Raw genomic sequence first — 57,671 nt, forward strand, 5'->3', positions numbered from 1 at the left:
TGACCACGATCGGCAGTGTCCTGGTGGTGTTGAAGGTCAATTCCTTCTGGCAGGACGCCATCGCCGGCCTGCTGCTCCTCCTGGCCATCAGCGTGGACCGTCTGCTGTCCCTGCGCGTCACCCGCGCTCTTCGGAGGAGGAACGCCCGCCATGGCGCCTGAAGCTCCCGCGAAGGCCCCCGTCGCGCGACCGCGCGCCGAGGCACCCCGCCCGCTGACCCGGTTCGTCCGCTGGGACGTCATCGTGACCGCCCTGCTGATCGTCGTCTTCCTCGGCGGTGCGTTCGGCAGTTCCGACTTCGCCACGAGCGACAACCTCTCCTTCGCCCTCGATGACCTGTCCGAGATCGCGCTGATCGCGCTGCCCATGACCCTGCTGGTCGTGGCGGCCGAGGTGGACCTGTCCGTCGCGTCGGTGCTGGGTATGTCCAGCGCGGTGTTCGGCGCGCTGTGGGACGCCGGCTGGGCGATCGAGACCATCGTCCCGGTCCTCCTGGTGATCGGCGTCGTGGCCGGGCTGGTCAACGGGCTGCTCGTCACGCGGCTGGGGTTGCCGTCGCTGGCCGTCACGATCGGCACGATGACCCTCTACCGCGGGCTCGCCTACGTCGTACTCGGCACGAAGGCGGTCGCGGAGTTCCCGCAGAACTACGCGGACCTGGCCACCAAGACCGTGCCCGGCACTCCGATCCCGTACCCCTTCGCGCTGTTCATCGTGCTCGCGGTCGTCACCGCGATCGTCCTGCACGCCACCGGCCTGGGCCGGTCGCTGTTCGCGATCGGTGCGCAGGAGGAGGCCGCGTTCTTCGCCGGCATCCGCGTGAAGCGCATCAAGCTGCTGCTCTTCGTCGTCTCCGGCGTCGTCTCCGCGTTCGCCGGCGCCGTCTACACGCTCCGCTACGGCAGTGCCCGCGCCGACAACGGCCTGGGCATGGAGCTGGCCGTCATCGCGGCGGTGCTGCTGGGCGGGGTCGACTTCGACGGCGGCAAGGGCACCCTCGGCGGCGTCGTCGCCGGCGTCCTGCTGATCGGCCTGCTCCGCAACCTGCTCATGCTCCATGACGTCGCGACCGAGATCCAGTCGATCGTCACCGGACTCCTCCTCATCGTCTCCGTACTCACGCCGCGGATCGCGGCGAAGGTCCGTGAGACCCGACGACATCACCGCGGATCCCCGTCCGCCTCCTCCTGACCAGCGACCGAAGAAAAGGAACCCTCCATGATCAAGCGTCCCCTGGTGGCCGTGGCGCTCACCGCCGCGCTCGCCGTCGGCGCCGCCGCCTGCGGCGGTACGACCAAGAACTCCTCCGGAAGTGACAACAGCGGCAACGCCGCGACGAGCGGCAAGAAGGCCGACCCGAACGCCCCGCTGAAGAAGGGCCTGAAGCTGGCGTTCCTGCCGAAGCAGGTCAACAACCCGTACGAGACGATCGTCGACAACGCCGGCATCGCGGGGGCGAAGGAGTTCGGCGGCACCGCCAAGGAGGTCGGCCCGTCCGACGCGTCGGCGTCGTCGCAGATCTCCTACCTCAACACGCTGATCCAGCAGCGGCAGGACGCGATCCTCATCGCGGCCAACGACCCGAACGCCGTGTGCGGGCCGTTGAAGCAGGCGATGTCCCGCAAGATCGCGGTGGTGTCGTATGACTCCGACGCCGCCAAGGAGTGCCGGGACGTCTTCATCAACCAGGCGAGCTCCGAGGAGATCGGCCGCAGCGAGATCAAGGTGATGTCGGACCTGATCGGCGCCAAGGGCAAGATCGCGATCCTGTCGGCGACGGCGAACGCGACGAACCAGAACACCTGGATCGAGTTCATGAAGGAGGAGCTGAAGAAGCCGGAGTACTCCGGCATCCAGCTCGTCAAGGTCGCCTACGGCGACGACGATGACCAGAAGTCGTTCCAGCAGACCCAGGGTCTGCTCCAGGCCTACCCGGACCTGAAGGGCATCATCGCCCCGACCACCGTCGGCATCGCCGCCGCGGCCCGCTACATCGACAGCTCCAAGTACAAGGGCAAGGTCGCCGTGTCCGGCCTGGGCACGCCGAACCAGATGCGCAAGTTCGTCAAGGACGGCACCGTCAAGAAGTTCGAGCTGTGGGACCCGGCGAACCTCGGCTACCTCGCCTCGTACGCCGCGGCCGCCATCGCCTCCGGCCAGATCACCGGCGCCGAGGGCGAGACGTTCAAGGCCGGCAAGCTCGGCTCGCGCACGATCGGCAAGGACGGCGAGGTCATCCTCGGCCCGCCGACCGTCTTCGACAGCAGCAACATCGACAACTACCACTTCTAGGACGCTCGGCGCGGGGCCGCCGGACGCGGCCCCGCGCCGTCGCGGGAGGAGCCTCCATGGAGCGCGTGTGTTTCCTGCTGCAGGTCCGTAGGGATCGGCTGCAGGAGTACCGCGAACGGCATAAGGCGGTCTGGTCGGACATGCTGACCGCCCTCCGTGCGGCGGGCTGGCGGAACTACAGCATCTTCGTGCGCGAGGACGGCCTGCTCGTCGGCTACCTGGAGACCGACGACTTCGAGGCCGCGCGCGCGGCCATGGAGGGCACCGAGGTGAACGCCCGCTGGCAGGCCGAGATGGCGCCGTTCTTCGAGGACCTCGAGGGACAGCGCCCCGACGAGGGCCTGCTGCGTCTGGACGAAGTGTTCCATCTCGACTGACGGATCGGGGACCACGAACGATGACAACGGACATAGCCCAGGTCAAGGCGGCACTGCGCGCCCAGCACATCGAGACGCCGTCGTGGGCGTACGGGAACTCGGGCACGCGTTTCAAGGTGTTCGCCCAGGAGGGTGTGCCGCGTACGCCGCAGGAGAAGATCGATGATGCGGCGCAGGTGCATCGGTTCACGGGTGTGGCGCCGACGGTGGCGTTGCACATCCCGTGGGACCGGGTGGAGGACTACGCCGCGCTGGCCGTCTACGCCCGTGACCGTGGTGTACGGGTCGGTGCGATCAACTCGAACGTCTTCCAGGATGACGACTACATGCTGGGCAGTGTCACCAACCCGGATCCGGCCGTACGTAAGAAGGCGCTGGGGCATCTGCTGGATTGCGTCGACATCATGGACGCGACCGGGTCGCGGGACTTGAAGCTGTGGTTCTCCGACGGCACGAACTATCCGGGTCAGGACGACATCCGGGCCCGGCAGGACCGGCTCGCCGAGGCCTTGGCCGCCGTCTATGAGCGGCTCGGAGACGACCAGCGGTTCCTGTTGGAGTACAAGCTGTTCGAGCCGGCGTTCTACAGCACCGATGTGCCGGACTGGGGCACCTCGTATGCGCACTGCTTGAAGCTCGGGCCCAAGGCGCAGGTGGTGGTGGACACCGGGCATCACGCGCCGGGGACGAACATCGAGTTCATCGTGGCGTTCTTGTTGCGGGAGGGGAAGCTCGGCGGGTTCGACTTCAACTCCCGGTTCTATGCCGATGATGACTTGATGGTCGGTGCGGCGGATCCGTTCCAGTTGTTCCGGATCATGCATGAGGTGATCCAGGGCGGCGGGTTCAGCGACGAGATCGCGTTCATGCTCGATCAGTGTCACAACATCGAGCCGAAGATTCCCGGTCAGATCCGTTCGGTGATGAACGTTCAGGAGGCCACGGCCAAGGCGCTGCTGGTCGATGGGGAGGCGTTGCGTTCCGCGCAGCGGGCCGGGGATGTGCTGGGCGCCAACGCGGTGTTCATGGACGCCTACAACACCGACGTCCGCCCCCTCCTCGCCGAACTACGCGAGGAGATGGGCCTGGACCCGGACCCGATGGCGGCCTACGCCCGGTCCGGCTACTTCGAGAAGATCCGCGACGAACGCAAGGACGGCCAGGCGGCCGGTTGGGGGGCCTGAGAGTGGGAATCGTCGACGACCTGCTGAAACGCTGTCACGAGCTGGGTTCCGACCCGCGCAACACGAACTACGCGGGCGGCAACGCCTCCGCCAAGGGTGTCGCCGCGGACCCGGTGACCGGCGGCGACGTCGAGCTGATGTGGGTGAAGGGTTCCGGCGGTGACCTGGGCACGCTGAAGGAGTCCGGTCTGGCCGTGCTGCGGCTGGACCGGCTGCGCGCCCTGGTGAACGTCTACCCGGGTGTCGAGCGCGAGGACGAGATGGTCGCCGCGTTCGACCACTGCGGGTTCGGCAAGGGCGGTGCGGCCCCGTCGATCGACACGGCCATGCACGGCCTCGTCGACGCCGCGCACGTCGACCACCTGCACCCGGACTCGGGCATCGCGATCGCGACCGCGGCCGACGGTGAGGAGCTCACCCGGACGATCTTCGGTGATCGGGTGGTGTGGGTGCCCTGGCGCCGGCCCGGTTTCCAGCTCGGCCTGGACATCGCGGCGATCAAGAAGGACAACCCGCAGGCCATCGGCTGCGTCCTCGGCGGCCACGGCATCACCGCGTGGGGTGAGACCAGCGAGGAGTGCCAGGCCAACTCGCTGGACATCATCCGCACCGCCGAGGCCTACATCGCCGAGCACGGCCGCACCGACCCGTTCGGTGCGGAGATCTACGCGACGCTGCCCGAAGCCGAGCGGCGCGAGCGTGCCGCCGCGCTGTTCCCGCTGATCCGCGGGCTGGCCTCCACCGACCGGCCGCAGGTGGGCCACTTCAGCGACACCCCTGAGGTGCTGGACTTCGTGGCCCGGGCCGAGCACCCGCGGCTGGCCGCACTGGGCACCTCCTGCCCGGACCACTTCCTGCGCACCAAGGTCCGTCCGCTGGTCCTGGACCTGGCACCGGACGCACCCCTGGAGCAGGTGGGCGACCGGCTGCGTGAGCTGCACGCGGCCTACCGGGAGGACTACCGCGCCTACTACGAGCGCTACGCCACCGAGAACTCCCCGGCGATGCGGGGCGCGGACCCGGCGATCGTGCTCGTGCCCGGTGTGGGGATGTTCAGTTTCGGTAAGGACAAGCAGACCGCGCGGGTGGCGGGGGAGTTCTACCTCAACGCCATCAACGTGATGCGCGGCGCCGAGGCCCTGTCCTCCTACGCGCCGATCGCGGAGTCGGAGAAGTTCCGGATCGAGTACTGGGAGCTGGAGGAGGCCAAACTCCGCCGCATGCCCAAGCCGAAGCCCCTGGCCACGCGGGTGGCATTGGTGACCGGCGGCGGTTCGGGCATCGGCGCGGCCACCGCCCGCCGCCTCGCGGCCGAGGGCGCCTGCGTCGTGGTCGCCGACCGTGACGCCGCCGCGGCCGAGAAGATCGCCGCCGAGCTCGGCGCGTCCGCGCTGCGGGCCACAGACGTCACCACCAGCGTCGCGGTCGACGTCACCGACGAAATCCAGATCGCCGCGGCGCTGCGCGAGGCGGTGCTGGCGTTCGGCGGAGTGGACCTGGTGGTCAACAACGCCGGGCTGTCGTTGTCCAAGCCGCTGCTGGAGACCACGGTCGCGGACTGGGACCTGCAGCACGATGTCATGGCGCGGGGCTCGTTCCTGGTCTCCCGTGAGGCGGCCCGGGTCATGATCGAGCAGGGGCTGGGCGGTGACATCGTCTACATCGCCTCGAAGAACTCGTTGTTCGCGGGGCCGAACAACATCGCCTACAGCGCGGCAAAGGCCGACCAGGCCCACCAGGTGCGGCTGCTGGCCGCCGAGCTCGGCGAGCACGGCATCCGGGTCAACGGCATCAACCCCGACGGTGTCGTCCGCGGCTCGGGGATCTTCGCCGGCGGCTGGGGCGCCAAGCGTGCCGCGGTCTACGGCGTGCCGGAGGAGAAGCTGGGTGAGTTCTACGCCCAGCGCACCCTCCTCAAGCGCGAGGTGCTGCCCGAACACGTCGCCAACGCCGTCTTCGCCCTCACCGGCGGAGACCTGACCCACACCACCGGCCTGCACATCCCCGTCGACGCCGGAGTGGCGGCCGCCTTCCTCCGCTGATTCACGTGCGCGACAGCGCACCGCAGACCGACGGTGGGCCCGTCTGCCCGTCCGCGGCGGGCCCACCGTCACCCAGCCCACGAAACCGGCCGACCCCTGTCGCCGGACGATCGGCGCGAGAACGCCCGATCGCCGCGCCCACGCCTCACGTCCATCGACGTGCGCCTTCACAACTCCATCACCGAGTCGGGGGACTCACATGTACAGCCGGGTGATCGAACTCGCGGGCCACGCCTCCTGAGTGCCTTCACCCATTCAGCACTGAAGGATGCACCCTCAGATGAAGACCCCTTCGTCGCCGGCCGGCGGGTTCAGCCGCCGCGGCTTCCTCCTGACGGCCGGCACCGCGGCGGCGGGCGCCGCGCTGGCCTGGGGCTCGCCCCTCGGTGAGACCGACGCCCGCGCCGCGGTGTCCACGACGGCCGGCCGGTTCGCCCGGCCCGACGTGTCCGTGGCACCGAAGTTCCGCTGGTGGTGGCCGGACGGCAACGTCGACCCGGCGGAGATCCGCCGGGAGGTCGACCAGATCGCCGACGCCGGGTTCGCCGGCGCGGAGATCGCCGCGGTCCACCACAGCATCTCCGACAAGTCGGTGCTCGACCCGGCCGGTCACGGCTGGGGCACCCCCGCCTGGGTGGACGCCGTCGAGGCCGCGCTCGACCAGGCGCACCGGCGCGGTGTGACGATCGACCTCACCATCGGCCCGTCCTGGCCCGCCGCCGTACCGACGATCACGCCGGACGACACCGCCGCCGTCAAGGAGCTGGCGTACGGCTCGGTGACCGTGGCGGCCGGCGCGACCTACACCGGGCCGGTCCCGGCGCCCGTGGTCGCGGCCCCCTCGGCGGTGAAGGTCCAGCAGCCGATCCTCGTGCAGGCCGCCCGCATCGATTCGGCCAACTCCACGAGGAAGGAGACCGGGCTGGACCTCTCGTCCGTCCAGGACCTGACGTCGAAGGTCCGCGACGGGCAGATCTCCTGGACCGCGCCGTCCGACGGCTCCTGGGTGATCATCGGCCACTGGGAGCGGGGATCGGCCCAGACGCCCGAGTCCGGTCCGCACACGAGCCCGGCGGCGTACGTCGTCGACCACTTCAGCGCCGCCGGCACCAAGGCCGTGACCGGCTTCTGGGAGAGCCACATCCTCACCCCGGACGTGCGCCGCCTGATCGGGAAGGCGGGCGCCACGCTCTTCGAGGACTCGATCGAGATCGAGACCAAGGCGCTGATGTGGACGCCGGACCTGCCCGCCGAGTTCGCCAGGCGCAAGGGCTACTCGGTGCTGCCGTACCTGCCGGCCATCACGCAGAACAACGGGAACCAGGTCTTCGCCTACGAGGCCGCCGCGACCCGGCGGATCCGCTACGACTACTGGGACGTCATCTCCCAGCTGTTCAACGAGAACCACATCACCGCGCTGCGGAAGTGGGCGCACTCGGTCGGCCTGGAGATGCGCTGCCAGCCGTACGGCGCGCCGACGGACGCGATCGCCTCGGCCGCGATCCTCGACGTGCCGGAGGGCGAGTCGATCGGGTTCCACAACCTCGACGACTGGCGGAGCCTGGCGGGCGGGCGGGACATGGCCGGCCGCACGGTCCTCTCCGGTGAGATGGGCGCCTACACGGGCGGCGCGTACAACACGACGTGGAAGAAGTTCCTGCTCACCGCCGGCGGCGCGTACGCGGCCGGGCTGAACCGCAGCGTCATCCACGGCTTCTCCTACGCGAGCGCGCCGGGCGTCAAGTGGCCCGGCTTCGCCGCCTTCACCCCGTACGGAGGGAACATCGGCTACGCCGAATCGTGGGGACCGCGCCAGCCCACCTGGCGGCACATCCAGGACATCTCCGGATACCTGAGCCGTCTCCACCAGGTGCTCCAGTCCGGTACGCCGCGCATCGACGTGGCGATCTTCCGGCAGACCGGATACTCCAAGACCGGCATCGGCGCGTCCTGGTTCACCGCGAGCGGCATCCCGCTCGGCTGGACCCACCAGTTCATCAGCGCGCCGCTGCTCGACCTGCCGAACGCCGAGGTCCGCGGGGGCCGGCTCGCCCCGGACGGCCCGGCGTACAAGGCGGTGTTCGTCGAGGGCGACCACTTCTACAACATGGACTGCACGCTGCAGGTCGGCGTCGCCGAGAAGCTGCTGAAGTTCACCCGGGCGGGGCTGCCGATCGTGCTGCTCGGCGACTGGTCAGCGCCTGTGGTGCCGGGCCTGGGGTCCGACGCCGAGAACACCCGGCTGCGGTCGGTCGTGGCCGACCTGCTCAAGCAGCCGAAGGTCAGGGTCGTCGCGGCCACGGCCGACGTGCCGGCCGCGCTCGCCGCCCTCGGCGTGACCCCGGACGTGACCTACGCGCAGAGCTCCACGCTGCTCAACTTCCACCGCCACGACGACGGCGCCGACTACTACTACCTGTGCAACGGCAAGCACGCCGAGACCGTCAAGCCGCCGGTCGCCGCGATCGACCACCTGGTGTCGTTCGGCCGGACCCGCGCGAACGCGGTGCCGTGCCTGCTCGATCCCTGGACGGGGGAGGTACGGCGGATCGCCCTGTACACCGAGGACGGAGACAAGGTCACCGTGCGCGTCACCCTCCAGCCGGGCGAGGTGATGATCGTCGCGCTGGCGAGCCCCGGAAGCCTCGGCGACGCCGCCGGACGGACGCACGCCACGAGCACCGAGGCCGCCGAGGTGCTGTTCGCCGACGGCAGGCTCACGGCCCGCGCGACGGCGGCCGGCACCTACGCGACCACCCTGGCCACCGGCCGCACGGTACGGACGGAGATCCCGGACGTTCCCGCGCCGATCACGCCGGAGAGCTGGCGGCTGGAGGTCGAGGACCTGCGGCCCGGCGCGTCCGCGACCGAGACCGAGACGGTCGTCCACCGGCTGACCCTCGGCACCCTGCAGCCGTGGCCGGACATCCCCGAGCTGGCGGACGTCTCGGGCATCGGCCGGTACACCACGACGGTCGACCTGCCCCGGCCCTGGACCGCCGCGCACGGCGCGTACCTGGAACTCGGCCAGGTCTTCGACACCTGCCGGGTCACGGTCAACGGCAAGCGACTGCCGGCGGTCGACCAGATCAACCCGGTGGTGGACGTCGGCCCGTACCTGCGGGGCGGCGCCAACACCATCACGATCGAGGTCGCGACGACCCTGAACAACCGGCTGCGGGTCGCCGACCCCGCCGTGTACGGCGCCGCGTCCCGCCAGGCGTACGGGCTCATCGGCCCGGTCCGCCTCGTCCCGTACGCGCAGGCCGTCATCGCCTAGTCGTCGCCGGGCGGGTCGCGCGGACCCTTCGTCCTCCCGCCCCGGCCCGGCCCTCTCCCATCCCTTCGATTCATCTCTCCACCACAGGATGCTGCGAGGTATTCGCATGAGCCCCTGGAAGCGCCGTCACCGTCTTCCGCTCGCCGTCGTCGGACTGGCCGCCCTGGTGGCGCCGGCCCTCACCGTCCCGCAGGCCGTCGCCGGCACCCCCGCCAAGGCCGGCGCGGCGCGGCCGTGGGACGCCTACAACCTGTCGCCGAAGACCCGGACCGTACGGCCCGTCGCGATCTACAACAACAACGGCACGGTGACCGACCCGTCCGCCGTGCTGAAGGGCAAGGCGACCCGGATCAGTGGCAAGGGCTCGTACGTCACGCTGGACTTCGGCAAGGAGGTCGGCGGACTCACCACGCTGCACTTCGCCGGCTCCGACGGCGCGCAGCGGGTCGGCCTGGTGTTCAACGAGTCCTCCGACTACGTGCCGGACGTCGTCTCCGACTCCTCCACCGGTGGGCCGCGCAGCAACGACGGCATCCTGTACGCCGACGTGAACGGCAAGACCACCTACACCACGCCGGCCAGGTACCTGCGCGGTGGGTTCCGCTACCTGACGATCCTCCTGGACTCCGCCGGGAGCGTGGACCTCGACGGCGTGTCGGTGTACTTCACCTCCGCGCCGACGATGAAGCACCCCGCCGACTACGCCAACTACTTCTACTCCAGCGACTCGCTGCTGAACCGCATCTGGTACGCGGGCGCGTACACGATGCAGCTCAACACCATCGACCCGAAGACCGGCCGTGTCTGGGAGGCGCCCGCCGAGCTGTGGGACAACACCGGCGACGTCGGCGTGGGGAACACGATCCTCGTCGACGGGGGCAAGCGCGACCGCACCGTCTGGCCGGGCGACCTCGGCATCGAGATCCCCTCGGCGTACGCCGCCTTCAACGACACCGTCTCGGCGCGCAACGCGCTCACCACGATCTACCAGCACCAGAAGGACACCGGGGAGCTGCCGTACTCCGGGCCGATGATGAACAAGTACGGCTCCGACACCTACCACCTGTGGACCCTGTCGGCGAGCTACGACTACTACCGCTACACCGGCGACTCTTCGTGGCTGGCGAGCGTGTGGGGGAACTTCAAGCGCGGCGTCGACTACAGCCTCGCCAAGGTCGACGCGAACGGCCTGCTGTCCATCACCGGCACCGGCGACTCGGTGCGCATCCTCACCAAGGGTGAGAACTTCACCGCCAACGCCCTGCTGTGGCGGGTCCTGACGACCGGATCGGAGCTGGCCACCGCCCAGGGCGACACCGCGCTCGCGGCGTCGTACGCGAGCAAGGCGGCCGCGCTGCGCACCGCCATCAACACCAACTTCTGGGACGACGGCGTCGGCGCGTACAAGTACTACCCGAACCAGACGATCCACCCGCAGGACGGCAACTCCCTCGCGGTCTGGTACGGCCTCGCCGACGCGGACCAGGCCCAGCGGATCAGCGCGCAGCTGACCGGCAACTGGAACGACGTCGGCTCCACCGCCCCCGAGAACAAGGGCAACCCCGGTGTCTTCTCCGGCTCCATCGAGGTCAACGCGCACTTCGCGGCCGGCGGCCAGGCCGCCGACCAGGCCGGAATCGACCTGATCCGCCGCGAGTGGGGCTACATGCTGACCAACCCGCACGGCACCCAGAGCACCTTCTGGGAGTCCTACCGGGCGGGCGAGACGTGCCTGTTCTGCAGCAGGTACACCAGCCTCGCCCACGGCTGGGCGACCGGCCCGACCCCCGCGCTCAGCTTCTACGTGCTCGGCGTCGCCCCCGACACGCCCGGCGGGCGCACGTTCCACTTCATCCCGCACCCGGCCGACCTGACCTTCACCAAGGGCCGGGTCACCACCGAGTACGGCCCCGTCGACGCCTCCTGGCGGATCCAGAACGGCGCCTACCGCGCCGACCTCACCGCGCCGAAGGGCACGACCGGCCGGGCCGGCGTCCCGACTCTCGGCAAGAAGGTGCAGGTTTTCGTCAACGGGCACCTCGCGTGGAACGGCACCAAGGGCACGGCGTACGGCGCGCACAGCGACGGCGAGTACGTCTACCTCGAAGGCCTGACCGCCCACCACTACACGATCAAGACCAAGCCCCTGGGGGCCAAGTGACCACGCCGTTCTCTCGGCGGGGATTCCTCGGTGTGGCGGGCGGTGCGGTCGCGGCCGTCGGCCTGGCCACACCGGGGAGGGCGGCCATGGCCGCCACCGCCGGCGCTGTCGCGTCGGCGGCGCCGTCCGTCGCGCCGTTCCCGCTCGGCGGCGTGGCGCTGCTGGGCGGCCGGTTCCACGACAACATGGTCCGCACCTGCGCGTACCTGAGGTTCGTCGACCCGGACCGGCTGCTGCACACCTTCCGGCTGAACGCCGGCCTGCCGTCCACGGCCGAGGCGTGCGGCGGCTGGGAGGCCCCGGACGTGCAGCTGCGCGGTCACTCCACCGGGCACCTGCTGTCCGCGCTCGCCCAGGCGCACGCGAACACCGGTGACGACGCGTACGCCGCCAAGGGCCGCTACCTCGTCGCCGAGCTGGCCGAGTGCCAGGCGGCGGCGTCGGGCGCAGGCTACAACGCCGGGTATCTGTCCGCCTTCGAGGAAAAGGTTTTCGAGCAGCTGGAGGCGGGCGGGAGTCCCTGGGCCCCGTACTACACCCTGCACAAGATCATGGCGGGGCTGCTCGACCAGTACCGGCTGAGCGGCAACGCGCAGGCCCTCGACGTGCTCAAGGGCATGGCCGCCTGGGCCGACGCCCGCACGTCCGAGCTCACGCACGACCAGATGCAGTCCGTGCTGCGCGTGGAGTTCGGCGGCATGAACGAGGTGCTGGCCGACCTGTACCTGCTCACGCGCGACCCGGCGCACCTGCGCGTCGCACGGCGGTTCGACCACGAGGCGGTGTTCGGCCCGCTCGCCGCCGGGCAGGACCGGCTGGCCGGCCTGCACGCCAACACCCAGATCCCGAAGATCGTCGGCGCGGTGCGCGAGTACGAGGCCACCGGTGACTCCCGCTACCTCGACATCGCGCGGTTCTTCTGGGAAACGGTCGTCCACCACCACAGCTACGTCATCGGCGGCAACAGCAACGCGGAGCTGTTCTGCCCGCCGGACCAGATCGTCTCCCAGCTCGGCGAGAACACCTGCGAGAACTGCAACAGCTACAACATGCTGAAGCTCACGCGGCTGCTGTTCTTCCACGACCCGCGCCCGGCGTACATGGACTACTACGAGTGGACCCTGTACAACCAGATGCTCGGCGAGCAGGACCCCGACTCCGCGCACGGGTTCTGCACGTACTACACCGGCCTGTGGGCCGGCACGCAGCGGCAGGTGAAGGGCGGGCTCGGCGCCGACCCGGGCAGCTACAGCAGCGACTACACCAACTTCTCCTGCGACCACGGCACGGGGATGGAGACGCACACCAAGTTCGCCGACTCCATCTACTTCCACACCGGCGACACCCTCTACGTCAACCTGTTCATCCCGTCCGAGCTGAACTGGTCCGAGCGCGGTGTCCGCGTCCGGCAGGAGACGGACTACCCGCGGGAGGACACCACCCGGCTCACCGTCGGCGGCGAGGGGCGGTTCGCCATGAAGATCCGCATCCCCGGCTGGACTCGCCACGCGCGGGTCCGGGTCAACGGCCGGGACGCCGGCGCGGCCCGGCCCGGCACCTACCTCACCGTCGAGCGGCGCTGGCGCGACGGCGACACCGTCGAGGTGACCCTGCCCATGGCGCTGGACTGGCGCAAGGCACCCGACAACCCGCAGGTCCAGGCGGTCAGCTACGGCCCGGTCGTGCTCGCCGGCGGGTACGGCTCCACCGCGCCGGCCACGATCCCGGCGATCGACCCGAAGTCGGTGAAGGGCGGTCCCGGCCTGACCTTCACCGCGACGGCGGACGGCGCCGGTGTCACCCTCGTCCCGTTCTCAGAGATCCAGCACCAGCGCTACACCGTGTACTGGGCGGTGCCGCCCGCCCCGGCACGGCCGCGCCTGACCGCCTCGTACCCCTTCGCGGAGGGCGGCGGCACGACGTCCAGGGACGCCACGAAGACCTGGCCGGACGCCACGCTCGCCGGCGGCGCGACCTGGACGAGCGACGGCGCGGTCGCCCTCGACGGTAAGAGCGGCCACGTCGCCCTGCCGCCCGGTCTGATCAGCGGGATGTCCGCCCTCACCGTCGCCGCCTGGGTGAACCCGGAGGAGCTCGCCAACTCCGCCCGCGTGTTCGACCTGGGCTTCCACAAGAACACCTACATGTTCCTCACCGTTCGTACCGGTCTGGGCAAGGCCCGCTTCGCCATGAAGATCGCCGGAATGGCCGCCGAGGACTACGTCGACGCCGCCGGCCCGATCCCGGCCGGCGCCTGGACCCACGTGGCCGTCACCATCGCCGGCGGCTCCGCGGTGCTCTACTTCGACGGCGCGGAGACCGGCCGCAACGACGCGCTCGTGATGAGCCCGCTGCTGCTCGGCGCCACCCAGCTGAACTACCTCGGCCGCTCGCAGAACAGCAGTCATCCCTACCTGCACGGGCAGGTCGACGACTTCCGCGTCTACGACCACGCCCTCAGCGCCGCCGAAGTCGCGGCGCTGCACGCCGAAGGAAGGACCTCGTGACCGGCACACCCCTGCGGCGGCTCGCCGCCGTGACCGCGATCGTCGCCACGGTCGGCGCGGCGACGGCGGTGCCCGCCGTCGCCGCCGGCCGCCCGGCCGTCACCGGCCTGCGCGCCGGAGACCTCACCGAGCAGCTCGGCATCGAGGACACCACCCCGCCGCTGACCTGGCGACTGGGCGGCACGGGCCAGAACGTCACCCAGGCGGCGTACCAGATCCAGGCCGCGACCAGCCCCGACCGATTCGACCGGCCCGACCTGTGGGACACCAAGCGCGTGGCCTCCGGCGGCCAGCGCGTCGACTACGCGGGGAAGGCGCTCGGCAGCCGCACCCGCGTCTACTGGCGGGTCCGCGTGTGGACGACGCCCGGCGGCGTGTCGGACTGGAGCCGGCCGGCCTGGTTCGAGACCGGCCTGACCTCGGCCAAGGACTGGTCCGGCCAGTGGATCACCCATCCGGACTGGCGGTTCAAGGAGAAGCAGCCCACCCCGATCACGGTGAAGCTGCCCGAGACGACCGCCCGGTACGTCCGGCTCGACGTGACCAGGCTCGGCCTGCCGCTGGTGGAGAACCTGCCGGACAAGACCTACCGGCTGCAGCTCGCCGAGCTGGAGGTCCGCGACTCCTCCGGGACGAACCTGGCTGCCGGCATGACGGTCACCAGCAACGACACCGGTAACCAGGTCAACCACAAGTACCTGCCGAAGTATCTGACCGACGGCACCGAGACGACCAACCAGGAGCTCGCGGGCTGGTCCAGCTCGGCGTACACCTCCGCCGACGCCTCCGCCAAGCCGATCACGCTGACCGTCGACCTGAAGTCGGCCAGGACGTTCGACCAGGTGCTGCTCTTCCCGCGCACCGACGTCCCGGCGGCCGGCGACAAGGTCCCGTTCGCGCCCGTCGACTACTCGGTCTCGACGGCCGACGACGCCAACGGGCCGTTCACGACGCGGCAGACCGTCACCGGCCAGGAGCCGCCGCGGTCGCCGGTCCCCGAGGCGATGCCGATCTTCGCGAAGGATTTCTCGCTGCCGTCCGGCATCCGCTCCGCCCGCCTGTACGTCGCCGGTGAGGGCGTCTACGAGGCCGGGCTGAACGGCCAGAAGGTCGGCGACGCCGTGCTCGAACCGGGCAACACCGACGTCACCGACCAGGTGCCGTACGCGACGTACGACGTCACGAAGCTGCTGCGCAAGGGCGACAACGCGATCAGCATGAAGCTCGGCAACGGCACCGCCAACGTCATCTCCACCGTCGACCGGTACCGCAAGTTCGCGCTCACCCAGACCGACCCGGAGCTGATCGCCCAGCTCGAGGTCACCCTCGCGGACGGCAGCGTACGGCGCGTCGTCAGCGGCACCGACTGGCAGACCACGCTCGGCGGGACGACCTTCTCCAACTGGTACGGCGGTGAGGACTTCGACGCCCGCCGCGAGCCGACCGGCTGGGAGCGCCCCGGCGCCAAGCGGCAGGACTGGGACCACCCGATCGCGGTACCGAGCCCGGGGGGCGCGCTGACCGGCCGTATCCAGGACCCGGTCCGCGTCCAGGAGACCCTCCAGGGCGCCAAGGTCGGGTCCGGTGACGGCTACCAGGTCTTCGACCTCGGCCGGAACATCGCCGGCTGGCCCGAGCTGACCATCCAGGCGCCCGCCGGGACGACCGTGCGGATGTACCCGTCCGAGAGCCTCACCAACGGCCGCGCGAACCAGTCGACCAGCAACGTCGGCGCCCCGATCTGGGACGAGTACACGACCAGGACCGACGGCACGGAGACGTGGCACCCGCATTTCTCCTACCACGCGCTCCGCTACGTCGAGCTGCGCGGCGTGCCCGACGGCGCGACCGTCTCCGTCCGCGGCCTGGCGCTGCACGCCGACAACGCCTCGGCGGGGTCGTTCTCCTCGTCCAACGACGTGATCAACGGGATCCACACGCTGATCCGGCGGGCGATCGAGAACAACATGCAGAGCATCCTCACCGACTGCCCGAGCCGGGAGAAGCTCGGCTGGCTGGAGCAGGACCAGCTCGTCTTCGGCTCCCTCGCCGCCAACTACGACATGTCCGCGCAGCTGCGCAAGGTCGTACGGGACATGGCGGAGGGCCAGACCGACACCGGCCTGATCCCGTCCACGGTGCCGGACTACACGGTGCTCGCCGGCGCGTACCGCGACGACCCGAACTGGGGCGGCGCGTTCGTCGTCGTGCCCTGGGACCTGTACGAGACCTACGGCGACGCCGGCACGATGGCCACGTACTACTCCCAGATGCGGAAGTACGCCTCCTACCTGGAGGCCCGCGCGGTGGACGGGCTGACCGACTACAGCCTCGGCGACTGGTACACCCCGGACAGGACGTTCCCGAAGTTCGTCTCCGGTACGTACGGCTACTGGCGGGTCCTGGACACCATGTCCAAGATCGCCGGCGTGCTCGGCAAGACCGATGACGCGGCGGCGTACCGGGCCAAGGCGGACGCCAGTGCCAAGGCCCTGGCCGACAAGTACTACGACCCGGACACCGGCACGTTCGCCGGCGGCGGCCAGGGCGCCGAGGCGCTCGCCCTCGACATGGGCGCCGTCCCGGCCGACCAGCGCGAGCGGCTGCGGAGCCACCTCGTCTCCGGCATCGAGTCGGCCGGGTACCACCTGCAGCTCGGTGAGATCTCGCTGCCCAGTGTGTTCCGCGTGCTGCCCGACGACGTGATCTACAAGGTCGCGACGCAGACGACCAGCCCGAGCCTCGGCTACCAGGTGGTGCACGGCAACACCACGCTCGGCGAGAGCTGGGACGGCGGCAGCGGCCAGTCGCAGGACCACTTCATGCTCGGCTCGATCGACGCGTGGTTCACGAGCCACCTGGCCGGCATCCGGCAGGCGCCCGGCTCGACCGGCTTCCGCAAGCTGCTCATCGCCCCGTCCGTCGTCGGCGACCTGACCCACGCCGAAGGCGTCTACCGGACGCCGTACGGCGAGGCCCGGTCGGAGTGGACGAAGACCGACGACGGCATCCGCCTGAAGGTCACCGTGCCGCCCGGCAGCACCGCCGAGGTGCACGTGCCCGGCTCCGGCGAGGTGCGCCAGGTCGGCTCCGGCACCTGGACCTTCACCTCGAAGTGACCCGAACGGGGCCCCGCTCGTACGGGCGGGGCCCCGTTCCTCCCCGCCTCTGGAGAACTCGTGATGAGACGCATCAGCCGCGGCGCCTCGGCGTTCGCGCTCCTGCTCGCCCTCGGCACGCTCGCCGCGCACCCCGCCGCGGCGAGCGAGTCCGTCGGGGTCACCGGCCTGCGCGCCGCCGACCTCACCGCCCCGCTCGGCATCGACGACACCACCCCGCCGCTGAGCTGGCAGATCACCGCCACCGGCAGTGACGTGACGCAGACCGCGTACGAGATCCAGGCCGCGACCAGCGCGGACGGGCTCAGGCATCCCGACCTGTGGGACAGCGGCCGCGTCGCCTCCGCCGACCAGCGCGTCGACTACAAGGGACGCCGCGTGGGCAGCCGTACGCAGGTGTACTGGCGCGTCCGCGTCTGGACGCACGGCGGGGCCTCCCCGTGGAGCGCGCCCGCCACGTGGTCCACCGGGCTGCTGTCGGCCGGCGACTGGTCGGCCAAGTGGGTCGGCAACCCGGGCTGGGAGACCGCCCAGAACACCCCGCACCCCATGACGATCAAGCTGAGCAAGGCGCAGGACGCCCGCTACGTCCGGCTCGACGTCACACATCTCGAGGGGTCGACCGTCGACCCCTCCTCGGCCGACCTCAAGCTGCGCCTCGAACTCGCCGAGATGGCCGTCGTCGACAGCACCGCGCCCGGCACGGACCTCGCCCGCGGCGCGACCGTCACCGCGTCGGAGTCCGACGACGCGGCGGGGGAGTGGAAGCCGGAGTACCTGACCGACGGGTCGGCCTCCTCCCGCCGCGCCCCGTACGGCTACCGCAGCGCCGAGCACCCGACCCGGGACGTGTCGGCGCACCCCATCACGCTGACGCTCGACCTCGGGCAGGTCCGCCACTTCGACCAGGTCCTGCTCTACCCCCGCGACGACACCACGACGCAGTTCGCCTCGACGGTGAACTGGCCGCGTGACCTCGCCATCGACACCGGCACCAGCGCCGACGCGCTGACGCAGGTCACGAGGCTGACCTACCAGAACCCGCCGACCGCCCTGCACGACCAGCCCGCGGCCCTCCCGCTGTTCGCCCACGACTTCACGGTGAACCGGCGGGTCAGCGCCGCCCGCCTCTACATCACCGGCGTCGGTGTGTACGACGCGACGCTGAACGGCGAGGCGGTGAGCGACGCCGTCCTGGAACCGCCGAACACCGACGTCCGCCACCGGCTCGTCGCCTCCACGTACGACGTGACGAGCCTGCTGCGCCAGGGCGGCAACCGCATCGGCGCCGCCCTCGGCACCGGGACCTTCGACGTCAACAAGACCCCCGACGACACGAAGCGCTACCAGAAGTTCGACGCCCAGAACGGCGCGCCCCGCCTCATGGCCCAGCTGGAGATCCGGTACGCGGACGGCAGCCGCCAGACCGTCGCCACCGACGGGTCCTGGCGCACCACGCTCGGCCCCACCACCTTCAGCAACTGGTACGGCGGCGAGGACTACGACGCCCGCCGCGCCCAGCCCGGCTGGGACACCCCCGGCACCGCCCTCACCGGCTGGGACGCCGCGCAGGTGACCGGCTCACCCGTGCCGGGCGCCCGGATCGAGGGCCGCACCGCTCCGCCGATCGAGCCGGTGCAGACCCTCAAGCCCGTCGCGATCACCGAACCGCGGTCCGGCACGTACGTCTTCGACTTCGGCGTCAACGCCGCCGGCTGGCCGCGGCTGCGCGCCGACGGCCCGGCCGGAACGAAGATCCAGATGTGGCCGGCCGAGAAGCTGAAGTCCGACGGCACCATGACGCAGTCGACGTTCATCGGCCCGGTCCACGACACCCTCACCCTCGACGGGAAGGGCCCGCAGGTCTGGCACCCGCGGTTCATGTACCACGGGTTCCGCTACCTGCAGGTGACCGGCCTGACGTCGAAGCCGGCCACGGACGACGCGAGCTCGATCGTGCTGCGCACCGCCAACGACGCGGTCGGATCCTTCTCCTCCTCCAACGACCTCATCAACAGGATCCACGGCATCATCGACCGGGCGATCCAGAGCAACATGTACTCCGTCCTCACGGACTGCCCGCACCGAGAGAAGCTCGGCTGGCTCGAACAGGACAACCTCGTGTTCGGCTCCGTCGCCGCCGGCTACGACGTCGAGGCCTACTACCGGAAGATCCTCCAGGACGTCGCCGACGCGCAGCTGCCGGACGGCATGGTGCCCGACGTCGCCCCCGAGTACGCCGAGTACTCCGAATGGGACACCGGCTACCGCGACGACGCGAACTGGGGCGGCACGCTCATCCGTGCGCCCTGGCTGATGTACCGCACCTACGGCGAGACCCAGACGATGCGCGCGTACTACCCGAACATGCGCCGCTACCTGGACTACCTCACTTCCAAGTCCAGCGGCGGGCTGCTGCCCACCGGCCTCGGCGACTGGATCGCCCTGGACACCACCACCCCGCGCGAGTACGTCGGCTCCATCGCCTACGCCCAGCTCGCCGGCAACCTCGCCGACATCGCCACCGTGCTCGGCGAGAGGTCCGACGCCAAGCGCTACCGTGCCCTCGCCGACAAGGTCGGCGCGGCGGTCAACGCCAAGTACCTGGACGCCGGCGCCCACACGTACGCCACCGGCAGCCAGGCGGCCGACGCGCTCGCCCTGCAGACCGGCATCGTCCCGCAGGACCAGCACGCTGCGGTGCTCGCCCACCTCATCGCGAGCATCCGCGCGAAGGACGATCACCTCACCGTCGGCGAGATCGGCCTGCCCGCCGTCATCGACGTGCTGTCCGCGGCCGGCCGCGACGACGTCGTCTACGACCTCGCGTCCCAGACGACCGCGCCGAGCTACGGCGCCCAGGTCCTCAGCGGCTCCACCTCGCTCGGCGAGGCGTGGGACGGCATGGCCGGCAACTCCTCGCAGAACCACTTCATGCTCGGCGCGATCGACGCCTGGTTCACCGGGCACCTCGCCGGCATCCAGCAGACCGCCGACTCCGTCGGCTACCGCCACCTCCGGATCGCCCCGGCCGCCGTCGGCGACCTCACCCACGCGGCGGGCGCCTACCGCACCCCGTACGGCCAGGTCCGTACGGACTGGACCAAGAAGGGAGACCACGTCGACCTGACCGTCACCGTGCCGCCGGGCAGCACCGCCGAGGTGCACGTCCCCGGCTCCGGCCAGGTGCACAACGTCGGATCCGGCACCTGGACCTTCCACTCCTGAAGGAGAACACGATGAGGAACCGTTTCCTCGCGGCCCTGACCGCCGCCGGCGCCGCGACCACCGCGGTCGCCGCGCTGATGCCCGCCCCCGCCTGGGCCGGAGCGGACCACGCCCCGCTGGCGCCGACCGGCCTGACCGTGGGCGACCAGGCCCGGCCACTGGACGTCGAGGGCAGCCCGGCGTTCGGCTGGCTGCCCCGCGACGTCGACCCCGGCGAGATCCAGACCGCCTACGAGATCAAGGTCTCCGACGGGAACAAGACCGTCTGGGACAGCGGCAAGGTCGCCTCCTCCCAGGAGTCGTACGTCGCCGGGCCGGGCGACCTGGCGCACGGGAGCAGCTTCACCTGGACGGTCCGCACCTGGGACCGCGCCGGCAAGGCGTCGCCCTGGGCCCGGTCCGCCGCCTTCGACACCGGCATCGCGGACGCCGACTGGCAGGCGAGCTGGATCCGCCGCACGACGGCGGAGAAGGACGACTACACCTACGCCCGCAAGGAGTTCACGGTCGGGTCCGGCGCGGTCACCCGGGCCCGCGTCTACGTCGCCGCCAGCCAGCAGTACGACCTGCACGTCAACGGGCGGCTGGTGGACCGCGGCGCGGCGTACTCCTATCCCGGCGAGGGCTACTACAAGGCCGTCGACGTCACCGGCCTGCTGAAGGCCGGCAAGCCGGCCGCCGTCGGCGCCCTCTACCACTGGTACGGCGCCGGCCAGGGACGCCCGTCCGGCGAACCCGGCCTGCTCATGAGGATCGTCGTCGACCACGCCGACGGCACCCGCCAGGTCGTCGTCACCGACGGCTCCTGGAAGGTCACCCGCGCCAACTGGAAGACCGCCTCCTACCGCAACGGCGACGGCCGCGACTACATCGAGGACATCGACGGCACCGCCGAGCCGACCGGCTGGGACCGGCCCGGCTTCGACGAGTCCTCCTGGGCCGCGCCGCAGGTCGTCGGCGCGCACCCGGCGGGTGTCTTCACCCACCTGCAGGGCCAGGAGTCCGCGCTGGACCGCCGGACGGTGAGCCCGGTCCGGGTCACGAAGCTGTCGTCCGGCGCGGTCGTCGCCGACTTCGGCAAGATCATCCCGGCCGTGCCCGTCGTCCGCCTCCGCGACGGCGCCAAGGGGACGGCCGTCACGATGACGGCCGGCTACCTGCTGAACGGCGACGGCACGGTGTCCAACTCCAAGAAGGACAACCAGAGCACCGACCTGACGTACCGCTACACCGAGCGGGACGGCGACCAGACGGTGCGGTACTACACCTACGAGGGCTTCCGCTACCTGCAGATCAACGCGGACGTGCCCGCCGAGGACATCAGCGCGATCGTCCAGTACACCGACGTCCCGTCCCAGGCCCGGCTGCACACCTCCGACGGCGGCGTGGACGCGGCGTACGACCTGATGCAGCGGTCCGCCCTGTACGACTCGCAGGAGCAGTTCCTCGACACCCCGACCCGGGAGAAGGGGCAGTTCCTCGGCGACTCGGTCGACGTCTCCCTCGCCACCATGTCCGGCTGGGGCGAACGCCGCCTGACCCGCAAGGCGATCCGCGAGTTCATCGCCTCGCAGGCGCGCTACTGGCCGGACGGGCGGCTGAACGCCGTCTACCCGAACGGCGACGGCAAGCGCGACATCCCGGACTACACCGAGATGTTCCCCAGCTGGGTGTGGGAGTACTACCTGCAGTCCGGTGACACGTCCACGCTCAGCGCCGCCTACCCGGTGATGAGCGCCGTCGCCGACTACGTCCGCCGCTACGTCGACCCGTCCACCGGCCTCGTCACCAAGCTGGCCGGCGGCTCCGGCGCGTACCTGAACGGCATCATCGACTGGCCGAACCGCTACGGCTACGACACGGACGCCACCGCCCGTACGACCGTCAACGAACTCGCGGTCGACCTGCTGAACTCCACCGCCAGGGCGGCCCAGGCGCTCGGCAAGGACGCCTCGGCGTACCAGCGCGACGCCGCGACCCTCACCACCGCGATCAACGGGAAGCTGCGCCGCTCGGACGGCGTCTACATCGACGGCCTGGAGGCGGACGGCTCGCCGAGCACGCACGCCTCCCAGATCGCCAACGCCTACGCCGTCGCGTTCGGTCTCACCTCCGACCCCAAGGTGACCGACTACGTGGCCGGACTCGGCCTGCAGATGTCCCCGATGACCGTCCACTGGCTGATGGCCGCCCTGGCCGGCCGCCCGGACGCGTTCGTCACCCGCCTCACCGACCCGAACGGCATCGGCTACGCCAAGATCCTGGCCTCCGGCGGCACGTTCACGTGGGAGTCGTGGGAGGCGGACCAGACCGGCGACAGCCTCTCGCACGGCTGGGGCGCGTCCCCGGTGATCGACGTGCAGCAGACCCTGCTCGGCGTCACCGTCACCGCCCCGGGCGCCGCACGGATCCGCATCCGCCCGCCGGCGTCCGGCCTGACCTCGGCGTCCGGCACGATCCCGACCCAGCGCGGCGACGTCAAGGTGTCCTGGGTGCACAAGGACGGCCACCTCACCCTGACCGCCGACGTCCCGGTCAACGTCCAGGCCGAGATCGACCTGCCCACCACCGGCAAGGTGAAGGTCGCCGGCGACGCCCGGTACGCCGGGCAGAAGGACGGCCACACGGTGTACGAGACCGGCTCCGGCCACGTGGTGTTCAACGCGGCGGGCTGAGTCCCTGGAAGAAGGTGCGGCGCGTCCCACGAGGGGGCGCGCCGCACCCGTGCGCGGTGCCGTCGCTGTTCCTCGGCCGGCCTGGAACGGTGTACAACCGGAGGACGTCCACATCGTGGACACCCGGCCGTCCCCGGCCGGGGGCACGCGCCACGAAGGAGGGGGTGTCCCATGGCCTTTCCGCGCACCGCGACCGACACGGAGCGTTTCGTTCGCGAGTGGCACGACTGGCACCGCGGGCACGAGTCGGCCCGTGCCGATCCGCACGGGTTCCTCGCGATCACCGGGCTGCACTGGCTGACCGAGGAACCGGAGCGGTTCGACGACGCACCGGGCGCCTGGTCGACCGGACCGGACGGGGTGGTCGTGGCTCTGGGCGAGGGTGAGGAGCTCGTGGTGGACGGCTCGCCGGTCCGCGGCGAGCACCGCTTCGGAATGTCGGCCGAGCGCGACGGCGTCACCGTCACGTGGGGCGACGCGGTGATCGAGGTGGCCAGGCGCGGCGGGCACGACATCGTACGGCCGCGGCACCCGGACCATCCGCTGCGGACCGGCTACCGCGGCACCCCCGCGTACGAACCCGACCCGCGCTGGGTCGTGCCGGGCCGCTATGTCGCGTTCGACGAGCCGCGGCCGACGACGGTCGGCGCCGTGGTCGACGGCCTGCGGCACGTCTACGAGGCGCCGGGCCGGATCGACGTCGAGCTGGAGGGCCGGGCGCTGAGCCTCACCGCGTTCCCCGGCCGGCCGCCCGGCGGCCTGCTCGTGCTGTTCACCGACGCGACCTCGGGCGTCACCACGTACGCCGCGTGCCGCGAACTGCTCGTCGAGGCACCCGGCGCCGACGGCACCGTGACCCTCGACTTCAACCGGGCCGTCAACCTGCCCTGCGCCTACACCGGGTTCGCCACCTGCCCGCTGCCGCCTCCGGAGAACCGGCTGCCGATCGCGATCAAGGCCGGCGAGAAGATCCCGTACGAGCGCGCACGCTGACCGCCGTGGGCCGGCCACCGGACGGTGGCCGGCCCTTCGTGCCGTTCGGTCAGTGCCCGCCCGCCAGGTCGTCGCGGTGTCCGGCCTCCAGGCGGGCCCATTGGGCGGTGGGGCGTCCGTTCGTCCGTGAGTAGTCGCCGGTGATCCGCGGCCAGTCCGCGGGCGAGTCCTCCCACGGCTCCTGCCGCCCGTACACGGTGCGGTCCAGCAGGCCGTAGGTCTGGTCCATCGCCTCGACGCCGCGGCCGGTGGTCCAGTAGGTCTCGAAGACCCGCTCGCCCTGCCGCAGGTAGCACGCCAGCATGAACGGGCCCCGCCCCGCCATCAGCGCCTCGGCGGAGCCAGCCGCGGAGTACCACGGCACGTCCCAGCCCATGAAGTCGCGGTAGCGGACGCTCTCCTCGTACGGGCCCTGGCAGAACGTCGCGTAGGTGACGCCGCGGGCCCGCAGGTAGGACAGCTCCCGCACCTGACTATTGAAGAAGGTGCAGCCCGGGCACTGCTCGGCGGCCGGGTGGCCGGTGTGCCACATCTGGAAGTAGGCGATCAGTAGCGGGCGCCCCTCGAACGTCTCCAGCAGCGTGACCGGGCCGTCCGGGCCGATCAGCTCGGCGGCGGCGTCGACCTCCACCATCGGCAGCCGCCGGCGGGCCGCCGCGATCGCGTCGCCTTCGTGGGTGTGCGCCTTCTCCCGGACCCGCAGGGCGTCCAGTTCGGCCTGGTAGCCGGCTCGATCGGTGATCTCGGGGGCCGGCGCGGCGGTGTCGGTGTGCATGAGGTTTCCCCTCGTCTTCGGTGGCTTTCGCCCCACCGACGAAGGCGGGCGGCCCGGATCGACATCGGCGCGAAGAAATCTCAGAGTTCTTCGAGCCGGCCGGTCAGGTAGCGGCGCTCGGCCTCGGTCGGCGCCAGCCTCAGCGCTTCCTCGTACGCCGTCCTCGCCTCGGCGGCCCGGCCGTCCCGGCGCAGCAGGTCGGCCCGGGTGGCGGGCAGCAGGTGGTAGCCGTCGAGCCGGCCGGACGCCGCGAGCTCGTCGACCAGGGCCAGGCCGGCCGGGATGCCGTCCGCCATCGCGACCGCCACCGCGCGGTTGAGGTCCACGACCGGGGACGGCGCCAGCCGGGCCAGCTCGCCGTACAGGATCGCGATCTGCGGCCAGTCGGTGCCCGTCGCGTCCGGCGCGGTGGCGTGGCAGGCGGCGATCGCGGCCTGCACCTGGTACGGCCCGACGCGCCGCGTGGCCAGCGCCTGGTCGAGCGTCGCCACTCCCTCGGCGATCAGCCCCCGGTCCCACCGGGACCGGTCCTGGTTCTCCAGCGTGACCAGCACGCCGTCGTCGACACGGGTCGCGCGCCGGGCCTCGTGCAGCAACATCAGCGCGAGCAGCCCGCGCGGCTCGGGTTCCTCCGGCATGAGCCGCACCAGGAGACGCGCCAGCCGGATGGCCTCGGCCGTCAGGGTGCGCCCGGTGCCCTCCTCGTCGTAGCCCCGGTTGAAGATCAGGTAGAGCACCGCGAGAACGGCGGCCAGCCGCCGGGGGAGCAGCCCGGCCGGCGGTACGCGGTACGGGATGCCGGCCTCGGCGATCTTGCGCTTGGCCCGGACCAGGCGCTGTGCCATCGCGGGCTCGGCGGTCAGGAAGGCCCGGGCGATCTCGGCGGTGCTCAGGCCGGCCAGCGTACGCAGCGTGAGCGCGACCCGGGCCGGGAACGGCAGTGCCGGATGACAGCAGGTGAAGATCAGCCGCAGCCGCTCGTCCGGGATCTCTCCGGAGGACGGCGGCTCCTCCGGGTCGCGGGCCAGGACCGCGAGCTGACGCAGCTTGGCCGCGCCGGCGGCGTCACGGCGCAGCCGGTCGGTGGCGCGGTTGCGGGCCGCGGTGGTGAGCCAGGCGCCCGGGCGGCGCGGCACGCCGTCGCGTGGCCAGGTCGCCAGCGCTGCGGCGATGGCGTCCTGTGCGCAGTCCTCGGCCAGATCCCAGTCGCCCGTCAACCCGATCAGGGTCGCCACCACCTGGCCCCACTCGTCCCGGAACGCCGCGTCGACCGCCGCCCGGACCCGGTCGCGGGACGCGGTCACTCCCAGACGGGGCGGATCTCGACACCGCCCCAGCGCGCGTACGGATGGCCCGAGGCGATCGCGATCGCCTCGTCGAGGTTCGCGCACTCGACGATCACGAAGCCGCCGACGAAGTCCTTGGTCTCGGCGAACGGCCCGTCCGAGACCAGGGTCTCGCCGTCCCGGACCCGGACCGTGGTCGCGTCCACCACCGGCCGCAACCGCGCCCCGACGAGCGCCCCGCCCCGCCGGTCCAGATCCGCCAGCCATGCCTGGTGCACCGGATCCGCCGCGAGTTCCTCGTTGCTCGGCGAGACCGTCTCGTCGTCGCAGATGAGCAGCACGTATTTCATGCGCTCGATTCTGCCTGTGCGGGCCCCCGGACGGCCTCGTGGGCGGCGTTATCGTGTCCACGTGACGACGTTGAGCGGCGCGACCGAAGAGACGGAGCCCAGATCGACGCAGCCCCGGGCCTTCATTGTCACGATCTACGGGCTGTACGCGCGCGACGTCGGCGGCTGGATCAGCGTGTCCGCACTGATCCAGCTGATGGGGCGGCTTCAGGTCGACGCGCCGTCGGTGCGCTCGGCCATCTCCCGGCTGAAGCGCCGGGGCCTGCTGGAGGCGCGAAAGGTGGACGGTTCGGCCGGATACAGCCTGTCCCGGCAGGCCAGGGGGATCCTGGATGAGGGAGATCGGCGGATCTTCGGCCGGCGGCGCGCCGAACTGGCGGACGGGTGGCTGCTCGCGGTCTTCAGCGTTCCCGAGTCGCAGCGGCAGCAGCGCCACGTGCTGCGCTCGCGGCTGAGCTGGCTGGGTTTCGGCACGACGGCGTCGGGAGTGTGGATCGCCCCTCGCTACCTGTACGAGGAGACCCGCGAGGTGCTGGAGCGCCACGAGCTGTCGGAGTACGTTGATCTGTTCGACGCCGGCTACCTGGCGTTCGGGGACGTCGCCGAGCTGGTGGGCCGGTGGTGGGATCTGGAGGGGTTGCGGCGGCTCTACGCCGAGTTCCTGGGCTCCTTCGACACGGTGCTGGAACGCTGGCTGCGGGATGACGCGGGCGGAGACGCGGAGGCGTTCGAGGACTATGTGCGGGCGTTGACCGCGTGGCGGCGGTTGCCCTTCCTCGATCCGGGGCTGCCGCCGGAGCTCCTGCCGCGCGACTGGCCCGGAGTGCGCGCGGCCGCCCTGTTCGACGAGCTGAAGGACAGGCTGACCGAACCCGCGCACCGCTTCGCGAGCTCGGTGATCGAGGAGAACAGCGGCCGGGCCGCGACGGCCGGGCGGCGTTAGGCGCAGAGGCCGGGCGCGACGACGGCGGGAGGCGCGGGGAGTACCGCGCCGCCCGCCATCGGTTTCACGGCTTGATGAGCCGCTCCTCGGGGATGACGGCGACGCCCAGGATCTCGATCATCGCCTCCGGCTGCCACAGGCCGGTGCAGCCGATGCCGGCCATGGCCGGATAGACGGGCCCGGCGAGCTCGCGCCAGACGCGGCCGATCTCCTTGCCGTGCGCCTGGTAGTCGGGGATGTCGGTGAGGTACAGCGTGACGCTGACGAGGTCCTCCGGCCGCCCGCCCGCCGCCCGGAGTGTGGTGAGGACGTTGCCGAAGGCCTGACGGAACTGCTCGACGATCCCGCCTTCGACGATCTTCATGTCCTTGTCGAGCGCGGTCTGGCCGCCCAGGTACAGCGTGTTGCCGACGAGGGTTCCGTGCGAGTAGCCGCTGGGGGCCGGCAGGGCATCGGGGTTGACAGGGATCGGGCTCATCGCGCCTCCGTCGGGTCTCGGGCCGCGCGCCGTCGGCCGCTCGGGCCGCCGCAGCCTTGGGTATTGACTTTATATGACGTGCGTGAAAAAAACGGCATATGCCGGGTGGCCGCCGGGACGACGATCGCGGCTCCCTGGGGCGAGGTGGTCCGCTGCGGCCTGAGCCGCGCCGGCCACATCCTCAACGACTAGGAGGCGCGCATGCGGCCGTCCGAGGGAGACCTCAGTAACTTCCGCCTCGAAGGGGACAACTCGATGTACGCCACCGAGAGCGGTCTGGTCGTCCCCGTCGTCACGAGGGGAGGGCTGGAGTCCGAGCTGACCGGTCAGTCGGAGGGCGCCTCGCGGATCTCCGGCGTGAGTCCCCAGCACACGCCCGCGACCCGCATCTGGTTCGGCAAGGTCCACAACGACCCGGGTTACCGCTCGGTCCCTCACCACCACGGCGAGGCCGAGACCGGCGGGTACGTCCTGTCGGGCCGGGCCCGCATCTACTTCGGCTCGAAGTACGAGGACTACCTCGACATGGAGGAGGGGGACTGGGTCTTCGTCCCGCCCTTCATGCCGCACGTCGAGTGCAATCTGGACCGCAACCGTCCTCTCACCTGGATGACCACGCGTACGCCCGACAACATCGTCGTCAACCTCGCCGACGTGGCGGACGAGGCGCTGATCGACTGGATCGAGCGGCCGTGACGGCCCCGGTCCGGCACGGCTCCGTGCCCACTTCCGCGGTGTTCACGGCCGCCGTGGCCCTGAACGAGGTCGAGCCGCGGCACTACGACGTGGCCTACACCGGGGTGACCCAACCCTGCCCCTGGCCCAAGGCGTACGGCGGCGACCTGGTGGCCGCGGCCGCCGCCGCCGCGATGCGGACCGTTCCGGAGGGACCGGACGGCGGCAAGACGCTGCACTCCATGCACTCCTACTTCATGCGCCCGGTCGACATCGGAGCCGAGGTCCGTTACGAGGTGGAGTTGCTCCGGGACGGCCGCGGTTACGGCACGCGGCAGGTCCGTGCCTACCAGTCCGGCAAGCCGGTCTATGTGGCGCTCGCGTCCTTCGCCGCGGGTGAGCCCGGCGGGACCCTCGCCGTACGGCCCCCCGAGGTCCCCGATCCCGCGACGCTGCCCACCTCCGCCGAATACCTCGAGCGGCTCTCCGGCGGCACGATGACCGAGGAGTCGAAGGCGTACTGGAGCGGCGGACGCGGTTTCGACATGCGGCACGTGCCCGGACCCGTCTACCTGACCGTGGACGGGCAGCGGGCGCCGTACCAGTCCGTCTGGGTGAAGCCGTACGACGATCTGCGCCCGGTCGAGGGCCTGACCCGGACCCAGCGCGACCTGGCGGCCCTCTCCTACGTCTGCGACTACACCATCCTCGAACCGGTCCTGCGGGTGCTCGATCTGCCGTGGGCCAAGCCCGGCCTGGTCACCGCGAGCCTGGACCACGCGATGTGGTTCCACCGCGTCCCCGGCGAGGGCGTCCTCGACGACTGGCTGCTCTACGCGCAGGAGGCCGGTGCCGCCGGCTCCGGGCGCGGCGTCGGCCACGGGCGTTTCTTCACCCGTGACGGGCAGCACCTGGCCACGGTCGTCCAGGAAGGCATGATCCGTGCCTCCTGACGGTGCTCCTCCTACCTCTGCGACTGCGGGAGGGCCTCCGATGCGGCTCTCACCCACGTTCCACACGGACACCTTCGCCCGCGATCACCTGCCGCCGTTGGAGCAGTGGCCGCGGCTGGAGTTCACGACCGACCTCCTGCGGTACCCGGACCGCCTCAACGCGGCCGGCGAGCTCATCGACGCCGCGGTCGCGGCCTTCGGCTCCGACCGGCCGGCGATCCGCACCGACGCGGGGGAGATGTGGACCTACGGTGACCTGCGGCGGCGCGCCAACCAGGTGGCCCAGGTGCTCGTCGAGGACCTCGGCCTCGTGTCCGGCAACCGGGTCCTCCTCCGGTCCCCCAACAATCCCTGGATGGTGGCCTGCTGGCTCGGTGTGCTGAAGGCCGGGGGCATCGCCGTCACGACGATGTCGGCGCTGCGTGCCCGCGACCTCGCCCCCGTGGTCACCAGGTCCCGGCCGGCGATCGCGCTGGTCGACCATCGGTTCGTGGCGGATGTGGAGGCCGTACGCGGGTCCCACGCCCCCGGCCTGGCGGTGGTGCCGTTCGGCGGCTCCGGCGACGACGACCTGCTCGCTCGCTGCGCAGCCAAACCGGGGGTGTTCACCAACGTCCTCACCGCCGCCGACGACGTCGCCCTGTTCGGGCCCACCTCGGGCAGCACCGGCACCCCCAAGATCACCGCCCACTTCCACCGTGACGTCCTGTCCATCGACGCCACATTCGGCCGGGGGATCCTCAGGCTCACCGCCGATGACGTGGTCGCCTGCACGGCCCCCATCGGGTTCACCTTCGGCCTCGGCATGCTCGTGGTCTTCCCCCTCCGGGCGGGTGCCTGCGTGTTCCTCGTGGAGAGCGCGACACCGACCCGGCTCGCGGACATCGTCGAGGAGCACGGGGTCACGGTGCTGGCCACCGCTCCGACGGCCTACCGGCAGATGCTGAGGGCGGGCAAGATCGACCAGCTGCGCGGGCTCCGCGTCGCGGTGAGCGCGGGCGAGCACATCCCCCAGGGTGTCTGGGAGGAGGTCGAGGCGGCCATCGGGCTCAGGATCGTCGACGGCATCGGCGCCACGGAACTGCTGCACATCTTCATCTCCGCGGCCGGCGACGACATCCGCCCCGGCGCGACCGGGAAGCCGGTCCCCGGCTTCCGCGCGACGGTCCTCGGGCCGACCGGCGAGGAACTGTCTCCCGGTGTCGAGGGCAGGTTGGCCGTGATCGGTCCGGTCGGCTGCCGTTACCTGGACGACGACCGCCAGGCGGCGTACGTCGTCGACGGCTGGAACGTCACCGGCGACACCTTCTACCGGGACGAGGACGGCTACTTCTACTACTGCTCGCGCACCGACGACATGATCGTCTCCTCGGGTTACAACATCGGCGGCCCGGAGGTCGAGGCGGCCATCAACACCCACCCGGACGTGATGGAGTCCGCGGTCGTCGCCGAGCCCGACGCCGAGCGGGGATCGATCGTGTGCGCCTTCATCGTGCTGGCGGACGGCGCCGAAGGTGACGCGGCGAAGGCCAAGGAGATCCAGGACTACGTCAAGCAGCAACTGGCGCCGTACAAGTACCCACGCGACATCCGCTTCCGCGCGTCCCTCCCGCGCAACCCCAGCGGAAAACTGCAGCACTTCGTCCTGCGGAGGCTCATCGAAGAGGAACAGGCGGGCGACACCGCCGCCTGCGCCGGGAGGGGAGACCTTTGAAGATCGCGATCGCGGGCGGCGGCCCCGGTGGTCTCTACTTCGCCGCCCTGATGAAGCAGCTGGACCCGAGCCACGAGGTCACCGTCTGGGAACGCAACGCCCCCGACGACACCTTCGGCTTCGGCGTCGTCTTCTCCGACGAGACGCTGGGAGGCATCGAGAACGCCGACACGGTCATCTACCACCAGATCGCCCGCCGCTTCGCCCGCTGGACCGACATCGACATCGAGTTCAACGGCCACGCCTTCACGGTCGGCGGGCAGGGCTTCGCGGCCATGAGCCGCAAGGAGCTCCTGCACCTGCTGCAGCGGCGCGCCGCGGAGCTGGGCGTGACCGTCCACTACGAGACCGAGGCTCCCGACGCCGACGGGCTGCGCGCGTCCTACGACCTCGTCGTGGCGTCCGACGGCGTCAACTCCGGCATCCGGACCAAGTACGCGGACTCCTTCGCGCCCTCGCTCGACCACCGCCGGAACAAGTACATCTGGCTGGGTACGGACCTGGTGTTCGAGGCCTTCCAGTTCTTCGTCAAGCAGACGGAGTGGGGCACCATGCAGATCCATGGGTACCCCTACTCCGCGAGCGGATCGACCTTCATCGTCGAGATGCACGAGGACGTCTGGCGCCGCGCGGGATTCGACGCCACCGAGGGCGAACCGTTCCCGCCCGGAGCATCCGACGAGTACGCGGTCGAGAAGATCAAGACGATCTTCGCCGGCGAACTCGCCGGCCACGAGGTGCTCACGAACAACTCCAAATGGCTCAGCTTCACGACCGTCCGCAACCGGCGCTGGCACGAGGGCAACGTCGTTCTCCTCGGGGACGCCGCCCACAGCGCGCACTTCTCCATCGGGTCGGGTACGAAGCTCGCGATGGAGGACGCCCTGGCGCTGGCGGCGTGCCTGCACGAGCATCCGTCGCTCGGCGAGGCGCTCGATGCCTACGAGGCCGAGCGGAAGCCGGTGGTGGAGTCGACCCAGCGCGCGGCGCAGGCCTCACTGGAGTGGTTCGAGAACATCGGCATGTACGCCGGGCAGGACCCCGTCCAGTTCTGCTTCAATCTGCTGACCCGCTCCCGGCGCATCACCTTCGAGAACCTCAAGGATCGCGACCCGGAGTTCGCGCGCCGCGTCGAGTCGGCGTTCGCCGAGGCGGCCGGGGCCGACCAGGCCGCTCCCGCGATGTTCCAGCCGGTCGACATCGGGCCCCTGCGGTTGAAGAACCGGGTCATCGTGTCGCCGATGGACATGTACTCGGCGGAGGAGGGCGTGCCCGGCGACTTCCACTTGGTGCATCTGGGCTCCAAGGCACTCGGCGGCGCCGGACTCGTCATGACCGAGATGGTCTGCGTCTCCCCGGAAGGCAGGATCACCCCCGGCTGCACCGGTCTGTGGAACGACGAGCAGCGTGACGCCTACCGTCGCGTGACCGACTTCGTGCACTCGCGGACGACGGGGAAGATCGGCGTCCAACTCGGCCACTCGGGGCGCAAGGGCTCCACCAGGCTGATGTGGGAGGGCATCGACCAGCCCCTCACCGAGGACAACTGGGAGGTCATCGCCCCGTCCGCCCTCTCCTACGGAGAGGGCTGCCACCTGCCCCGCATGGCCGGCCGCGACGACCTGGACAAGATCGTGGCCGACTTCGTCGCCGCCGCGGACCGCGCCGTCGCCGCCGGCTTCGACCTCATCGAGGTCCACGCCGCACACGGCTACCTCCTGTCCTCCTTCCTCTCGCCGGTGGCCAACCGGCGCACCGACGAGTACGGCGGTTCGCCGGCCAACCGGCTGCGGTTTCCCCTGGAGGTCTTCGACGCCGTCCGCGCGGCCGTCCCCGAGCGGATCCCGGTGACGGTCCGGATCTCGGCGACCGACTGGGTGCCCGACGGCAACACCGAGCAGGACGCCGTCGAGATCGCCCGAGCCTTCGTCGAGCACGGAGCCGCGGCCATCGACGTGTCATCGGGACAGGTGACGAAGGAGGAGAAGCCGGCGTTCGGCCGCTCCTACCAGACCCCGTTCGCCGACCGGATCCGCCAGCTCGTCGCCGCGCCGGCGGGTGTCAAGGTCATCGCCGTGGGCGCCATCTCCTCCTACGACGACGTGAACTCCATCCTGCTCGCCGGGCGGGCGGACCTGTGCGCCCTGGGCCGGACCCACCTCTATGACCCCCAGTGGACGCTGCACGCCGCGGCGGAACAGGAGTACCGGGGCGAGGGCGCGGAGTGGCCGATCCAATTCCGTGCCGGCGACCGCAAGCCCCCGGCCTCGCGCACCGACAAGATCCCGCCGCGCCTCGCGCTCCTGCGACAGCAGGCGGGCCGGCCGGTTCACCTCCGATGGACTCCACATCGTGACCACGCTCCGGCGCCGTGACCCGGCGGACGTCCCGTACACCCCGCCCGGGGATCGGTTCTGAACCTTCCTCACCGTGAGGGTCGTCGTCTATCACGCTCCCTTCACCGCCGCTGCATGGCGGCCCGGCGGCCGGTGGTGGCGAAGGCCGCCCTCGCGGCGTGCATCCGGGCGGCCGGGCCCGCCGGCGGCTCGTCCGATCCGAGGGGGCTCGGGGCCACGCAGCCGGGACAGTCCGGTGACGCCGAAGACGAACGGCGGTTTCACGGCGTGAGTGCCGTCGAACTCGAGAAGAGCATCCCGCCCGCCGTCATGCGTCATCCGCCGGACTCCATGAGATCGGCTATGGCGGTGCGCTTGTCAGTGGCGGGTGGTAGGCCGAGGGGATGAGATGGTCGGAGATGACAGCCAGCCAGCCCGCCCTCGGCGCGGTCGCCCACGACGAACTGATCAGACCGGGCGCGCTGCTGGTGGGCACGACCCGTCGTGACGGCACGCCGCGCATCAGCGGCGCCGAGCCACTGGTCATGGACGGCGACCTGTGGCTGTCGATGATGTCGGCCTCCACCAAGGCCCGCGACCTGCACCGCGACCGGCGGATCCTGCTCCACAGCATCATCACCGGCCCAGAGCCCGCACCCGAGCTCAAATTGCGCGGAAGCGTACGGGAGGAGACGAGCCCGCCGACGCTGCGGAGGTACGCCGATGCCGTGGCGTCCCGGCTCGGCTGGCAACCGGTCGTCGGCCGGTTCACCCTGTTCTCCGTCGACATCGACGAGATCACCTACATCGCCTACGACCCCGAAACGAGCGGCCAGCACGTCGCCCGCTGGCCCGCCGGCGAGGAGTACCTGCGCCCCGCCACCACTCCCACCAGCCTCGGCCCGCCACGACCGGTCAACCGGATCCTCACCGCCGACTGACCACGCCCGAAGTCGCCGTTCCGGTCGGCTCGCCGACGCTGTACCTGGACCCGCAGGCGGAATTCTTCAGGAGAGCGCATCGCCGTCTTACCGCCCGCGGCCGACGCGAGAAACGCAATGCATGACCGGCGACACCGCGGCCGACGGCGACGGCCGGTCCCGGCAGGCGGCGCTGGGCACCGGTCCGGTGGGCGGCTGCGACGAGGCCAGGGCGACCTACCGGGGCGGTGACCAGAGCACAGGTGGACGCCTTCGCCTCCGCGGCATAGCGGACCGCCCGGCAGAAGCTGGGCTGACAGCTGGTGAGGGGCCCCGTATGGCCCAGCGGGGCCTCCTCACCACGTCGGGCGTCCGGTCAGGAGCTGCGGAACACCTTCACCGAGTCCACCAGCATCTGCGCGGAGTCCACGTCCGAGGGCGGCGCGTCGTGGTAGTGCCCGTCCGCGACGGCCAGGTCGACGATCAGGTACGCCCCGTCGCTGTCGAAGCCGCGCCCGTCGGAGTGGAGGAGCTTGCCGTCGTAGTACCAGTCCACGCTGGAAGCGCCGAGGTAGGCGCCGATGTAGTGCCAGCCCGCCGACACGTCGGAGCCGGTCTGGTGGTAGTCGGCGGCGCCGCCTCCGGTGTGGTTGGTCAGCTCCAGGATCCGCGGGTTGTCGGGGTGGTACTCGAAGACGTCCACCTCGTTGCCGCCCGCGTTCCAGGTCCAGAACGCCGGCCACATGCCGATCCGCCCGGGAAGCCTGGTGCGGATCTGGATGTAGTCGCCCTTCTTCACGAAGGCGCCTCCGGAGGGATCATGACCGCAGGAGTCGCCGGTCGCGACCAGCCCCGACGTCCAGCCGTACGACGTGCCGCCCGGCGAGGTGTGCGCCTGCCGCCGTGCCGTGATCGTCAGCCGGCCGTTCGCCACGGACAGGTTCCCCGGCAGGTTGTACTCCAGCTTGTGGTCGGGTTTGTTCCCCCGGCAGGCGTCGGAGTACGACGCGCTCCAGGTGGTCCACTTCGACCCGTCCAGCGTGGAGCCGTCGAACTCGTCCTGCCAGGTGGCCGACCAGTGCCCCGGAGGCAGCGGATCGGTGGCCCGTGCCGGTCGCGGAGCGGCCGCCAGGGTCGTGCCCACCAGGGCGACGACACAGCCGGCGGCACGGAGGGTTCGCCGCATTCGGTGGTCCTTTCACGTGAGTAGGACCCGCTCCCCGATGTCCCGTCGGCGTCCATGATCGCAGCCCGCCGTGGTCCCGTGACTACTTTCTGCGATTTTCTCCGGTTCGTACGGCGGTCATGGTGCCGGTCCCTGGAACCACGACAGGGCCGACCGCGCCGTGGGCGCGATCGGAGCACGGCGACGACCGGGCCACCGGTCAGGAGCGGTCGGCCGTCCGGATCGTTCTGCCGGGCACCGACCAGGCGCTCTACGATCATGGACGAAGCGTCCGGCGTGCCGCCATCGCCTGGCCGCCGCGACCGGGCCGCCCAGATCGTTGGAAGGTGTTGTCTTGCCCGTATCCGCTGAGTCCCTGATCGCCGAGGTGCCCGCCTTCGCGCCGTACGCCCGCTCGGCGTCGCTGCTGAGACCGGCCGCGGGTACGCCCGGTGTCCAGGACGGCTCGGTCGGTGGGCCACTGCTGTGGCCGCGGGACGAACCGTGGCCGCTCTGCCGGACGCCCCACATGATGGTGGTGCGGGAGAAGCTCACCGACGAGGAACGCGAGACCTGGCAGCGCATCGACCGTGACATGAAGGAGCGGCATCGCCGGAACCCGCACCGGGCGTACGAGATCACCGAGGAAGAGGCCCGGGCCATGGATCGCATCATGGCCGGCGCGGGAGCGCTCGACACCGTCGCGTGGGAGAGAGCACGCGGGGTGCGGGACACGTCCGGACCGGCGGTCCCGATGGTGCCGGTCCTTCAGCTGTACGCCCGCGACGCACCCGGCGACCACTGGCCGGCCGGGATGGACGTCCTGCAGGTGCTGTGGTGCCCCAACGACCACAGCGAACCTCCCGGCCAGCCCGGCTACTACGGCCCGACGGTCGAAGTGCGCCACCGCTCGTCGTCCGCCGTCACGACGACGCTGAACCCGCCCAAGCCGGACCGCGCCGACGACTGCTACCTCCCGAGGCCCTGCACGCTCGACCCGGTGCGGATCACCGACCTGCCGGCCGTGGACGAACTACCGGCGAACCTGTACGACGAGGGCTGCCGCTGGGCGGAGAAACACGGCGTCGAGTACGACCGCGGGCTGGCGTGTCGCGGCGGCTGGAAGATCGGAGGCTGGCCGAGCTGGCACCTCACGGACCTGATCCCCATCGACTGCTCCTGCGGCACCCGCATGCGGTTGTTCCTGACCATGGAGAGCAGCAACGACGGCCCGGACATCGACGTCGGCCGCTTCGGCGAACTCCGCATCTTCACCTGCCCGGCGGATCCGACACATCCCATCAGGCTGAACATCCAGTAGCCACCCCTGAACGGCCCTCGTCTGGAAGGCATCCGCGAGAACCTGAAGACCGCATCGCCGACGCGGCACCCACGATGCCGTACCGCACGACATCTCCGCCGCAGACCGGCGCACCGTCGCCGGCCTGATCACACAACGCGCCGGAGAGGAAACCGACCTCGAACGCCGACTGGCGGCCATGGACCTTCCTGAAGCCCTACATCTAGAGCACACCGGCCTCGGCCAGCCACTGCCAGAGCTCGTCCTGCCGGACGATCGTGACGCCGAGCTTGTCGGCCTTGGTGGTCTTGGCGGCTCCGACGTTGTCGCCGGCGAGCAGGTAGTCGGTGTTGGCCGAAACCGACGAGGCGGTCGTCGCCCCCGCCTTCTCGACCAGGCGTGTGACGTCCGGGCGGCTGATCTTCGCGCCCGAGCGTGGGTCGGTGAACGACCCGGTGATCACGGCCGACTTGCCCTTCAGCGGTGAGTCTCCCGCGGCCGCCGCGTCGACCGGCCGGTCCTCGTCCAGCACATCGAGGTTCACGCCGCGCTCACGCAGTCTGGCGATCTCCTCCCGGACCTCCGCGCGGGCGAAGAAGGCGACGACGCTCTCGGCGACCTTCGGGCCGATGTCGCGGATCGCCACCAAATCCTCGACCGTCGCCGCCGCGACGTCCTCGATGCGCTCGTAGCCGGCCAGGCACAGGCGCTTGGCCGTGCCCTCGGAGGCCATCGGGATCGCCAGCCCGATCAAGGCGCGCCGCAGCCCCATACCCTTGGAGGACGCGATCGAGTCGACCATGTTCTTGGCGCTGACCTCGCCCATCCGCTCGTAGGCGAGCAACTGCTCAGCCGTCAGATCGTAAAGGTCACTGCGGCGCTTGAGCACACCGTCCTCGGCGAGCCTCTCAATCCAGACGTCGCCGACTCCCTCCATGTCGGCCGCCTGCCGTGAGGCCCAGTGCATCAGCCGGCGTGTCGCCTGCGCCGGGCACTGCAGGTTCACACACCAGCGCTCCTCACCGGTGCCACGGATCTCCAGTTCGGAACCGCACGACGGGCAGTGCGTCGGCGGGACGATCTCGACCTCGGTCCCGTCGCGCTCCTCCGGTAGCGAACGGCCTGCGAAGGGGATCACATCGCCGCGCCGTACGACCGCGACCATGTCTCCGATCCGTAGATCGCGCTCACGGATCAACCTCGGGTTGTGGAGGGTGATGTTCTCCACCGTCACTCCACCGACGAACACCGGCGCGACCCTCGCGCGCGGCGGAACCCGGCCGATCTTGCCCACCGGCCACTCCACCGACAGCAGCTTGGTCAGCTTCTCCTCCGGCGGATACTTGAACGCGATCGCCCCACGCGGCTCGGCGCTGTTGAAGCCCGCCGCATCGAACGCCGTCGGCTCATGCAACCGTACGACCGCGCCGTCGATGTCGTAATCGAGCCCGTCGCGGCGGCGGCCGATCTCCTCGATCGCCGCGATCACCTCCTCGGCGCTCGCGCACACGTACTGGGCGACCGGCTCGAAACCCGCCGGGACCTCCAGCGCGGCGCCGTCACGATCGGCGCCGAACGCGAAGAACCGCAGCAGCCGCTTGGCGTTCGCGGCGGCCACAGGATCCTTCAGCACCAGCGTCCCGGCCGCGCCCGACCGTGGGTTGGTCAGCGTACGGTCCGGGTGCGCCTCGTTGTAAGCGGCCCACACCGACCGCGACATCACCGCCTCGCCACGGACCTCCACACGCCCGGGCGCCTCGATCGTGACCGGCAGACCGGGAATCACATGGCGCACCTTGTCGGTCACCAGCTCACCGACCGTGCCCGTGCCGCGCGTGGCGACATAGTCCAGGTTCCCGTCGCTGTAGACCACGCTGAGCGAAAGCCCGTCAAGCTTCTCCGACACGCGGAAGACCTGGCCGCCGAAGCGCTCGCAGAACGTCCGGATCTGCTCCTCGCCGGTCGCCTTCGCCAGTGAGAGCATCGGACGCGCGTGCCGCACCGTCGGGCCGGTCAGCTCCGCCGGCGCGTTGACCTTGCCGAGCGGGCTGTCGGCCGGCTCCAGCTCCGGATGCTCAGCGACCAGCGCCGCCAGCTCATCCTTCAACGCGTCGTAATCGGCGTCTGGCAGCGGGCTGTCGCCGGTGCCGTAGTACAGGTCGTTCAGGCGCTTGACCTCAACGGTCAGCTCAGCGATCCGCTCACCTATGTCCACCCCTCGATTAAACGCCAAGCCACCGACAACCACGCCTTGCCAGAGCCCACCGGATGCTCGGTACGCACGGCGCCGGCGTGTCCGGGCAGTCCGACACCGGCGGGCCGGAGGCCGACCACTCCGGGTTCACCGGCTCCAGGTTCGACAGGCCGGAGGGAATCGTCGGCGGGAACACCGCTGGCGGAGGGTGACGCGCAACGGCGGTATCGACAGCGGAGAGCGGACCCGTACAGGCCGACGCCGAAGCGCGCGGCACGAGCGAGCTCTCGCGTGTCGGCGTGGCCGGGCCCGCGCTGAGGCGAGCGTGCGCCTCGGCGCGGTACCCGGCAGCACCGACCTCAGGTTGGCGAAGAGCCACCCCGAAATACTCGTCGGAAAGGCCGATCGGAGCCGATGGCCGATACTCGCCACCGGCCATCCTGGTGGCCGCGTCACTTGACGGCGGCTCTGTGCATCAGCCCGTCAGAATCAGTTGACCGTCCAATCGGTCGTGAGGCTTTGGATCCGGCCCGGCCCCTGCGCTCCGCCGAGGAAGGCACTCCAGCCGGCTCCGGTCGCCATGGTGACTTTGGGATCGAGGTCGAACTCATCCATTCGAAATCCCTTCGCCGATTGATCCAATTGGCATATCAAAACCAGTAAAGCGCACGGCGAACGGAGGTGTCCATGCCACCTAGGTGGAAGATCGAGGCGCCGAGACGCGTGCGTGCAGCCTGACGACAACGGTCCTTTCGGTGTCATCCGGGGTGGTGCTCGCCGCGTGTTCCCGGCACCATAACGGGCATTGCCCCCGCCAATCGCTACGCACAAGATCACATAGGCAGAGAAGGGATGGATCGTGGTCGCATGAATGGGCTGGCCGTCCTCTCAGAACGCAACTTCCGGCGGTTCTTCGTCGGCCAGTCCGCGTCACTGCTCGGTGACGGCATGGTCATGGTCGCTCTCGCGTTCGCGGTGCTGGACCTCACCAGGTCACCCGCCGGCCTCGGCTACGTCCTCGCCGCCCGCAGCATCCCGATGGTCGCCGTCATGCTCATCGGCGGGGTCATCGCCGACCGATTCCCACGCCGTCGCATCATGGTGACCGCCGACGTCGCCCGCTTCCTCGGCCAGGCGACGATGGCGGCGCTGCTGATCAGCGGACATGCCAGGATCTGGGAACTCGCCGCCCTCCAAGCCCTGCATGGCGTGGCGACCGGCACCTTCAACCCCGCCTCCACCGGGCTGATCCCCTCCATCGTGACCGGCGGCCGACTCCAGCAGGCGAACGCGCTGCGCGGGCTGTCGATCTCGATCGGCAGCATCGCCGGACCCGCCGCGGCCGGTGTCCTGGTCGCGACGGCAGGCCCCGGATGGGCGGTCGCCGTCGACGCGGCCACCTTCGCCATCAGCGCGATCATGCTCACCCGGCTACGGCTCCCCGCGCACCTCCCACCGGCGGCGCAATCCTTCCTGCGGGACCTGCGCGAGGGGTGGAACGAGTTCAGTTCCCGCACCTGGGTGTGGACCATCGTCACCGTCGCCTCGTTCACCAACATGCTCTTCTCGGCGTTCCTGGTCCTCGGCCCGGCGGTCAGTGAACACTCCCTCGGCGGCCCCGCCGCATGGGCGACGATCGTCACCGCGATCGGCGTCGGGTCCGTGATCGGCGGCATCGCCGCCCTCCACATGCACCCGGCTCACCCGCTGCGGACCGGCGTACTCGCCCTCGCGCTCTGCCCCCTGCCCACCCTCGGCCTCGGCGCTCACGTGCCCGCCATCGCGGTGGCCGGCCTCGCCATGCTCTGCGGCATCGGCCTCACCGTCTTCAACACGCTGCTCGAGACCGCCCTGCAACACCATGTCCCCGACAAATCCCTGTCCCGGGTCAGCGCCTACGACTGGTTCGGCTCCCTCGCCGGCCAGCCCATCGGCCAAGCCACCGCAGGCCCACTCGCCGCGGGACTCGGCACCTACCCCATCCTCTGGCTGGCCGGCATCGCCCAGCTCCTCATCGCCCTGGTCACCCTCGCCGTTCCTGCCGTACGCCGGCTGCCGGCGGGCGGCGAGCGCGAGAGATCGACTCCCGTCCCCACACGTCAGGAGTCCTGAGCCGGTCGGTGCTACACCGCCGAGTAGGGGATCGGCCAGCGGCGCAGCCGGAACGGCAACACCACGTGCCGCCCGGCGCCGAGCCGCAGCGCGAGGCCGGCGGTGAGCAGTTCGTCGAGCAGCCGACCTGCCGCCGCGTCGCCGGTAGGGCACGTCGGCGTGGACAGGAGCGTCTCGAAGGCGGTGGCCCACCGGCCATCCGCGACGGTGCGCAGCCGTGCGCCGTCCGGCCGGATATCGCGCAGGGCGAGGAAACCCGGCCCTCGCCGGTACGTGCACAGCCCGAAGCGGAACCGCTCTCCCCACCGCGCGGCGAACCGCCGGCCCGCCGCGTTCGCCGCTCCCGCCGGTGGGTGCAGGTGGACCACGGTGCGCAGCGGCCAAGGCGGTTCACCGGCGAGATCCCAGTGCAGATCCACCTGGCCGGCCGTCGCCTCGGTGAGCAACCGCAGAGCGACGACGTCGAGGTCCGGATCCGCGCCCAGCCGGATGGGGTCGAGCAGCGTCAGGGATCGCGATCCGGACTCGGCCTCGGCCACCACTCGTACGGCATGACTCGGGTCGGCCAGGAGTTCGTCGATGTGCACCGTCACGGCCGCCGGCCGGCGCGCACCCGAATCGGTCACCTCTGCCGTGTGCATTGAATCTCCCGATGAAGCGATCAAGGTGCCGGTACGGGCCATGGCAGTGGCACGGACAGGTCGACCTGGTCGGACGGGCCACGGATGCTCGTGGTGGTGAGCCCGACCCAGCGGTCGCCCTCCACGAAGACGAGTCCACGCTCACGGAGACCGTGCAGCCAGCGGAACAGCTCGTCGGGATCCCAGGGCACACCGGCCTCCTCGAGGCGGCGCAGCAGGCCGGTGGGTGTACGGCCGTACTCCAGCTCCAGCCAGGCGCGCTGTTCCCGCGGATCCTCCAACGTATGGTCCGCGGGCTGCCATCCGGCCCGCCGATCCTCCAGCACGAACACCCCGTCGACCTCGAACCGGCGCAGCGAGCTGATCGCATGGTCACGTGCCCATTCCTCCGCGGCGGTCCTCAGCGGTTCGACCTGTTCTTCGGTGAGGCCACTCGGTGGAGTGTCGAACAGGTACACGAGGTCGTGCATGCGCTCCGGGGGCAGGTCGTAGACATAGCGGTACGGCTCCGCCGGCTCGCGAGTCGAAAAGCCCAACGACGGATCCTCGAAATGTGGGCTGAATCGATTGAGCTGGATTCGGGCCACGCTGTTGGGCGGCTGGAGGTGAACCAGAGCGGGCAACTGCGCGACGAGCGAGAGGTAGTCCGCCACCCGTTCGCCGGGAAAGCCGTACAGCCAGTTCCAGGCCACCGTCAGCCCGGCCGACTGGCAGTCCCGCAGCGTACGCACGTTGCGAGCCGCCGGCACTCCTTTGTCCATCCGGTGGAGGACGTCGTCCACCAGGGACTCGATGCCGGGCTGCACGCTGTAGACGCCTGCCGCCCGAAGCACACCGATCTGTTCGCTGGTGAGATTGGCCTTGACCTCATAATGCAGACGCATGTCCCAGCCCAGGCCGGAAACCTGGGGCAGAACGTCCCGCAGATACTGCGGCTCGAGGATGTTGTCCACGACCGTGACGTCGAGGACCTTGTGACGCGTCACCAGGTGTTCCAGTTCGGCGAGGAAGGTCTCCGGCCGCTTGGCGCGAAACGCCATCGTGGTGCCGTTGAGCCCGCAGAACGTGCAATGGTGATGCTCTCCCCACCAGCATCCGCGGGCCGACTCCATGACCAGCTCCGGCTCCACGTACGCGCTCACCGGAGAGGCGTCGAACGCGCCGAACCAGTCGTCGAAGTCCGGCGCGGCCATGTGGACCGGCGACACCAGTCTCACCGGCTGGCGGTTCGCGTGTGGCGTGCCGTGCTCGTCACGCCAGCAGAGTCCGGGGACGGAGGCCAGATCACCCGCGCCGTCATCAGCGGCGAGCGTACGCAGCAGCAAGGGCAACGTCTCGTCGGCCTCACCGCGAAGCACCAGGTCGACGAAGTCGAACTCACGATGCAGCGCGACGCCCATCTCTCCGTCGCAGTTTCCACCGCCGAAGAGTACGGTGATATCGCCTCGTCGCTGCTTGAGCCGCCGGGCGACGGCGAGGCTGGGCACGTTCTGCATGAACGTCGTGCTGAATCCGACGACCTGCGGATCCAGTGCGATCAGCTCGTCGACGACGAGATCACAGAACGCGTCGGCCAGCTCACGCATCTTGCTCGCCTTCGTCAGTGAAAGTCCCCGACGAGCGGCGTACTGGCGCATTCCCTCGGCTCCGTACCCGTCCCCGTTCAACGCTCCGGCGAACACCCAGTCGCCCAGTGCGTGAGGGAAACCCTCCTCGGCGATGGCGGTGTAGTCGTACGGACCGAGCGCGCCATCGCTTTGCCGCAGGAGGAACTCCGCGAACCGCAGGCCACCGTGGTATGCCAGAGGTCTGTCGACGCCGTGCGCGACGCATGCCGAGGCGAGGACTCCAAGCTGCAGCGACGGCCGCGACACGTCATGCCAGGGCATGCAGACCAGGCATACCCTCGGTGAACCCGCAGTCATTTCCATTCGTCAAAGTGTCCGGACTCGTAACGGCCGGCGGTCAGGATTCTCGGTTGCGCGCAGTGGACTGAGCCTTACGGTCATCTCGTCGGCCGTTGGCCAGGGCCAGCTTCTTCGGGGCGGTATTCATGATGAGGCCGGGCTTCGATGGACGCCATTCGTCGGCAGTGTGCTTGATCGCGAGGGCAGACGTGGAGCTACTCACAGTTGTTCCGTCCTTCCAGCTCGCAGCGGCCGGCGGTCAGACGTTGTCTCGGCCGGGATCGGGCATGGTCAGCCTTTTTGAGGACTGATCGATAGTCGTACTGGGCCTCGACGGACGCCATTCGTCGGCGATTCGTTTGATCGTCAGGGCAGGCATGGAACTACTCACAGTTGTTCCGTCCTTCCGGTATCGATCCGACTGGCCACCTTTAGGTGAACGCTGCTCACGATGAATCGGCGCCCGGCTACGGTCAAGACAGTTAAGGTATTTTCGAAGCTTATATACGGTCTCGGTGTCATTGTCGTCCTGAACAGGTGCGCAATGATCGGGCAACGGGTTCGCAACGCGCTCACGCGACGATCGGGGCATGAATGATCAACCCCGCTCCAGGCGCCTCAGGCGCACATCGTCGAAACTGCTGGCAGGCGCGATGCTGATGCTGATGCTGGCGGCGTCGGGAACGGCCGTCGGGCTGACCGCGGCGCCCGCATCCGCCGATCCCGGATCCTGCGGAGTACGCGTGGACTCCTATCCGGCCGGAGGACTCCAGCAGAACTATGTCGTCCGCAACAAGTGCGCGACCGCGTACAACTTCGCGGTCATTCTGCCGAGCGCGAGCAGGCAGGCCTACCCGGGCTGTGTGAGGCTCCAGGGCGGCGAGACCTATACCTACTGGGCGGTCATCGCCGACGCCAACTGGTACGTCACTCTCTGCTGATCTGTCGTGAAAGGAGTTCGGCACATGCGCAAGCCCATTCGTAAGACGCCACTCGTTTCCCTGCTCATCCTGACCGCCTCCGTAGTGGTCGCCGGCGGAGTGACGGCGTCACCCGCCTCCGCCGATCCCGGGTTCTGCGGGGTCCGCGTCAGCATGCAAGAGGGCGGTGGGCATCAGGAGATCTACACCGTCCGCAACCAGTGCGGCACGGGATACAACTTCGCGGTCTTCCTCCCGAGCCTCGGCCGCCGGGCGGACCCGGGGTGCAAGTACATCGGGCCCACGGGAACCACCGGCTTCTGGAGTGTCCAGGTCGACCCGAACTGGTACGTCCAGGTCTGCTGAATGATGGTCTCCGAGCCGTCCCTGGACGGCTCGGAGACCATCCACCGGCATGACCTGCTCGCACACGACCGTGTCGGCGCCACGGGCTAACGTGCTCCCTGTCGAGCCGCGGCACAGGGCCGCGGATAAGTGCTACCCCCCGGGGCGTGCGATGCGGATGCGAGCCGGCGTGCTGGGCGAGATCGAGGTGATCCTCGGCGATCGGGAGATCGACGTGGGTCCCGCCCGGCGCCGCTGCGTTCTCGCGGTGCTCCTCGTCGAGGCCAACCGGGTCGTGCCGGTCGAGGAGCTGGTGCGGCGCGTGTGGGACGGCGCCCCTCCCGCCAAGGCCACCGCGTCGCTGCGCAGCCACCTGTCGCGCCTGCGCATGGCGCTGATGCCGGAGGCCTGCGCGATCGTCCGCCGTTCCGGCGGCTACGTCCTGACGATGGACGAGTCGGCCGTGGACATCCACCACTTCCGGCGTCTCCTCCTCCAGGCCCGGACGGCCGGCGACGACCAGGCGGCGGAGCTCTTCGAGGAGGCTCTGCGCCTGTGGCGGGGCGAACCGTTCGCGGGTTTGGACAACCCGTGGCTGGCCGCCGTACGCGAGGCGGTCCGCGCTGAGCGACTGGCGGCCGAGCTCGACTACCACGACATCGAGCTCCGCCGTGGCCGGCACGGCCGCCTTCTCGCCACGCTGTGGGCCCGCGCCCAGGAGCATCCACTGAACGAGCGTCTCGCGGCCCAGCTCATGCTCGCCCTCTACCGCGACGGCCGCCCGGCGGACGCTCTGGCCTGCTACCAGCGCATCCGCGACCGCCTGGTCGACGAACTGGGTGCCGATCCCGGTCTCGATCTCACCCGCCTGCACCACCGGATCCTCACCGCCGATCCCACCCTCACTCCTCCCGCGCCCAGACCGCGCGCCCTCGTCCCAGCGGTACGAGAGCCGTCCCTTCACGCGTTCGCGCTCGCGCGATTCGCGCCGCCGGCCCCCGAAGCCCCCGCACGTCCGGCACCGGCGACCGGACGGTCCGACCTGCCGAGGGACGTCAGCCACTTCACCGGCCGTACGGAAGAGCTGCGCCGGTTGCTCGACGACGCCGACGACGTGACGTCCGCGCCCGTCTTCGCGATCGACGGGATGGCGGGGGTGGGCAAGACGGCGCTGGCGGTACACGCCGCTCACCGGCTCGGCGTCCGCTACCCGGACGGGAGCCTCTTCCTCGATCTGCACGGCCATACGCCCGGACATGAGCCGCTGACCTCAGGAGCGGCCCTGGACAAGCTGCTGCGAGCGACCGGTATGCCCGGTGCCGAGATCCCCGACGATCTGGATGAGCGGGCCGCCGCCTGCTCCTGGTTCTGGACAACGCCGCCGACTCGTCCCAGGTCCGGCCGTTGCTTCCCGGCGCGCCCGGCTGCCGCGTTCTGGTCACCAGCCGCCGTCGCCTGGTCGAGCTGGACACCACCGCGACCCTTTCCCTGGACGTTCCGCCGCTGGACGAGGCGCTGGCCTTGTTCGCCCGCGTCATCGGCGACTCGCGTGCGCGGGCCGAGCCGGCCGCCGCCCGTGAGGTCCTGGGCCTGTGCGGCCGGCTGCCGCTGGCGATCGGCATGGTGGCCGCGCGGCTGCGCAGCCGTCCGGCCTGGACGGTGGGGCACCTGTCGGGACGACTCCGGGAGGAGCGGTTGGCCGAGATCGCCACCGGTGTGGCGGCGGCGTTCACGATGTCGTATGAGCACCTCGTCCCGGACCAGCGCCGGCTGTTCCGCCTTCTGAGCATGCACCCGGGCGCCGACTGTGATGCCCACCTGGTCGCCGCGCTGCTGGCCATGGACCTGAACGAGGCCGAACGCCTGCTGGAGCAGCTCGTCGATCTCCACCTTCTTCAGCAGCCTCGCCCGGGCCGTTACCGCTTCCACGACCTGCTGCGCGAGCACGCCCGCTCCATCGCCCGAGCCGAGGAGCCGGAGGCGAGCCACCACGAGAGCCTCCTGCGGATCCTCGACTACTTCCTGTTCACCGCCGCCCACGCTCGCCGCCGGTTCGCTCCAGGCCGGCGCCGGCTCCCGCTCGACATCACGCACCCGCCCGCGCACGTGCCGCCGCTCGACGACCACTCCCGCGCCATCGCGTGGTGCGAAACCGAGGCCACCAACCTCACCGCCGTCATCGACCACGCGGCCGAGCACGGCCGCCACACCCACGCCTGGCAGCTCGCGCATGTTCTCCAGCACTTCTTCGACATCCGCGGCCGTACCGACGACTGGGTCAGCACACACCGACGCGCCCTGGCCGCGGCCGACGCACTCGACGACCCGCAGGCGCAGGCCGAGACCACGCGGAGCCTCGGCGTGGCCTACTGGCATGCCGGACGCTACGAGGAGGCACTCGCCCAGGGCACCCGTTCCCTCGACCTCTGCCGGCGGATCGGAGACAGGTGGGGCGAGGCCACGACCCTCGTCGGCTTCGGCGTCGCCTACCGCGCGATGGGTGCGCTCACCGAGGCGTTCGACTGCTTCGAGCAGGCCCTTCACCTCTACGACGAGGTCGACGCGACGTGGGGACGGGCTCTCGCGCTCACCAATCTGGGCATCGCGTGCAGTGACGCGGGGCGCCATGACGAGGCGGTCACCCGTGGGACGCAAGGCTTGGACCTCTACGGCACGACCGAGGACAAATGGGGCGAAGCGCTGGCGCTGACCAGCCTCGGCATCACCTACCGGCGCACCGGCCGATTCCAGCTCTCCCTGGCCCACCATGAACGAGCGCTGCGGCTCAACCGCGAGATCGGTGACGTACGTGCCGAGTGCAAGGTCCTCAACGATCTCGGCCACACTCACCACGCGGCAGGCCAGAGGGCCCACGCGGAGGCCTACCACCGCCGGGCCCTCGCCCTCGCCCTCGTCATCGACGACCTCTATCAAAGGGCCCAGGCACATGAGGGAATAGGCGAGGCCACGCTCACCACGGCCCCCGACGCCGCCTATCACCATCTGCGGGACGCCCTGACGATCTACACCTGGCTCGGCGTCCCCCAGGCCGCCTCCCTGAGCAACCGCCCGCGCTGACGCCGTACCGCGCGGAAGAAGGCCCGGAGGGAGGGCGCCGAAGGCGGGGCCCCAGCCGCGGACGACCGCTGCCCATCCCGTTCCCGGACGAGGACTAGCGGACCGTGGTCGCGCCCTCCAGGGCGACGTGGCCCGCTTGGAGCAGGCCGAGGGCGCGAGGGAAGTCCTTCAGCTGTTCGGCCAGCAGGTCCAGCGCGAGGCCGACCGAGTGGGCGGGGACGCCGCGCGCGGTGAGGATGTCGCCGGTCCAGGCGATGAAGCGGGTGAACAGGTCCGAGTCGTCCAGGTAGAGGGCGACGCCGAGGAACTCGGTGATGTGGGCGATGTCCTCGGCGGTGTGCTGGCGCTGCTGGTCGGTGTAGTCGGCCATCGCCGGAACGCGTTCCTGCAGCTCGGCGAGGACCGCCGCGACGAGCCGGTGCGCGCTGCGGGTGACCAGCGTGTACTCCTGGTCGGCCAGGTGCGGCAGGTCCTCCACCGCCTGGTGTGCCGGTGGCGGGGCGAACGGCCGGGAGATGAGTTCGTCGAGCCGGTCGGCCGCGGCGCGGGCGTTAGGGGCCCAGGCGTCGGCGCAGAGCCGTTCGGCGTGGCGGCCGCGGGGGCCGAACGCCGCCCCGCCGGCCATGACCGGGACGCCCGCGGCCTGGCACGCGGTGATCGTGGCATGCGCGGTGGGCAGGCGGGTGGGGATGGAGGAGGACAGGGCCAGCGCGTCGGGGCCCGTACGGTGCAGGTGGTCGATCAGGTGCGGAACGGGGACCTGCGCGCCGAGGAAGTCGACCTCCCAGCCCCGCAGCCGCAGGGTCTCGGCCAGCAGGCGGGCGGGCAGGGCGTGCCACTCCCCGTCGACGCACGCCACCGTGACCCGGCCGCGCCGCCGCTTCTGGGGCGGGGGCGTGTGGTGGGCGAGGGCGGCGATGACGCGGTCGTTGATGGCCGTCGCGGTGTGCTCCTGGGCGACGCTGATGCGGTTCGCGGCCCATTCGAGGCCGACCTTGGCCTGTACCGGCGCGATCACGTCCAGGAGTGCCGACTCGGCGTCCAGGCCGGCGTCCACGGCCGGCAGGATCACCTCGACGGCGGCGTACTCGTCGCCGTCGCGCACGGCGTCCCACAGCCGGGGGACCAGGACCTCGGTGTTCAGGCGGTCCGTCGCCGAAGCGGTCATCGGGTTTCCTCGCGTCGTAGGCGTCCGTTGGGCGGCGCGGTGATCGCCACGACGGCCATGTCGTCGTGGTCGCGGCTCCCGGCCCACTGCGCCGCGAGCATCTGCACCCGCTCCACGACGGCTTCGGCGGGCATCCCGGCGCACCCGGCCAGGGCCTCCGCCAGCCGCTCCTCGCCGAACATGACGTCGCCGAGCGGACCGCCGCGGGCCTCGGTGATGCCGTCGGTGTACAGCACGCACGTCTCGCCCGGCGCCAGCTCCACCTCGGCGGTGGTCGCGTCGATGTCGGAGAACACCCCGATCAGGCAACCACGGGTCGCGGCCTCCTCGACGCCGCCGCCGGACCGCACGATGAGCGGCGGCGGATGTCCGGCGCTGGTCAGCCGGAGCCGTACGCTGCCGCCGGCCCGGATCGCCGAGGCCAGCACCAGGGTGGCGAACCGGCTGGACTCGGTGTGCAGCAGCGCCCCGTTGAGCAGGGACAGCATGCGCATGTGGTCGCCGGCCATGGGCAGCAGCGCCTGCAGCGTGGTGCGGATCTTGCCGGTGGTGACCGCCGCCTCCAGTCCCTTGCCGCACACGTCGCCGAGGACGGCGAGGGACTCGACGGCCTCGTCGTCGCCGGGGTGGACGTCGTAGAAGTCACCGCCGACGAGCTCGCTGCGCACCGAGGCGCGGTAGCCGCCGGCGAAGTCGACGCCGTGGACGTGGTGCAGCCGGGGCGGCAGCAGCTCGCGCATGAGGATCGTGGTGACCCCGGCCTGCTCGGCGTACATGCGGGCCGCCGACAGCGCCGCGCCGGCCCGCGCGGCGAAGAGCCGGGCGAAGACCTCCTCGTTCTCGCTGAACGACGGCCGGTCGCTGCGGCGCAGCAGGATGAGCGCGCCGGCCGGGATGCCGTGCCCGGGCAGCGGCGTCACCGCCACCGCGCCGACCGGCCCGTCGAAGCCCTCCGGCACCGCCCACGAGGGGAGTTCGGCCGGGTCGATCCAGCGGGAGGGGATCGGCGGAAAGCCCTGGAGCGCCTCGCTCAGTCCCGGCACCTCGGCGGCGTCGGCCTGCACCGTACGGCGGGACACGTCCGCGCCGCGGATCGTGAAGGCCGCCGGCAGCCGGGTGCCCACGGCGGGCGCGATCAGCACCGCGGCGTCGGCCAGATGCTCGGCCGCCAGGCGTACCGCGACCTCCATGCACCGATCGATGTTCAAGGTCGACAGCAGGGCGTTCGACGCCTCCGCCAGGAGCGCCGTGCGCTCCCGTTCCGTCGCGAGTTCGGTCTCGGCCAACCGCCGGTCGGTGTCGTCGACCAGCCACCAGATGACGTGACCGTCCGGCGAGGGGGTCGGGTGCGCCTCGAAGCCGCGTTCCCCCGCCTCGCCCCGTACGGGCTCGGGGTGGTGCCCGTCGACCGCGCGGTGCGCCTCCGCCAGCCAGCCGGCCGTCGTCGCGGCGAGGCTCGTCCCTGGTTCCGCTCGCGGGAACAGCCGGGCGGCGGCCTCGTTGAGCTCGACCACCCGCCCGTCGGCGGCGGCCATCACCACCGGGTAGGGGGCGTCGCTCCACCGGGCGGCCGTCACCCGCTCGGGGCTCCGCCGGTCCGCGGAGGTAACGCTGGAAAGGTCCACGCGCCGGGCCCGCGGTCACGCGAGCCCCCACCACCTTCGCGCTCGAAAATGTTGCTTGAAGACAACAGTCCCTTATGTGAGGTAGGAGAAGCAACTCCTGTCACGCTAGCCGCTCATCGAAATGCCTGGTCCCGGCGCTGGCGTCCGCCGCCCCCGTCGCGGCGCACGCCGTACTGTGGCCGTCCCCGTGCGAGCGTGACCGGTACCACGGCGTCGACCGGAGTCGCAGGTGCCGCCCGGCCTGAGATCCGACCCAGACCAGATACCGCTGCGAAGCGGCCAGGCACCGGCCGACCTCGGTCGCGACGATCGCACCCACGCCGTGGCCGAACCGCGCGTACGGCGGATCGACGTGCTTCAGGATGTCGCCGAAGACACCACCGACGACCCGCGACCTCACCCGGCTCGGCGTCTCGCCGTGCCGGGCACTCGGGCCGGGCAGGTCCAGCAGCAGGACATCCCAGTCGTCCGGCAGCTGCCGGACCAGCGGGTGGTACGCCACCGCCGAGCTTCCGGCGTGATGCAGGACCGCCACGCGGACAGCGGTGGGTACCGGCCGCGGGCCGATGGAAAGCCTCACTGGTCCGCCCCTGACGGCGCGCCGGCCGGCGCGACCGTCGACCGCTTGGCGATCGCGTGGGCGAGCTGGGTCACGAGCGGCATCAGCACCCCACACCATTGGGCCACAGGGCCAGGGCGATGCCGCCGGCCAACGCCACCCGAGTGCTGAAACGCGTCCGTCCTCATTCGCGGGAGATGGTTTTGCACTGGCTCGGGCGGCATGACAGGTGTCGCAAATACATCAAACATGTGTTGTAGTGTTCTATCCCAATCTGATCCTTCATGGGCGAGTCTCGGTCACGGAGGCCGTCACCCGCGATCCTTCTCGATGCGATTTCTGGGGACGAAGTGGCCGGAAGCCTGTCAGGTGCGGGTGCGGGTGCGGTCGCGATCCAGGAGGGTTTCCTTTCGCCTGGCGTGGCGGGCCCTTCACCGGAGATGCTTCGAAAATATGTTAATTGTCTTGACCGTGGCCGGGCGCCGATTAACTGTAAAGGACAGTTTCGGTTGATCGGTACTGGAAGGACGGAGAACCGTGAGTAACTCTGCGTCTGCGCTTGTGATCAAGTGCTTTTCCGACGAATGGCGTCTGTCGAGGTCGAGTACGGGCAAAGACGCAGCGCCACGAGAGCCGGTCAAGGCCGGAGCCGTCGATCGGTGAGGCGACCCTAGGGCTCAGCGAATCGCGTGCGGCCGAGACGACCGACCGCCGGCGGTCGCGAGTCTGGATCCACGACGGTCGGCGACGTGGCCGCCCTGCCGGGGAGCCTCCTGGTCGCCATGCCGGGCCCCGCCTCCGGCCGCCACCTGCACGCGCTCGCCCGCGGCCGGCGACCTCGTCGCCGACCGCGGGCTGACCCTGCTCGGCGTGGCCGTGGGCGACCTGTACGACGACCGGGCGGTCCAGCTCTCCCTGCCGCTCGACCACTTCGCGCCGGCGGCGCTCGACGGTACGGTCGACGAGGTCCGCGACCGCTTCGGCGGGCGCGCGATCGCACGGGTGCGAATACAGCCGTCCGCGCGCGCTGGACGGTTGAGCTATCCGGCCTTCGGGGTGGCGCGGGCGATGATGGCGTCGAGGTCCAGGCCCGGGGGGAGGGTGCCGAAGGCGGTGCCCCAGTCCCGGTCGAGGCGGGAGGCGCAGAAGGCGTCGGCGACGGCGGGGTGGCCGTGCCGGACGAGCAGGGCTCCTTGGAGTACGAGGGCGAGGCGTTCGACGATCCGGCGGGCGCGTAGTTCGGCCGTGGCGGTGTCGGTCAGTTCGTTCTTGATCCGCGTGACGGCCTCGTCCAGGCGCCGGTCGGCTCCTGTCGCCGCGCCGACCTCGGCGAAGTACGCCTCCACGGTCTCGGGTTCCTTCAGCATGGCCCGCAGCACGTCGAGCGCGGCGACGTTGCCCGACCCCTCCCACACGGAATTGAGCGGGGACTCACGGAACAGCCGGGGCATGCCCGACTCCTCGACGTAGCCGTTGCCGCCCAGGCACTCCAGGGCCTCGGCGCTGTGCGCGGGCCAGCGCTTGGTCACCCAGTATTTGCCGGCCGCCAGGGCGAGGCGCTTGAACGCGGTCTCGCCACGGTCGGTCGCGCCCGCGAGCCGCAGCATCAGCACCGTCGCGGCCTCGGACTCCACGGCCAGGTCGGCCACGACATTGCGCATCAGGGGCTGGTCGATCAGGGCGGCGCCGAACGCCTGCCGGTGGGTGACGTGGTGCGCCGCCTGCACCAGGCCCTGGCGCATTCCGGCGGCGGCGCCGATGACGCAGTCGAGCCGCGTCATGTTGACCATCTCGATGATGGTGCGGACGCCACGGCCCGCCTCGCCGACGCGCCAGGCGACGGCGCGTTCGTACTCCACCTCCGCCGAGGCGTTCGAGTGGTTGCCGAGCTTGTCCTTCAGCCGCTGCAGGCGCATCGGGTTGAGCGTGCCGTCGGGCAGGACGCGGGGGAGCAGGAAGCAGGTGAGGCCCTCCGGGGCCTGGGCGAGCACGAGGAAGACGTCGCACATCGGCGCGCTGGTGAACCACTTGTGCCCGGTCAGCAGGTACGTCCCGTCGGCCTGCGGAACCGCGCGGGTCGTGTTGGCGCGTACGTCCGAGCCGCCCTGCTTCTCCGTCATCGACATCCCGGCGAGGATGCCGGCCTTGGTCAGCGGCGGGCGCAGGCCGAAGTCGTACGTGCCGGAGGTCAGCAGCGGCTCGTACTCGCGGGCGAGGTCGGGCTCCTGGCGCAGCGCGGGCACGGCGGCGTACGTCATCGAGATCGGGCAGCCGTGCCCGGCGTCGACCCGCCACACGTAGAACTTGGCGGCGCGGGCCACGTGCGCGCCGGCGCGCTCGGTCCACGCGCGGGCGTGCAGTCCGTGCCCGACCGCGACCTTCATCAGCTCGTGCCAGGCGGGGTGGAACTCCACCTCGTCGACGCGGTGGCCGTACCGGTCGTGGGTGCGCAGCACCGGGCGGTACTCATTGGCGAGCCGGCCCCACTCCTGCGCCTCCTCGCCGCCGGCCAGCCGGCCGAGCTCGTGGATCTCCTCGGTCGCCCAGCCGCCGCCCTCGCGGAACAGCCCGTCCAGCAGCGCCGGGTCGTCGGCCACGTCGTAGCCGGTCAGCGGAGGGACCTGGTTGAACACGTCATGCGTCGTCATGAGACCGCTCCGATGCTGCGCTGGACGAAGGTGATGAGGTGAGCCGTGCCGCTGGAGACGTCCGGGACCGGCGCGGTGACGGAGGCGTCCGTCACGGCGGCGCGCGCCGCCAGCGGGCCGATGAGGGCGTCGCCGATCGCCCCGACGAGTGCCGCCGCGCTCACCTGGACGTCCTGATCGGGCAGCTCGCCGGTGGCGATGCCCCGGGTGATGAGCACCCCGATGGCGTCGGCGAACGCGCGCCGGAACACGAGCCGCTCACCGTCGACGGCCGGGTCGGCGGGCTCGGCGAGCAGCGCGTACGCCATCCGCGGGGCCCGCAGCGCGCGGCCCGCGAAGGTCTCGACCACCGCGGCGATCGCCTCGGCGGCGGTGCTCTCCAGGGCCACCGCCCGCGCCACGGCGTCGACCTCGCGCCGGCTCGTCGTGCGGAACACCTCCGCGACCAGGTCGGCCTTTGCCGGGAAGTGGCGGTAGACGCTGCCGGTCGCGACGCCGGCCCGACGGGCCACGGCGGCCACCGAGCATCCCGCGTAGCCGTGCTCGGCGACGATCGCCACTGCGGCGGACAGGATGCGTTCACGCGAGGCGCTCAGGCGCGCTTCGACGCGGGGCGTACGGCGGTACGGCATACAAGAATTGAACCCTAGTTCACTTCTTAGGCGCAACCGCGTAACGCCGAAAAAGGTTCGGGGCCCCTCGGGTAGAGGGGCCCCGAACGCCCCCAGGGGGGAAGGGGGCGGAAGAGGGCTATTTCTCGGACACTCCGGTCGCCATGTCGTAGCCGGTGCCCGAGTGGCGGTAGACGGGGCCGTTACCCATCTCCAGCACCTGGAACTTGATCGGGATCGAGTTGGACCGGGTGCCGGTGAAGTACTGCATCATCTCCTCGGACAGGTCGATGATGGCCGGCGGGCTGTGCTGGGCGACCGCCCACTCGGCCGGGCCGAAGTCCTCGACCACGCCGACGGCGCTCTTCTTGCCGACGGTGATCTTCACCTTGGTGCCGAGCGGCCAGTACGGGCTGGCGATCGTGTGGTACGACATCGGCTTGCCGGACGCGGTCTGCGCGTCCCAGAACGACGTGCCGGTGGAGACGCCGGTCGGCAGGGCGGCCTTCTTGTCGGCCTTCTCACTGGGAAGCTGCCGGGGCAGCTTGGCCGTGTGGCCCTCCGTTCCGGGCCCCACGAGGCCGGAGTCGCCCTGCGACACCTGCACGGCGCTCGTACGGGCGGCCTGGGAGGACGTGGAGTGGACCAGCGCGGCGGACGCGCCCGCGCCCGCCACGACGACGCCGGCCGCGACCGACGCGAACGTCTTGCTGGTGAATCGATCCAGATACTTGTTGCTGATTCTGAACATGGGGGGTTGGCCTCTCAGCACAGGGGGAGACGGGGACGGTGTGCAGGGCGGGCCGCCCCGGCCGGCCGTGCGGCCGGGGCGAGGGGAGGGCTCAGGCGTCGTTGGAGCCGTACTCGGGGTAGCCGTAGCCGACGACCGTGGACTTGTCGCGCGTGCGGATCTTCACGGCGTTGTCGGTGTTGCCCTCGATGGTCTGGATGGTGCCGTCGTGGTTGTCCTTGATGACCATGCCGACGTGGTCGATGTCGTCGATCGACTTGCTCCCGCTCCAGGAGAAGAACACGACGGCGCCGGGCGTGGCGTCCTCGCCCCAGCGGCCCTGGTCCTTGAACCACTGGGCGTGGGTACGGGTGAACGCGTCCGCGCCCATCCCCTTGACGCCCAGCTGGGCGCCGATCCAGGACACGAACATGTCGCACCAGTTCGCGTTGGCGTAGTCGGAGACCTGGCCGCCGTCGCGCTCGACGCCGCGCTCGGCCCACGGGGAGGAGACGAACCACTTCTGGAACTTGGTGCCGCCGCCCGAGGAGTCCTCGCTGACGCCGACCTGGGAGGTGGCGAGCTTCAGCGCGTCGCTCGCGGTGGGCAGCCACTCGCGCTTCTTGGCGGCGACGTTGCCGGCGCTCTTGCCGGACAGGGCCAGCGTGTGCGGTTCCTTGGGGGAGGCGGCGGTGCCGTGGGGAACGGCGGCCATCGCTTGGGCCGAGACCGCGTCGACGTTCTGGGAGGATCCGGCCGGGGCCGCCGCGATCAGGCTGATCGCGGTCGCGCCGACCGCGGTGACGGCGGCGAGGGAGCCGCCGAGTCTGGTGTTACGCAGCAGACGGCATGACTTCTTGTGTCGACCTGACACGTTGAGCACTCCTTTGCTTCCATGCCGCTTACCGGGTTAGCTGACGGGTTCGGGCGTGGAAGCTGCCCTACGGCGCGAGGGGATGCGCCGATTCACCCCAGTGGTGCGGTGGGTCCCCGGTTCCGCGATGTGCGGATTCAGCGGGAGCCGTCTCTGAGCGGACGGCTCGAAGAACAGGGGGATGGCGGCCGCGTGGGCGGCCACTTCATTCAGGTCTAGGGGATCTTGTCGTCCATTCGTCCGGTGCACTTTCACTTCCCGGCGCCTGCCGATGGCCCCGAGGGCTCGGGCGGGAAGTCACCCGGTGGGCACGCTGTTGGCGTGCCACATGCCCTGTGAGAGACACGAGGGGCCTGGCTCCGTCGCTGCGCGGCGGATGCGGCGCGTTCGCCGAACCGGCATCGAGGCGGATCCATGTGGGGGGATCGCAGGGGATGCGCGGAGCGGCGCGGTTATGAACCGTCGCGGCCTTGGAAGGGGGGCCCATCTCACGCGTCGTCGCGTGCCGCACTTCGTGGTGCTGGGGGGCAGGCCCTGGCCGGCGGGGATGTTACGGACGGCGCATGGGGGGCGCCGCCGGTCAACCGAACATAGCAAACATATTTCGGGCCGTAAAGGGGAAATATGGACACTCACCGCCTCTGACCTGCGAGAAGATCACATCGGCGGTCTGTCAACCCCCAGAACCCTTGCGAAATAAGGGTTTTCAGCCCACAGCAGCTTGATCACCCAGCGTGATGATCTCGGTGTAACGCTGCTCGATGATCTCGGCCAGCTCGGGCGCCGCGCCGAGCGCCCCCGAGACCGCCACCGCCCCCGCCGCGAGCGACTCGTCGCGGACCTTGTCGGCGAAGTGGCCGGGGGCCAGGAAGTAGGAGGCGACCGCGACCCGCGGGGCCCCGGCGTCCAGCAGCCTTCGTACGGCCTCGGCCGGCGTCGGGCGCGCGGCGGAGGCGTAGGCGGGGACGACACGCCGCCAGCCGCGCCAGCCGCGGGCCATCCGGCCGATCGTCGCGTTGGCCGACGGGTCGCTGGACCCCGCGGCGGCCAGCACGAGCGCCGTGTCCGGGTCGGGCGTCACTCCCGCCTCGGCCAGCCTCCGCTCCAGGGCCGCGGTCATCAGCGGGTGCGGCCCGAGCGTCGCGCCGTACCGCAGGCGCATCCGCGGGTGCTCCCGGCGCACCTCGGTCAGTGCGCCGGGAATGTCGGTCTTGCTGTGGTACGCGGCGGTCAGCAGGAGGGGGAGAACGACGGCCTCGCCCGCGCCGGTGCCGGCGCCGGCGAGCGCGCCGAGCGCCTGGCCGGGCGTCGGCGGCGCGTGATCGAGGTAGGACGTCACGACCCGCAGCCCGGACCGGCGGCGTACGAGATCGAGCAGGTCCTCGACCGTCGCCGCCGCACGCGGGTCCCGGCTGCCGTGCGCCACCGCCACCAGCGGCGGCGGAGGCGCGCAGGTGATCAGAGGTTGATGCCGCATTCGGACTTTCCGGTGCCGGCCCACCGGCC

Annotated in this window: 42 protein-coding genes and 1 riboswitch (1 of these 43 running past the window's edge); of the genes, 24 read left to right on the plus strand and 18 right to left on the minus strand. The window is 70.8% G+C overall.

The window, feature by feature from the left end; translation table 11 throughout:
- Positions 1–150: 150 nt before the first annotated feature.
- The 12 genes from QSK37_RS47830 (at position 151) to QSK37_RS47885 (ending at position 23,858) form a co-directional block, all read left to right on the plus strand.
- Positions 151–1,191, plus strand: a complete 1,041-nt coding sequence (locus QSK37_RS47830) for an ABC transporter permease (protein WP_285584013.1) — start codon at positions 151–153, stop codon at positions 1,189–1,191.
- Between the two features lie 27 nt (positions 1,192–1,218).
- Positions 1,219–2,292, plus strand: a complete 1,074-nt coding sequence (gene rhaS, locus QSK37_RS47835; protein WP_285635755.1) for a rhamnose ABC transporter substrate-binding protein — start codon at positions 1,219–1,221, stop codon at positions 2,290–2,292.
- A 56-nt stretch (positions 2,293–2,348) separates the two neighbouring features.
- Complete coding sequence (locus QSK37_RS47840; protein ID WP_285635758.1) at positions 2,349–2,669, plus strand: L-rhamnose mutarotase; 321 nt, start codon at positions 2,349–2,351, stop codon at positions 2,667–2,669.
- A 20-nt stretch (positions 2,670–2,689) separates the two neighbouring features.
- A complete protein-coding gene (rhaI, locus tag QSK37_RS47845; protein ID WP_285635761.1) occupies positions 2,690–3,853 on the plus strand; it encodes an L-rhamnose isomerase in 1,164 nt (387 codons plus the stop codon).
- 2 nt (positions 3,854–3,855) lie between these two features.
- A complete protein-coding gene (locus tag QSK37_RS47850; protein WP_285635763.1) occupies positions 3,856–5,895 on the plus strand; it encodes a bifunctional aldolase/short-chain dehydrogenase in 2,040 nt (679 codons plus the stop codon).
- Positions 5,896–6,175: 280 nt separating this feature from the next.
- Entirely contained in the window at positions 6,176–9,175 is a 3,000-nt protein-coding gene (locus QSK37_RS47855) for a glycosyl hydrolase (RefSeq protein ID WP_285635766.1), read from the plus strand.
- A 106-nt stretch (positions 9,176–9,281) separates the two neighbouring features.
- A complete protein-coding gene (locus tag QSK37_RS47860) occupies positions 9,282–11,336 on the plus strand; it encodes an alpha-L-rhamnosidase-related protein (RefSeq protein ID WP_285635769.1) in 2,055 nt (684 codons plus the stop codon).
- A gap of 86 nt (positions 11,337–11,422) precedes the next feature.
- Positions 11,423–13,843, plus strand: coding sequence for a glycoside hydrolase family 127 protein (locus QSK37_RS47865; RefSeq protein ID WP_285635772.1), 2,421 nt, complete (start codon positions 11,423–11,425; stop codon positions 13,841–13,843).
- Positions 13,840–16,962, plus strand: a complete 3,123-nt coding sequence (locus tag QSK37_RS47870; protein WP_285635776.1) for a family 78 glycoside hydrolase catalytic domain — start codon at positions 13,840–13,842, stop codon at positions 16,960–16,962. Before QSK37_RS47865 ends, QSK37_RS47870 begins: the two co-directional genes overlap by 4 nt.
- Positions 16,963–17,025: 63 nt before the next feature.
- On the plus strand, positions 17,026–20,190 hold the full coding sequence (locus QSK37_RS47875) for a family 78 glycoside hydrolase catalytic domain (protein ID WP_285635779.1): 3,165 nt from the start codon (positions 17,026–17,028) through the stop codon (positions 20,188–20,190).
- Between the two features lie 11 nt (positions 20,191–20,201).
- On the plus strand, positions 20,202–22,865 hold the full coding sequence (locus QSK37_RS47880; protein ID WP_285635781.1) for a family 78 glycoside hydrolase catalytic domain: 2,664 nt from the start codon (positions 20,202–20,204) through the stop codon (positions 22,863–22,865).
- Between the two features lie 171 nt (positions 22,866–23,036).
- On the plus strand, positions 23,037–23,858 hold the full coding sequence (locus QSK37_RS47885) for a DUF1684 domain-containing protein (RefSeq protein ID WP_285635784.1): 822 nt from the start codon (positions 23,037–23,039) through the stop codon (positions 23,856–23,858).
- Between the two features lie 49 nt (positions 23,859–23,907).
- On the opposite strand, the gene QSK37_RS47890 is transcribed toward QSK37_RS47885, so the two are convergent.
- From QSK37_RS47890 to QSK37_RS47900, 3 genes are all read right to left on the minus strand, one after another.
- On the minus strand, positions 23,908–24,633 hold the full coding sequence (locus QSK37_RS47890; RefSeq protein WP_285635786.1) for a DUF899 family protein: 726 nt from the start codon (positions 24,631–24,633) through the stop codon (positions 23,908–23,910).
- Between the two features lie 80 nt (positions 24,634–24,713).
- Positions 24,714–25,937, minus strand: coding sequence for an RNA polymerase sigma factor (locus QSK37_RS47895; protein WP_285635787.1), 1,224 nt, complete (start codon positions 25,935–25,937; stop codon positions 24,714–24,716).
- A complete protein-coding gene (locus QSK37_RS47900; RefSeq protein ID WP_285635789.1) occupies positions 25,934–26,269 on the minus strand; it encodes a YciI family protein in 336 nt (111 codons plus the stop codon). Before QSK37_RS47900 ends, QSK37_RS47895 begins: the two co-directional genes overlap by 4 nt.
- 61 nt (positions 26,270–26,330) lie before the next feature.
- Between QSK37_RS47900 and QSK37_RS47905 the strand changes: the two genes are divergently transcribed.
- Entirely contained in the window at positions 26,331–27,212 is an 882-nt protein-coding gene (locus QSK37_RS47905; RefSeq protein ID WP_285635791.1) for a PaaX family transcriptional regulator, read from the plus strand.
- Between the two features lie 64 nt (positions 27,213–27,276).
- On the opposite strand, the gene QSK37_RS47910 is transcribed toward QSK37_RS47905, so the two are convergent.
- Positions 27,277–27,690, minus strand: coding sequence for a RidA family protein (locus tag QSK37_RS47910; protein ID WP_285635793.1), 414 nt, complete (start codon positions 27,688–27,690; stop codon positions 27,277–27,279).
- A 201-nt stretch (positions 27,691–27,891) separates the two neighbouring features.
- Here QSK37_RS47910 and QSK37_RS47915 point away from each other — a divergent pair, with 201 nt between their 5' ends.
- From QSK37_RS47915 to QSK37_RS47935, 5 genes are all read left to right on the plus strand, one after another.
- A complete protein-coding gene (locus tag QSK37_RS47915) occupies positions 27,892–28,386 on the plus strand; it encodes a cupin domain-containing protein (protein WP_285635795.1) in 495 nt (164 codons plus the stop codon).
- Positions 28,383–29,318 carry an acyl-CoA thioesterase gene (locus QSK37_RS47920; RefSeq protein WP_285635797.1) on the plus strand — a complete coding sequence of 312 codons (936 nt, stop codon included), beginning with the start codon at positions 28,383–28,385 and terminating at the stop codon, positions 29,316–29,318. The genes QSK37_RS47915 and QSK37_RS47920 overlap by 4 nt, the downstream gene beginning before the upstream one ends.
- Positions 29,319–29,358: 40 nt before the next feature.
- Positions 29,359–31,032, plus strand: coding sequence for an AMP-binding protein (locus tag QSK37_RS47925; RefSeq protein WP_285635799.1), 1,674 nt, complete (start codon positions 29,359–29,361; stop codon positions 31,030–31,032).
- A complete protein-coding gene (locus QSK37_RS47930) occupies positions 31,029–33,407 on the plus strand; it encodes a bifunctional salicylyl-CoA 5-hydroxylase/oxidoreductase (protein WP_285635800.1) in 2,379 nt (792 codons plus the stop codon). The genes QSK37_RS47925 and QSK37_RS47930 overlap by 4 nt, the downstream gene beginning before the upstream one ends.
- A gap of 380 nt (positions 33,408–33,787) precedes the next feature.
- Positions 33,788–34,309: a pyridoxamine 5'-phosphate oxidase family protein gene (locus QSK37_RS47935; protein ID WP_285635801.1), complete on the plus strand. Its 522-nt coding sequence runs from the start codon at positions 33,788–33,790 to the stop codon at positions 34,307–34,309.
- A 355-nt stretch (positions 34,310–34,664) separates the two neighbouring features.
- On the opposite strand, the gene QSK37_RS47940 is transcribed toward QSK37_RS47935, so the two are convergent.
- Positions 34,665–35,474, minus strand: a complete 810-nt coding sequence (locus QSK37_RS47940; RefSeq protein WP_285635802.1) for a glycoside hydrolase family 16 protein — start codon at positions 35,472–35,474, stop codon at positions 34,665–34,667.
- A gap of 334 nt (positions 35,475–35,808) precedes the next feature.
- On the opposite strand from QSK37_RS47940, the gene QSK37_RS47945 reads away from it, so the two are divergent.
- The gene (locus QSK37_RS47945) at positions 35,809–36,774 is read left to right on the plus strand and encodes a hypothetical protein (RefSeq protein WP_285635804.1); all 966 of its coding nucleotides are present in this window, start codon (positions 35,809–35,811) and stop codon (positions 36,772–36,774) included.
- 202 nt (positions 36,775–36,976) lie between these two features.
- Here the strand turns inward: QSK37_RS47945 and ligA are convergent, their stop codons facing one another.
- Both ligA and QSK37_RS47955 read right to left on the minus strand, forming a co-directional pair.
- Entirely contained in the window at positions 36,977–38,968 is a 1,992-nt protein-coding gene (ligA, locus tag QSK37_RS47950; protein WP_285635806.1) for an NAD-dependent DNA ligase LigA, read from the minus strand.
- Between the two features lie 468 nt (positions 38,969–39,436).
- Positions 39,437–39,562, minus strand: a complete 126-nt coding sequence (locus QSK37_RS47955) for a hypothetical protein (RefSeq protein ID WP_285635808.1) — start codon at positions 39,560–39,562, stop codon at positions 39,437–39,439.
- A 252-nt stretch (positions 39,563–39,814) separates the two neighbouring features.
- Between QSK37_RS47955 and QSK37_RS47960 the strand changes: the two genes are divergently transcribed.
- On the plus strand, positions 39,815–41,059 hold the full coding sequence (locus QSK37_RS47960; protein ID WP_285635810.1) for an MFS transporter: 1,245 nt from the start codon (positions 39,815–39,817) through the stop codon (positions 41,057–41,059).
- Positions 41,060–41,070: 11 nt separating this feature from the next.
- Here the strand turns inward: QSK37_RS47960 and QSK37_RS47965 are convergent, their stop codons facing one another.
- Positions 41,071–41,700, minus strand: a complete 630-nt coding sequence (locus QSK37_RS47965) for a DUF5825 family protein (protein WP_285635811.1) — start codon at positions 41,698–41,700, stop codon at positions 41,071–41,073.
- A 20-nt stretch (positions 41,701–41,720) separates the two neighbouring features.
- Positions 41,721–43,631 carry a RiPP maturation radical SAM C-methyltransferase gene (locus tag QSK37_RS47970; RefSeq protein WP_349498053.1) on the minus strand — a complete coding sequence of 637 codons (1,911 nt, stop codon included), beginning with the start codon at positions 43,629–43,631 and terminating at the stop codon, positions 41,721–41,723.
- Positions 43,632–44,197: 566 nt separating this feature from the next.
- Between QSK37_RS47970 and QSK37_RS47975 the strand changes: the two genes are divergently transcribed.
- The 4 genes from QSK37_RS47975 to QSK37_RS47990 all read left to right on the plus strand — a co-directional run bounded on the left by QSK37_RS47975 (position 44,198) and on the right by QSK37_RS47990 (position 47,950).
- Positions 44,198–44,548 carry a hypothetical protein gene (locus QSK37_RS47975; protein WP_285635813.1) on the plus strand — a complete coding sequence of 117 codons (351 nt, stop codon included), beginning with the start codon at positions 44,198–44,200 and terminating at the stop codon, positions 44,546–44,548.
- Positions 44,549–44,572: 24 nt separating this feature from the next.
- Positions 44,573–44,893, plus strand: coding sequence for a hypothetical protein (locus tag QSK37_RS47980; protein ID WP_285635816.1), 321 nt, complete (start codon positions 44,573–44,575; stop codon positions 44,891–44,893).
- Between the two features lie 151 nt (positions 44,894–45,044).
- Entirely contained in the window at positions 45,045–46,658 is a 1,614-nt protein-coding gene (locus QSK37_RS52085) for an AfsR/SARP family transcriptional regulator (RefSeq protein WP_490246512.1), read from the plus strand.
- A gap of 53 nt (positions 46,659–46,711) precedes the next feature.
- Positions 46,712–47,950 (plus strand): tetratricopeptide repeat protein, encoded by a 1,239-nt coding sequence (locus QSK37_RS47990; protein WP_490246513.1) that lies wholly within the window; start codon positions 46,712–46,714, stop codon positions 47,948–47,950.
- A 94-nt stretch (positions 47,951–48,044) separates the two neighbouring features.
- Here QSK37_RS47990 and QSK37_RS47995 read toward each other — a convergent pair whose 3' ends face one another.
- From QSK37_RS47995 to QSK37_RS48035, 9 genes are all read right to left on the minus strand, one after another.
- On the minus strand, positions 48,045–49,118 hold the full coding sequence (locus tag QSK37_RS47995) for a cobalamin B12-binding domain-containing protein (protein WP_285635820.1): 1,074 nt from the start codon (positions 49,116–49,118) through the stop codon (positions 48,045–48,047).
- On the minus strand, positions 49,115–50,695 hold the full coding sequence (locus QSK37_RS48000; RefSeq protein WP_285635823.1) for a PP2C family protein-serine/threonine phosphatase: 1,581 nt from the start codon (positions 50,693–50,695) through the stop codon (positions 49,115–49,117). The genes QSK37_RS47995 and QSK37_RS48000 overlap by 4 nt, the downstream gene beginning before the upstream one ends.
- Positions 50,696–50,843: 148 nt before the next feature.
- A complete protein-coding gene (locus QSK37_RS48005; RefSeq protein ID WP_285635826.1) occupies positions 50,844–51,278 on the minus strand; it encodes a thioesterase domain-containing protein in 435 nt (144 codons plus the stop codon).
- A 1,064-nt stretch (positions 51,279–52,342) separates the two neighbouring features.
- Positions 52,343–53,950, minus strand: coding sequence for an acyl-CoA dehydrogenase family protein (locus tag QSK37_RS48010; protein ID WP_285635828.1), 1,608 nt, complete (start codon positions 53,948–53,950; stop codon positions 52,343–52,345).
- On the minus strand, positions 53,947–54,582 hold the full coding sequence (locus tag QSK37_RS48015; RefSeq protein WP_285635831.1) for a TetR/AcrR family transcriptional regulator: 636 nt from the start codon (positions 54,580–54,582) through the stop codon (positions 53,947–53,949). The genes QSK37_RS48010 and QSK37_RS48015 overlap by 4 nt, the downstream gene beginning before the upstream one ends.
- Before the next feature lie 118 nt (positions 54,583–54,700).
- Positions 54,701–55,312 (minus strand): RlpA-like double-psi beta-barrel domain-containing protein, encoded by a 612-nt coding sequence (locus tag QSK37_RS48020; RefSeq protein WP_285635834.1) that lies wholly within the window; start codon positions 55,310–55,312, stop codon positions 54,701–54,703.
- Positions 55,313–55,403: 91 nt separating this feature from the next.
- The gene (locus QSK37_RS48025) at positions 55,404–56,165 is read right to left on the minus strand and encodes a CHAP domain-containing protein (RefSeq protein ID WP_285635837.1); all 762 of its coding nucleotides are present in this window, start codon (positions 56,163–56,165) and stop codon (positions 55,404–55,406) included.
- A 10-nt stretch (positions 56,166–56,175) separates the two neighbouring features.
- Positions 56,176–56,318: riboswitch (cyclic di-AMP (ydaO/yuaA leader) on the minus strand.
- A gap of 553 nt (positions 56,319–56,871) precedes the next feature.
- Positions 56,872–57,642 (minus strand): sirohydrochlorin chelatase, encoded by a 771-nt coding sequence (locus tag QSK37_RS48030; protein ID WP_285635841.1) that lies wholly within the window; start codon positions 57,640–57,642, stop codon positions 56,872–56,874.
- On the minus strand, positions 57,624–57,671 hold the 3' end of the coding sequence (locus QSK37_RS48035; protein WP_285635844.1) for a phosphoadenylyl-sulfate reductase. Its footprint extends 666 nt past the window's final position; the window shows 48 of its 714 coding nt (coding positions 667–714); its start codon lies off the right edge, out of view — the gene reads right to left on this strand; its stop codon occupies positions 57,624–57,626. The genes QSK37_RS48030 and QSK37_RS48035 overlap by 19 nt, the downstream gene beginning before the upstream one ends.

It is taken from the genome of Actinoallomurus iriomotensis (assembly GCF_030269445.1).
Taxonomy (GTDB): Bacteria; Actinomycetota; Actinomycetes; order Streptosporangiales; family Streptosporangiaceae; genus Actinoallomurus; species Actinoallomurus iriomotensis.

Bases quoted from the DNA above. Each gene is read 5' to 3' on its own strand.
- QSK37_RS47875 (WP_285635779.1), top strand. From the start codon at position 17,026: ATGAGACGCATCAGCCGCGGCGCCTCGGCGTTCGCGCTCCTGCTCGCC.
- QSK37_RS48020 (WP_285635834.1), bottom strand. From the start codon at position 55,312: ATGTTCAGAATCAGCAACAAGTATCTGGATCGATTCACCAGCAAGACG.
- QSK37_RS47890 (WP_285635786.1), bottom strand. From the start codon at position 24,633: ATGCACACCGACACCGCCGCGCCGGCCCCCGAGATCACCGATCGAGCC.
- QSK37_RS48030 (WP_285635841.1), bottom strand. From the start codon at position 57,642: ATGCGGCATCAACCTCTGATCACCTGCGCGCCTCCGCCGCCGCTGGTG.
- QSK37_RS47955 (WP_285635808.1), bottom strand. From the start codon at position 39,562: ATGGATGAGTTCGACCTCGATCCCAAAGTCACCATGGCGACCGGAGCC.
- QSK37_RS47900 (WP_285635789.1), bottom strand. From the start codon at position 26,269: ATGAAATACGTGCTGCTCATCTGCGACGACGAGACGGTCTCGCCGAGC.
- QSK37_RS47970 (WP_349498053.1), bottom strand. From the start codon at position 43,631: ATGGAAATGACTGCGGGTTCACCGAGGGTATGCCTGGTCTGCATGCCC.
- QSK37_RS47935 (WP_285635801.1), top strand. From the start codon at position 33,788: ATGACAGCCAGCCAGCCCGCCCTCGGCGCGGTCGCCCACGACGAACTG.
- QSK37_RS47915 (WP_285635795.1), top strand. From the start codon at position 27,892: ATGCGGCCGTCCGAGGGAGACCTCAGTAACTTCCGCCTCGAAGGGGAC.
- QSK37_RS48015 (WP_285635831.1), bottom strand. From the start codon at position 54,582: ATGCCGTACCGCCGTACGCCCCGCGTCGAAGCGCGCCTGAGCGCCTCG.
- QSK37_RS47925 (WP_285635799.1), top strand. From the start codon at position 29,359: ATGCGGCTCTCACCCACGTTCCACACGGACACCTTCGCCCGCGATCAC.
- QSK37_RS47860 (WP_285635769.1), top strand. From the start codon at position 9,282: ATGAGCCCCTGGAAGCGCCGTCACCGTCTTCCGCTCGCCGTCGTCGGA.
- QSK37_RS47885 (WP_285635784.1), top strand. From the start codon at position 23,037: ATGGCCTTTCCGCGCACCGCGACCGACACGGAGCGTTTCGTTCGCGAG.
- QSK37_RS47910 (WP_285635793.1), bottom strand. From the start codon at position 27,690: ATGAGCCCGATCCCTGTCAACCCCGATGCCCTGCCGGCCCCCAGCGGC.
- QSK37_RS47965 (WP_285635811.1), bottom strand. From the start codon at position 41,700: ATGCACACGGCAGAGGTGACCGATTCGGGTGCGCGCCGGCCGGCGGCC.
- QSK37_RS47990 (WP_490246513.1), top strand. From the start codon at position 46,712: ATGGACCTGAACGAGGCCGAACGCCTGCTGGAGCAGCTCGTCGATCTC.
- rhaI (WP_285635761.1), top strand. From the start codon at position 2,690: ATGACAACGGACATAGCCCAGGTCAAGGCGGCACTGCGCGCCCAGCAC.
- QSK37_RS47940 (WP_285635802.1), bottom strand. From the start codon at position 35,474: ATGCGGCGAACCCTCCGTGCCGCCGGCTGTGTCGTCGCCCTGGTGGGC.
- QSK37_RS47855 (WP_285635766.1), top strand. From the start codon at position 6,176: ATGAAGACCCCTTCGTCGCCGGCCGGCGGGTTCAGCCGCCGCGGCTTC.
- rhaS (WP_285635755.1), top strand. From the start codon at position 1,219: ATGATCAAGCGTCCCCTGGTGGCCGTGGCGCTCACCGCCGCGCTCGCC.
- QSK37_RS52085 (WP_490246512.1), top strand. From the start codon at position 45,045: ATGCGGATGCGAGCCGGCGTGCTGGGCGAGATCGAGGTGATCCTCGGC.
- QSK37_RS47840 (WP_285635758.1), top strand. From the start codon at position 2,349: ATGGAGCGCGTGTGTTTCCTGCTGCAGGTCCGTAGGGATCGGCTGCAG.
- QSK37_RS47830 (WP_285584013.1), top strand. From the start codon at position 151: ATGGCGCCTGAAGCTCCCGCGAAGGCCCCCGTCGCGCGACCGCGCGCC.
- QSK37_RS47865 (WP_285635772.1), top strand. From the start codon at position 11,423: ATGGCCGCCACCGCCGGCGCTGTCGCGTCGGCGGCGCCGTCCGTCGCG.
- QSK37_RS47880 (WP_285635781.1), top strand. From the start codon at position 20,202: ATGAGGAACCGTTTCCTCGCGGCCCTGACCGCCGCCGGCGCCGCGACC.
- QSK37_RS47975 (WP_285635813.1), top strand. From the start codon at position 44,198: ATGAATGATCAACCCCGCTCCAGGCGCCTCAGGCGCACATCGTCGAAA.
- QSK37_RS47960 (WP_285635810.1), top strand. From the start codon at position 39,815: ATGAATGGGCTGGCCGTCCTCTCAGAACGCAACTTCCGGCGGTTCTTC.
- QSK37_RS47980 (WP_285635816.1), top strand. From the start codon at position 44,573: ATGCGCAAGCCCATTCGTAAGACGCCACTCGTTTCCCTGCTCATCCTG.
- QSK37_RS48010 (WP_285635828.1), bottom strand. From the start codon at position 53,950: ATGACGACGCATGACGTGTTCAACCAGGTCCCTCCGCTGACCGGCTAC.
- QSK37_RS47995 (WP_285635820.1), bottom strand. From the start codon at position 49,118: ATGACCGCTTCGGCGACGGACCGCCTGAACACCGAGGTCCTGGTCCCC.